52 protein-coding genes (1 of these 52 cut by a window edge) are annotated in these 56,806 nt (G+C 61.7%); 19 read left to right on the top strand and 33 right to left on the bottom strand.

Features of this window, described 5'->3' with window-relative positions:
* Positions 1 to 1,002: the 3' portion of an Nramp family divalent metal transporter gene (locus ACE03M_RS14175; RefSeq protein ID WP_485934636.1), read on the top strand. 486 nt of this gene lie to the left of the window's left edge; the window shows 1,002 of its 1,488 coding nt (coding positions 487–1,488); the start codon falls outside the window, past its left edge; it ends in the stop codon at positions 1,000 to 1,002.
* Positions 1,002 to 1,958 (top strand): phosphoglycerate dehydrogenase, encoded by a 957-nt coding sequence (locus tag ACE03M_RS14170; protein WP_485934634.1) that lies wholly within the window; start codon positions 1,002 to 1,004, stop codon positions 1,956 to 1,958. The genes ACE03M_RS14175 and ACE03M_RS14170 overlap by 1 nt, the downstream gene beginning before the upstream one ends.
* A 25-nt stretch (positions 1,959 to 1,983) precedes the next feature.
* Here ACE03M_RS14170 and ACE03M_RS14165 read toward each other — a convergent pair whose 3' ends face one another.
* From ACE03M_RS14165 to ACE03M_RS14140, 6 genes are all read right to left on the bottom strand, one after another.
* Positions 1,984 to 2,835, bottom strand: a complete 852-nt coding sequence (locus ACE03M_RS14165; protein ID WP_485934633.1) for a fumarylacetoacetate hydrolase family protein — start codon at positions 2,833 to 2,835, stop codon at positions 1,984 to 1,986.
* Positions 2,836 to 2,884: 49 nt separating this feature from the next.
* Positions 2,885 to 5,536 carry a UxaA family hydrolase gene (locus ACE03M_RS14160; protein ID WP_485934631.1) on the bottom strand — a complete coding sequence of 884 codons (2,652 nt, stop codon included), beginning with the start codon at positions 5,534 to 5,536 and terminating at the stop codon, positions 2,885 to 2,887.
* A gap of 34 nt (positions 5,537 to 5,570) precedes the next feature.
* Positions 5,571 to 6,620, bottom strand: a complete 1,050-nt coding sequence (locus ACE03M_RS14155; RefSeq protein WP_485934630.1) for a 2-keto-3-deoxygluconate permease — start codon at positions 6,618 to 6,620, stop codon at positions 5,571 to 5,573.
* Between the two features lie 83 nt (positions 6,621 to 6,703).
* Positions 6,704 to 7,420 (bottom strand): GntR family transcriptional regulator, encoded by a 717-nt coding sequence (locus tag ACE03M_RS14150; protein ID WP_186293103.1) that lies wholly within the window; start codon positions 7,418 to 7,420, stop codon positions 6,704 to 6,706.
* A gap of 278 nt (positions 7,421 to 7,698) precedes the next feature.
* The gene (locus ACE03M_RS14145) at positions 7,699 to 8,592 is read right to left on the bottom strand and encodes a dihydrodipicolinate synthase family protein (RefSeq protein WP_485934629.1); all 894 of its coding nucleotides are present in this window, start codon (positions 8,590 to 8,592) and stop codon (positions 7,699 to 7,701) included.
* A gap of 32 nt (positions 8,593 to 8,624) precedes the next feature.
* Positions 8,625 to 9,605 carry an aldo/keto reductase gene (locus ACE03M_RS14140; protein WP_485934627.1) on the bottom strand — a complete coding sequence of 327 codons (981 nt, stop codon included), beginning with the start codon at positions 9,603 to 9,605 and terminating at the stop codon, positions 8,625 to 8,627.
* Positions 9,606 to 9,744: 139 nt separating this feature from the next.
* On the opposite strand from ACE03M_RS14140, the gene pdxA reads away from it, so the two are divergent.
* Both pdxA and ACE03M_RS14130 read left to right on the top strand, forming a co-directional pair.
* Positions 9,745 to 12,027, top strand: a complete 2,283-nt coding sequence (gene pdxA, locus ACE03M_RS14135) for a 4-hydroxythreonine-4-phosphate dehydrogenase PdxA (RefSeq protein ID WP_485934626.1) — start codon at positions 9,745 to 9,747, stop codon at positions 12,025 to 12,027.
* A 170-nt stretch (positions 12,028 to 12,197) separates the two neighbouring features.
* Entirely contained in the window at positions 12,198 to 12,980 is a 783-nt protein-coding gene (locus tag ACE03M_RS14130; RefSeq protein ID WP_485934624.1) for a DeoR/GlpR family DNA-binding transcription regulator, read from the top strand.
* Positions 12,981 to 13,011: 31 nt separating this feature from the next.
* On the opposite strand, the gene ACE03M_RS14125 is transcribed toward ACE03M_RS14130, so the two are convergent.
* The gene (locus tag ACE03M_RS14125; protein WP_485934622.1) at positions 13,012 to 14,181 is read right to left on the bottom strand and encodes a sialidase family protein; all 1,170 of its coding nucleotides are present in this window, start codon (positions 14,179 to 14,181) and stop codon (positions 13,012 to 13,014) included.
* Positions 14,182 to 14,244: 63 nt separating this feature from the next.
* Positions 14,245 to 15,618, bottom strand: coding sequence for an Nramp family divalent metal transporter (locus ACE03M_RS14120; protein ID WP_485934620.1), 1,374 nt, complete (start codon positions 15,616 to 15,618; stop codon positions 14,245 to 14,247).
* A gap of 282 nt (positions 15,619 to 15,900) precedes the next feature.
* Here ACE03M_RS14120 and ACE03M_RS14115 point away from each other — a divergent pair, with 282 nt between their 5' ends.
* Positions 15,901 to 16,632 carry a sulfite exporter TauE/SafE family protein gene (locus ACE03M_RS14115; protein WP_485934619.1) on the top strand — a complete coding sequence of 244 codons (732 nt, stop codon included), beginning with the start codon at positions 15,901 to 15,903 and terminating at the stop codon, positions 16,630 to 16,632.
* On the opposite strand, the gene ACE03M_RS14110 is transcribed toward ACE03M_RS14115, so the two are convergent.
* The 6 genes from ACE03M_RS14110 to ACE03M_RS14085 form a co-directional block, all read right to left on the bottom strand.
* Positions 16,622 to 17,362, bottom strand: a complete 741-nt coding sequence (locus ACE03M_RS14110) for a DUF1345 domain-containing protein (protein WP_485934617.1) — start codon at positions 17,360 to 17,362, stop codon at positions 16,622 to 16,624. The genes ACE03M_RS14115 and ACE03M_RS14110 overlap by 11 nt on opposite strands.
* A gap of 101 nt (positions 17,363 to 17,463) precedes the next feature.
* The gene (locus tag ACE03M_RS14105; protein WP_485934615.1) at positions 17,464 to 18,741 is read right to left on the bottom strand and encodes an amidase; all 1,278 of its coding nucleotides are present in this window, start codon (positions 18,739 to 18,741) and stop codon (positions 17,464 to 17,466) included.
* Between the two features lie 91 nt (positions 18,742 to 18,832).
* Positions 18,833 to 20,365 (bottom strand): amidase, encoded by a 1,533-nt coding sequence (locus tag ACE03M_RS14100; protein WP_485934614.1) that lies wholly within the window; start codon positions 20,363 to 20,365, stop codon positions 18,833 to 18,835.
* Positions 20,362 to 21,702, bottom strand: a complete 1,341-nt coding sequence (locus ACE03M_RS14095; protein ID WP_143922994.1) for a M20 family metallo-hydrolase — start codon at positions 21,700 to 21,702, stop codon at positions 20,362 to 20,364. The genes ACE03M_RS14100 and ACE03M_RS14095 overlap by 4 nt, the downstream gene beginning before the upstream one ends.
* A 77-nt stretch (positions 21,703 to 21,779) precedes the next feature.
* Positions 21,780 to 23,099, bottom strand: coding sequence for an MFS transporter (locus tag ACE03M_RS14090; RefSeq protein ID WP_485934612.1), 1,320 nt, complete (start codon positions 23,097 to 23,099; stop codon positions 21,780 to 21,782).
* A 98-nt stretch (positions 23,100 to 23,197) separates the two neighbouring features.
* Complete coding sequence (locus tag ACE03M_RS14085) at positions 23,198 to 24,124, bottom strand: LysR family transcriptional regulator (RefSeq protein ID WP_485934611.1); 927 nt, start codon at positions 24,122 to 24,124, stop codon at positions 23,198 to 23,200.
* 77 nt (positions 24,125 to 24,201) lie between these two features.
* On the opposite strand from ACE03M_RS14085, the gene lgt reads away from it, so the two are divergent.
* Positions 24,202 to 25,125: a prolipoprotein diacylglyceryl transferase gene (lgt, locus tag ACE03M_RS14080; RefSeq protein ID WP_485934609.1), complete on the top strand. Its 924-nt coding sequence runs from the start codon at positions 24,202 to 24,204 to the stop codon at positions 25,123 to 25,125.
* An 84-nt stretch (positions 25,126 to 25,209) separates the two neighbouring features.
* A complete protein-coding gene (locus tag ACE03M_RS14075) occupies positions 25,210 to 25,752 on the top strand; it encodes an acyl-CoA thioesterase (protein WP_485934608.1) in 543 nt (180 codons plus the stop codon).
* A 71-nt stretch (positions 25,753 to 25,823) separates the two neighbouring features.
* Here ACE03M_RS14075 and ACE03M_RS14070 read toward each other — a convergent pair whose 3' ends face one another.
* The 4 genes from ACE03M_RS14070 to ACE03M_RS14055 form a co-directional block, all read right to left on the bottom strand.
* Positions 25,824 to 26,669 carry a siderophore-interacting protein gene (locus ACE03M_RS14070; protein ID WP_485934607.1) on the bottom strand — a complete coding sequence of 282 codons (846 nt, stop codon included), beginning with the start codon at positions 26,667 to 26,669 and terminating at the stop codon, positions 25,824 to 25,826.
* Positions 26,666 to 27,595, bottom strand: coding sequence for an ABC transporter substrate-binding protein (locus ACE03M_RS14065; RefSeq protein WP_485934606.1), 930 nt, complete (start codon positions 27,593 to 27,595; stop codon positions 26,666 to 26,668). Before ACE03M_RS14065 ends, ACE03M_RS14070 begins: the two co-directional genes overlap by 4 nt.
* 137 nt (positions 27,596 to 27,732) lie before the next feature.
* Positions 27,733 to 28,929, bottom strand: coding sequence for a pyridoxal phosphate-dependent aminotransferase (locus tag ACE03M_RS14060; RefSeq protein ID WP_485934604.1), 1,197 nt, complete (start codon positions 28,927 to 28,929; stop codon positions 27,733 to 27,735).
* 222 nt (positions 28,930 to 29,151) lie between these two features.
* Entirely contained in the window at positions 29,152 to 29,601 is a 450-nt protein-coding gene (locus ACE03M_RS14055; RefSeq protein WP_485934602.1) for a cupin domain-containing protein, read from the bottom strand.
* Positions 29,602 to 29,739: 138 nt separating this feature from the next.
* Between ACE03M_RS14055 and ACE03M_RS14050 the strand changes: the two genes are divergently transcribed.
* Both ACE03M_RS14050 and ACE03M_RS14045 read left to right on the top strand, forming a co-directional pair.
* Positions 29,740 to 31,194, top strand: coding sequence for an NAD(P)/FAD-dependent oxidoreductase (locus tag ACE03M_RS14050; RefSeq protein ID WP_485934600.1), 1,455 nt, complete (start codon positions 29,740 to 29,742; stop codon positions 31,192 to 31,194).
* A 37-nt stretch (positions 31,195 to 31,231) separates the two neighbouring features.
* Complete coding sequence (locus ACE03M_RS14045) at positions 31,232 to 32,401, top strand: pyridoxal phosphate-dependent aminotransferase (protein WP_485934598.1); 1,170 nt, start codon at positions 31,232 to 31,234, stop codon at positions 32,399 to 32,401.
* A gap of 52 nt (positions 32,402 to 32,453) precedes the next feature.
* Here ACE03M_RS14045 and ACE03M_RS14040 read toward each other — a convergent pair whose 3' ends face one another.
* The gene (locus ACE03M_RS14040) at positions 32,454 to 33,875 is read right to left on the bottom strand and encodes a sodium:solute symporter family protein (RefSeq protein ID WP_485934597.1); all 1,422 of its coding nucleotides are present in this window, start codon (positions 33,873 to 33,875) and stop codon (positions 32,454 to 32,456) included.
* An 88-nt stretch (positions 33,876 to 33,963) separates the two neighbouring features.
* Positions 33,964 to 34,806: a MurR/RpiR family transcriptional regulator gene (locus ACE03M_RS14035; protein ID WP_485934596.1), complete on the bottom strand. Its 843-nt coding sequence runs from the start codon at positions 34,804 to 34,806 to the stop codon at positions 33,964 to 33,966.
* Between the two features lie 85 nt (positions 34,807 to 34,891).
* Here ACE03M_RS14035 and ACE03M_RS14030 point away from each other — a divergent pair, with 85 nt between their 5' ends.
* The 5 genes from ACE03M_RS14030 (at position 34,892) to ACE03M_RS14010 (ending at position 40,898) form a co-directional block, all read left to right on the top strand.
* A complete protein-coding gene (locus tag ACE03M_RS14030; protein ID WP_485934595.1) occupies positions 34,892 to 36,118 on the top strand; it encodes a metal-dependent hydrolase family protein in 1,227 nt (408 codons plus the stop codon).
* Positions 36,119 to 36,483: 365 nt separating this feature from the next.
* Positions 36,484 to 37,188, top strand: a complete 705-nt coding sequence (locus ACE03M_RS14025; RefSeq protein ID WP_485934593.1) for a GntR family transcriptional regulator — start codon at positions 36,484 to 36,486, stop codon at positions 37,186 to 37,188.
* Positions 37,175 to 38,326, top strand: coding sequence for an N-methyl-L-tryptophan oxidase (solA, locus tag ACE03M_RS14020; RefSeq protein WP_485934592.1), 1,152 nt, complete (start codon positions 37,175 to 37,177; stop codon positions 38,324 to 38,326). Before ACE03M_RS14025 ends, solA begins: the two co-directional genes overlap by 14 nt.
* The gene (locus tag ACE03M_RS14015; RefSeq protein ID WP_485934590.1) at positions 38,323 to 39,756 is read left to right on the top strand and encodes a sodium:solute symporter family protein; all 1,434 of its coding nucleotides are present in this window, start codon (positions 38,323 to 38,325) and stop codon (positions 39,754 to 39,756) included. The genes solA and ACE03M_RS14015 overlap by 4 nt, the downstream gene beginning before the upstream one ends.
* Positions 39,753 to 40,898 (top strand): NAD(P)/FAD-dependent oxidoreductase, encoded by a 1,146-nt coding sequence (locus ACE03M_RS14010; RefSeq protein ID WP_485934589.1) that lies wholly within the window; start codon positions 39,753 to 39,755, stop codon positions 40,896 to 40,898. Before ACE03M_RS14015 ends, ACE03M_RS14010 begins: the two co-directional genes overlap by 4 nt.
* Positions 40,899 to 40,924: 26 nt before the next feature.
* On the opposite strand, the gene ACE03M_RS14005 is transcribed toward ACE03M_RS14010, so the two are convergent.
* From ACE03M_RS14005 to ACE03M_RS13990, 4 genes are all read right to left on the bottom strand, one after another.
* Positions 40,925 to 41,560 carry an RraA family protein gene (locus ACE03M_RS14005; RefSeq protein WP_485934587.1) on the bottom strand — a complete coding sequence of 212 codons (636 nt, stop codon included), beginning with the start codon at positions 41,558 to 41,560 and terminating at the stop codon, positions 40,925 to 40,927.
* Complete coding sequence (locus ACE03M_RS14000) at positions 41,557 to 41,958, bottom strand: RidA family protein (RefSeq protein ID WP_485934585.1); 402 nt, start codon at positions 41,956 to 41,958, stop codon at positions 41,557 to 41,559. The genes ACE03M_RS14005 and ACE03M_RS14000 overlap by 4 nt, the downstream gene beginning before the upstream one ends.
* On the bottom strand, positions 41,955 to 43,364 hold the full coding sequence (locus tag ACE03M_RS13995) for an MFS transporter (RefSeq protein WP_485934584.1): 1,410 nt from the start codon (positions 43,362 to 43,364) through the stop codon (positions 41,955 to 41,957). Before ACE03M_RS13995 ends, ACE03M_RS14000 begins: the two co-directional genes overlap by 4 nt.
* Positions 43,365 to 43,542: 178 nt before the next feature.
* Entirely contained in the window at positions 43,543 to 44,175 is a 633-nt protein-coding gene (locus ACE03M_RS13990; protein WP_485934582.1) for a homing endonuclease associated repeat-containing protein, read from the bottom strand.
* 168 nt (positions 44,176 to 44,343) lie between these two features.
* On the opposite strand from ACE03M_RS13990, the gene ACE03M_RS13985 reads away from it, so the two are divergent.
* On the top strand, positions 44,344 to 44,601 hold the full coding sequence (locus ACE03M_RS13985) for a hypothetical protein (protein WP_485934580.1): 258 nt from the start codon (positions 44,344 to 44,346) through the stop codon (positions 44,599 to 44,601).
* Positions 44,602 to 44,639: 38 nt separating this feature from the next.
* On the opposite strand, the gene ACE03M_RS13980 is transcribed toward ACE03M_RS13985, so the two are convergent.
* Positions 44,640 to 45,254, bottom strand: a complete 615-nt coding sequence (locus ACE03M_RS13980) for a small multidrug efflux protein (RefSeq protein WP_485934578.1) — start codon at positions 45,252 to 45,254, stop codon at positions 44,640 to 44,642.
* Between the two features lie 93 nt (positions 45,255 to 45,347).
* Positions 45,348 to 46,112, bottom strand: a complete 765-nt coding sequence (locus ACE03M_RS13975) for a MerR family transcriptional regulator (protein WP_485934576.1) — start codon at positions 46,110 to 46,112, stop codon at positions 45,348 to 45,350.
* 121 nt (positions 46,113 to 46,233) lie between these two features.
* On the opposite strand from ACE03M_RS13975, the gene ACE03M_RS13970 reads away from it, so the two are divergent.
* Complete coding sequence (locus ACE03M_RS13970; protein WP_164743291.1) at positions 46,234 to 46,404, top strand: KOW domain-containing RNA-binding protein; 171 nt, start codon at positions 46,234 to 46,236, stop codon at positions 46,402 to 46,404.
* Between the two features lie 22 nt (positions 46,405 to 46,426).
* Here ACE03M_RS13970 and ACE03M_RS13965 read toward each other — a convergent pair whose 3' ends face one another.
* Positions 46,427 to 46,735 carry a biopolymer transporter Tol gene (locus ACE03M_RS13965; protein WP_485934574.1) on the bottom strand — a complete coding sequence of 103 codons (309 nt, stop codon included), beginning with the start codon at positions 46,733 to 46,735 and terminating at the stop codon, positions 46,427 to 46,429.
* Between the two features lie 81 nt (positions 46,736 to 46,816).
* Here ACE03M_RS13965 and ACE03M_RS13960 point away from each other — a divergent pair, with 81 nt between their 5' ends.
* The gene (locus ACE03M_RS13960) at positions 46,817 to 49,867 is read left to right on the top strand and encodes a DEAD/DEAH box helicase (RefSeq protein WP_485934573.1); all 3,051 of its coding nucleotides are present in this window, start codon (positions 46,817 to 46,819) and stop codon (positions 49,865 to 49,867) included.
* A gap of 171 nt (positions 49,868 to 50,038) precedes the next feature.
* Here ACE03M_RS13960 and ACE03M_RS13955 read toward each other — a convergent pair whose 3' ends face one another.
* On the bottom strand, positions 50,039 to 50,623 hold the full coding sequence (locus ACE03M_RS13955) for a YdeI/OmpD-associated family protein (RefSeq protein WP_485934572.1): 585 nt from the start codon (positions 50,621 to 50,623) through the stop codon (positions 50,039 to 50,041).
* The gene (locus ACE03M_RS13950) at positions 50,620 to 51,675 is read right to left on the bottom strand and encodes an NAD(P)-dependent alcohol dehydrogenase (RefSeq protein WP_485934571.1); all 1,056 of its coding nucleotides are present in this window, start codon (positions 51,673 to 51,675) and stop codon (positions 50,620 to 50,622) included. Before ACE03M_RS13950 ends, ACE03M_RS13955 begins: the two co-directional genes overlap by 4 nt.
* A 95-nt stretch (positions 51,676 to 51,770) precedes the next feature.
* Here ACE03M_RS13950 and ACE03M_RS13945 point away from each other — a divergent pair, with 95 nt between their 5' ends.
* Positions 51,771 to 52,358, top strand: a complete 588-nt coding sequence (locus tag ACE03M_RS13945) for a TetR/AcrR family transcriptional regulator (RefSeq protein WP_485934569.1) — start codon at positions 51,771 to 51,773, stop codon at positions 52,356 to 52,358.
* A gap of 77 nt (positions 52,359 to 52,435) precedes the next feature.
* Here ACE03M_RS13945 and ACE03M_RS13940 read toward each other — a convergent pair whose 3' ends face one another.
* From ACE03M_RS13940 to ACE03M_RS13930, 3 genes are all read right to left on the bottom strand, one after another.
* Positions 52,436 to 53,182 (bottom strand): VOC family protein, encoded by a 747-nt coding sequence (locus tag ACE03M_RS13940; protein WP_485934567.1) that lies wholly within the window; start codon positions 53,180 to 53,182, stop codon positions 52,436 to 52,438.
* A 78-nt stretch (positions 53,183 to 53,260) separates the two neighbouring features.
* Complete coding sequence (locus tag ACE03M_RS13935) at positions 53,261 to 53,686, bottom strand: VOC family protein (RefSeq protein WP_485934566.1); 426 nt, start codon at positions 53,684 to 53,686, stop codon at positions 53,261 to 53,263.
* A 124-nt stretch (positions 53,687 to 53,810) separates the two neighbouring features.
* Positions 53,811 to 54,083 carry a CHY zinc finger protein gene (locus ACE03M_RS13930; protein ID WP_485934676.1) on the bottom strand — a complete coding sequence of 91 codons (273 nt, stop codon included), beginning with the start codon at positions 54,081 to 54,083 and terminating at the stop codon, positions 53,811 to 53,813.
* 153 nt (positions 54,084 to 54,236) lie between these two features.
* Between ACE03M_RS13930 and ACE03M_RS13925 the strand changes: the two genes are divergently transcribed.
* Complete coding sequence (locus tag ACE03M_RS13925) at positions 54,237 to 55,277, top strand: DUF2891 family protein (protein ID WP_485934565.1); 1,041 nt, start codon at positions 54,237 to 54,239, stop codon at positions 55,275 to 55,277.
* A gap of 45 nt (positions 55,278 to 55,322) precedes the next feature.
* Here ACE03M_RS13925 and ACE03M_RS13920 read toward each other — a convergent pair.
* Positions 55,323 to 56,806, bottom strand: a 1,484-nt coding sequence (locus tag ACE03M_RS13920) for an aspartate ammonia-lyase (RefSeq protein ID WP_485934563.1), incomplete at its 5' end; no start/stop codon positions are given.

Below are 56,806 nucleotides of genomic sequence, written 5' to 3'. Positions count from 1 at the left end.
CTGTCGATCATGCTCCCGGTCTTCGGCGAGCCTCTTTCCACACCCTCGCTCGTCTTCTGGACGGTCGTCTCCCTCGCCGTCGTCGTCTCCCTGCTGGTGACGAACAAGTACAGCATCGTCGAGAAGTTCTCCGTCGCGGCCGTCATCATCTTCACCGTCTCCACGGTCGGGCTCGCACTCTCACTGCCATTCACCGACTTCGCCTACACCTCGGCGGACGTCATGACTGGACTGACCTTCGCGATCCCCGCGGGCACGCTCGGCTTTGCGGTCGCAATGTTCGGCATCACCGGAGTCGGGGCCGACGAGATGACCACGTACACCTACTGGTGCCTCGAGAAGGGCTACGCCCGCTACACCGGCCCCAATGACGGCTCCGCGGAGCGTGCGCGTCGTGCGCATGGCTGGATCTCCGTGATGCGCACCGACGTTCTCGTCTCCTGGATCGTCTCGACGGTGTGCACCATGTCCTTCTACGTCATCGGTGCCGCGATCCTCCACCCCCAGAACCTCGTCCCCGAGGGCAATGAGATGATCACGACGCTGTCGTCGATGTACTCCTCGGTGATGGGCGAGACCGGCCATTGGATCTTCCTGATCGGTGCCTTCGCCGTTCTGTTCTCCACCTTCATCGCGTCCTCGGCCAGCGTTCCCCGGCTATGGGCGAACACCGTCTCCATCCTCGGCGCGTTCGACTGGACGAACCTGCGCACCCGCACTCGCATCATCCGCGTCCTCACCGTCGTCTTCCCCATCATTTGGGCAACGAGCTATCTCATCATCCAGTCCCCGGTGATCATGGTGCAGATCGGCGGAGTCGCCAGCGGCGTCTTCCTCGTCGCGGTCGTCATCGCCGTCTGGTACCTTCGCACCCGTGAAGTCCCTGCCGAGTTCAAGTCCAACAATTTCTTCACCGTGATGCTCGTCTTCGCCTCGCTGGCCATCGGGCTGCTGGGGATCTATTCAATATTCGAGACCTTCGGAATCGAGATCGGAGCCTGATGCGCCTGAGAGTCCTCACCCCTTCATTCGGAAAGTTCTCGGTCGCGCCCCGCGATCGCGCCGATTCCCTGGGCCTCGAGCTTGAGCACCGAACCGAGAATCACCCCAAGTCCGGTCGAGAGCTCATCACAGCGCTGGACGGCGCCGAGGCGGTTCTCGTGGGTCTTGACCGGATGGACGCCGAGGTATTCGCCGGCTGCCCCGATCTCAAGGTGATCGCCAAACACGGGGCCGGGGTCGACAACATCGACCTCGAGGCAGCGGCGGCGGCAGGGGTGACGGTCGTGAATACCCCAGGCGCCAATGCCGATGCCGTCGCCGATCTGACCATGGGATTCCTGCTCATGGGCGCCCGACGCATACGTGAGGCCGAAGAGTCTCTGCGCAGCGGCCGGTGGGATGTCTTCTTCGGCACCGAGCTCAGCGGCAAGCAGCTGGGGATCCTCGGCTTCGGCCGCATCGGTCGGGCCGTCGCCAAGCGGGCGAGAAGCTTCGACTTGCAGATCGCGGCCTACGATCCCTTTGTTCCCGAGGAAGCCATCGCCGCGGCCGGGGCACAACCTCAGGGCCTCGCCGAGGTGGTGGCGGGCTCAGATTTCCTCACCCTCCACCTGCCCGGTGGAGAAGAACCGCTGCTGTCGGCTCAGCACATCGAATCGATGCCGCGAGGTGCTGGGCTGATCAATGCTGCCCGCGGCGGATTGATCGATGAGGCGGCACTGGTCTCGGCACTGCACGACGGTCGGCTCTCCTTCGCGGCTCTCGACGCATTCGCCGCCGAGCCGCCGCCGACCGACGACCCACTGCTGCAGGCACCGAATCTCATCGCCACCCCGCACATCGGCGCTTACTCGGATATCGCCAACGCCAATATGGGCACATGGGCCGTCGAAGACGTCGTCCGCGTGCTGCAAGGCCAGGAGCCGCGCTTCCCAGTTGCAGCGCCGCTTCTTTGATCTGAATCGGACGGCGTCGAAAAGCTCAATGGAATCGCTGGACTATCGATCCCAAACCTGAGATCGAGCTGGTCAAGGTGTCGCCCGATCGCAGGAAGACTTGCGGATCCCTACCAAATCCGACGCCGTGAGGTGTCCCCGTAAAGATCAGGTCCCCGGGGCGTAGCTCAATCACCGATGAGAAATGCTCAATGAGCGTCGGGATGTCGAAGACGAGCTTCGCAGTGGTTCCCTGTTGCAGAATCTCGTCGCCGCGGCGACAGTTGATCTCAAGGTTCGTAGGGTCCTCGACCTCTTCGGCTGTGGTGATCCACGGTCCGATTGGCGCGAAGCCCTCGTAGGACTTGCCCAATGAAAACTGCGGAGCGCTCGTTGCAGCGAACTGAAGCTCTCGGCAAGAAAGGTCCTGTCCCACCGCATACCCGGCAATATGGTTCCACGCCCTATCTTGTGAAATCTGTCTGCCGCCCTCTCCAATGACTGCGACAAGTTCAGCTTCCCAATCTACCGACGCCGAGGGCAGGGCCACGTCCGAGTCTGCCCCGGTCAGCGAGGATTGGAACTTCGTGAAAATTGCGGGCGAATCTGGTGTCGCGATATCAACTTCGTCAGCGTGGTCCTGATAGTTCATCCCGACTGCAAGAATCTGCGAGGGATCGGGGATCGGAGTTTGCAGACTTTCGATTTGCACCTCAACAGCTTCGACTGCCCAGTCGATCCTGCGTGACAATTTCTTCAAATCGCCGATCCGCGCCAACAGCGCTTTCGTCGAGGTTGGCAGCTGGCCTTCTGAAGCACTCCCGATATCGATGGCAAGCAGGGCTTCGGCAGTGTCATGGATCAGGTGGGCGCGATTATCGATGCGAGCGATCTTCACTAGTGGTGGTCCTTCCAAACGGTGAGGTGGTTGAGCAACGCTGTAGCAGTCACAACGAGACTCCTGTAAAGCCCCGGGAAAGCTGAAATCCGACGTTGGGTCGGTGTCCGATTTTCTGCAGATAGGTCCCAGAGAATGCTTCAATAGTTCGATGGAGAATGATGTCTCCTCCCTCACCGTCGTTCCCAGTGAGGACCCCGTCGAACGTCCCGGTGTCGTCTACTGATTCAGAGAACTGAACTGTAGGCAGGAAACGGTGTGGAGACAGCGGTCTAAGTCCGGCGAGAACAGCGAAAACGTCGACGCCGCACGCACCCATGCCTGTCGCCGCTTCCGACCAATCCCCAGTGCTGGTTTGCATAATATGGAAGCCGAGATGGTCGATCGATTGTCCGTACTGAAGAGTCGCGTCCGTGGACTCCAAGTTCAAAGTCTCACGGAATTCGGGAACCTGCAGAAGTGGGTCCATTTCGTTTAGGACAACCCCGATCCCCCGATCCAGGAATGCAGTCGCTCCCGAGGCGAAAGCCCGGGCCGCACCAGGCGTAATCTCACGTGCGGCGCTCCCCATTCCGATGCTTCGCAAACAGCAGGGTGCCTTATCTTCACCCGACTGTGGTGAGTTGCGGGAGACCTCTTCGTTGACATGGGACTCAATCTTGCTAAGCACTGCGCTCGTCACCGACTCGATCCCGCCAGCGCGTTGGATACTCGCCCAGTCGAAGTCGGACGGGTCGATCCCACGCTTGTTCAGCTGATCAACAAAGTAGTCATTGTGCGTTTTCTCGCACCCGTGCTCGAGGAAAATGGTGTGCTTCAGTGTTTGGTGCACAGCGTATCCGACCATGGTGCGGGCAAAGAGGTCTTCTGCTTCTCCGCCCGAGACTCCGCAGCCCTCAGTATGAGGCAAGGCAATAGTCTCCCAGCGCCCGTCGGCTCGCTCATTCGCGCGACCGGCAATTTGTTCTGCGACCTGCCCCGAGCACAGGCTGGTTGGAAGGATCGCAATAGTTGTTTGGTCCTGCTTCAACACAGGCTCGATGTGCTCCCGATCGCTCAGTGGCAACGCTGGACGCCCTCGAGGAACAGCACGCGGTGTCGACGGGATTTTCTCGTCGGCGACGTGCCAATCACGCCAGACCTGCACTTGAGACTGACCCGTGAGTTCGCCTTTGCTAAGACGACCTGAAGCGACCGAGAGAGTCAACTCAAATAGCTCGTCAGCGGCTTCATCGAACGGACGCCCCTCCATCAGCGAACCGGCGTTGAAATCCATATCGCTCTCGAGTAACGAGTATCGCTCTGTCGTCGTGACGATCTTGATCGTGGGCACGAATGGAAAGTTTGTGATCGAGCCATTGCCTGTCGTGAATAGGATGACGTTTGCCCCGGATGCCACCTGACCTGCGATACTCTCCAGGTCATTCCCTGGGCTGTCCATAAAGTAGTACCCCGGACGGTCCATCGGCTCTCCATAGCCGATTACGTAGTCGAGGACCGTCTCATGCGCGCGTTTCCGTCCAGCACCCAGGGACTTCAACGTGATGTTATACAGGCCGCGGTAAATGTTTCCTCCGGATACGTTCCCTTCGGCAGTTTGACCATGTCTGCGAGCGTATGCTTTGAATGCGTTCTGCTTATCCAGAAAACTACGAACAACTGTGTCATCACGAACTTTCGCCAAGACGTGTTCTTCGGCACCGATGAGCTCGTCGGTCTCAGCGAGATTCGCGGTGCCTCCCCGCGCAAGAGCCTTCTCGACTGCAGCACCGAGCAGCGGATTAGCTGTCACCCCGGAAAAGGCGTCCGAGCCTCCACACTGCAGACCAAGCTTAAGCGCAGACATCGGAGCCTCGCCAGCGACCTGACGTTGAGCCTTGGCCACTAATGGATTTACGATTCTTTTGAGAGCTTCAACGTCCTGAGCCTCATTTATCCCGGCAGTGAAGAAGCGCACAGTGCTCGAATAGTACCGATCGCCGAGTTCACGCAATGCCGAGTGGAGCTCCTCGTTACTGATAGGAGAGTCCTCCGAAGTGACGTACACCGCGGCGGCTATATTAGGATTCACTGCGAACCCAGCGAGAGTTCGCAGTACGAGGTTTCGGTTGTTGAAGGACCCCTCACTCCCTGCTTCGGTATGGACAACGGGCGCTATTCCATGGAAGTTGTCTCCAGTTTTCACATCATCCGCGATCGCTGCAGACGAGGATAGCACCAGATTCCTTACCAATGACGTCACACCGATTACGGCAACATAGTTCCGAGTCCCCCATCCGCGGCTTTCACTTCGATGGAATCCCAAGAAAGTCTTCGAGTCCCTCAGAAGCTCCCGTTGCGGGAAGTACTGATCCGGTTCTGGCACTATCTGCTCGATCGTTGTGTCACGATCGGAGAAGTTGACGGTTAGGCCCTGCTGATATTCGTCCGGGTCGCGAAGTTCGAGGACCTTTTTCATCTTCGCGTTACAAAGATACTCACCAACCGAAATGTCGGCGACGGCGTATCCGAACGGATAGGACCATGATCTCACTGCCTCGTCGACTCCAATATGTTTAACAGCGAAACGATGCCCCTTAGGGACTGTCGTTTGAATCTCGATATCGGTTCCTTCGATGTCGAGGATTTCACCTGCCACGATTCGCTCCGTCGCTATGGCTACGTTGTCTCCGAGGTCAGGAGGTAGAAATTTGATGTTCATAATGCTTCCCCTTCGATATTCACGTGCCCCAGCGTCACTGGGGGTCAGTTGATTCAGCACTCGCGCGGGCGTCGGAGTGTGTCTGCGTACTCGCATCTCCCGGATGTTCAAGCTGCGGATCGATGCCACGCTTCATCTGCCATTTATAAATCAGTGTCGTCAGCACCGGAGTGAGAATCGCGGTTGTAACAACGGCGCCAGCCACCTGTGTCGTTGCAATTCCCGCTATTTCGGAGTACGCCGGATCTATCGAAGCGACGACAGCAGGTGTTGCCACTGCATTGCCCGCCGTGGAGGACTCAGCGGCGCCAGAGATGAGATTCCGCCGTTCCCTCGGGGTACGCTTGACGACGTGGATGAGATGAAGGAACAGCATTGCCCCTCCGCCCGATAGCGCCACTGTCATGATGCCCAATAGCACTCCCGGCGGACCAGCGGCGATAATATCGCCAAAATCAATTCCGGTACCCAGTGGGAACGCGAAGAATGGGATGAGAACGGACTCGCCGGGCCGCAGGAACTCTCGGATTCTAGGATCGAGATTGCCAAGAATGAATCCGATCAGGATCGGAATGATGACGGAAATGAGAGCGACAAACGGCACATCGGCCAGCCCTGCTGCGCCGAGAACCACCAAGGTAAAAAATGGACCGTCGTTCAGCGCGATAATGGGAAAAGTTCCGCGGTCGGTCTTGTTGCCAAACTCCTTGGTCAGCGCTGCAAACAGTCCGCCGTTGGAATTAATCATTGCCGCGATGATGGCAAGTGGGGTTAATGACCATAGGACACCGCCAGGTATGAGGAATCCGACCACTAGTCCGACAGCAACTCCCGCAACCAGTTTGCCCAGAAGGATAGCGAAACCCTTCTGTACCACGGGTCCCGTCGACTTCACGGTCAGCTGAGAACCCATAATCAGCAGGAAGATGCCGATGATGGCGCTTGCTCCATCTTTGAAAGCTGCTTGAGTGAATCCACCTATCTCAAGCACTTGGGGAAAGAAGCTGTTGATGGTTGCTCCTAAGAGCAATGGAACGATCATCAATCCGCCGGGAATTCTGTTGACTGTCTTGAGAATATTCATCGTGTCTCCTTTGACATGAACTACCCATTTATCCGAACTCACAGGACTCGCTGATCACCAAGCATCCCAGCGAATCCAAGCCATCACACGAAGCGCAAACTCAACGCCATCGTGACTGCGCTCGCCACCATTTCCGGGGCAAACTCGGGATCAATAGTTTGAATTACAGTTTTCGCAGTGCGGGCATAGTGCTCGGCCAAAAGTTCAGCCGCCCACGCTGCCTGCCCCGCAACGTAGGCTTCGCAGATTGCGCTGTGATCTTGCGAGCTCTGCGCCCAGTTGACGTCTGACCCGACGAGGTAGATATGCCGGTAGCGTTCGGCGTGGTCGAAGTGTCGGGAGATAGACGTCTGGAAACGCTCGTGCACCCCACCTGCCATCGACATATGGAAGCGTCGATGAGCCGAGCTCCACTCATCGATGTTGTCGTCACGGATTGCGGTGAACATCGCTTCCAAATTGCTCCGCGCCTCGTCCCGTTGTCGATTAGAGGCATGCTTCGTACTCTGAAAGATGGTCAGAGCTTCCTGCTGTATCCGCAGCGCATAGAGTGCGTCGAGGTCTGCCGGATTCACATCAGCGATTGTCACACGCTTATTGGCTTCGACCCTCGCCAGCCCTTCATGCTGAAGCATCCGAAGCGCTTCTCGCAACGGTGTTCTGCTGACGCCGAGCTCTTCGGCCAGCTTCACCTGGCTGATCGAAGTGTCTGCGGGTATGCGATTGCTAATGATGTCGGCACGAAGTCGCGAGTGCGCGTATTCGACCAACCTACGGTTTTCGCCTGTAATCGCCACCACGCCCCCATAGAGTTCAGCACAAACATTGTCATTAACTGTATACAGTTCTGAGTGTTAGAGCGACGTTATCATAACTTGCGCGCTGGTTTTCGGTACTTCAGGGTCAGATTCAGAATTTTCTGTACACACTTGAGGATGAACGAGCCCCACAATCTCAAAGTCTCGCTCAGTGCCTTTACCCGTTCCAGTGATCGCCAAACACTAAGGGAGGGTCTACACCGATTAAGTGCAGACCCTCCCTTAATGGGCCCAGGTAATAGTCCTGAGAGAGTAGAGCCTCAGGCCAATCCGCGCCCAAGATCAGCGGTGACTGTCTCTGAGATCTGTTTCTTCGCCGCATCGGAGAGCGCGTTGAATGGAGCCCGCGCCGGACCCAGGCCGAATTCGCGGACATTGGCTGCGTGCTTGACCACGGTGTTGGGGTTGCCAAGCGCCAGGCAGTTGCGGATCGGACGAATGCTGTCCTGCGCGGCGCGCGCACCCGCCGAATTCCCGGAGACGAAGAGGTCGTAGATCGACGCCATGGTCTTCGGATAGATGTTCGCAATACCGCTGATGCCGCCGGAACCGCCGGCGAGAAGTGTCCACAGAATGAGTGAGTCATTGCCGGAGATGACGTCGAAACTCTCCCGGTCTGTGCGCTCCAGGTACTGCAGGATCGTGTCGAAATTTCCGCTCGAGTCCTTCACCCCGGTGATGTTGTCCACCTCGGCGAGCTTTTCGAGAGTTGCGGGAGCCACAGCATTGCCTGTGCGCGCGGGAATGTTGTACACGATGACCGGGACATCGACCGACTCCGCCACAGCTCGGAAATGATTGGAGATCTCCGCTTGTGACGCCGCAGCGAAATACGGGGTGATGATGGAGAGCGCATCGGCTCCAGCAGCTGCGGCATCCTGCGCGATGGTGATGGTCTCTCGGGTCGTGGCGGCGCCTGCGCCGATGACGACGGGAACCTGGCCGGCCACCTCATCGACGACCAGTCGAGTCGCTTCGGCGCGCTCGGCCGCGGACTGAGCGTAGAATTCTCCGTTTGTGCCCAGGGCGAAGATGCCGTGGATACCGGCATCGAGCTGACGGCGCACGTGAGCGCGCAGAGCCGATTCGACGAGCTTTTCGTCGTCATCGAACGGAGTGGCTACTGCGGCGAGAACGCCTGTGATCGAGGACATGGGTCTTCCCTTCCTAAGGATGTGAGTGAAGTTCAGCGGTTGTATTTGGGCTGCGATCCGCGGACCGAGACTGTTGCCTCGTCGATCGCAGTGAGAACATCTTCTGGCAAGGGCCCATTGGCCACCGCAGCGATGTTCGCTTCCAGCTGCGAGACACGGCTGGCACCCAGCAGAAGGGAATCGATTCCCTTGGCGCCTGCCACCCACCTCAGAGCCAGCTCTGGTTGAGGGATGCCGGCTTCATCGGCGACGGCGGCGAATGCTTCGACCATCGTCAGCACCGAATCGGAGAGATACCGTTGGGAGTACATCTGCGCGAGGACCGATCCGGTGAAGCGGTCCGGGGTGCCGTCGCTGGACGGACGCCGGGCCAGAAGCCCACCGGCGAGCGGGTTGTAGGCCATCGTCGCGATGCCGTGCGCAGCACCGCACTCGAGCCATTCGTCTTCGATCTGGCGGGCGAGCACACTGTAGACGTTCTGCGCGATCACGGGTCGTGGGGCACCAGCGACACCCGCAGCAGCGATGACGTCCACGGCCTGCCATGCGGCGAAGTTCGAGATGCCCAGGGCTTTGATCTTGCCCTCAGAATGCAGCTGCGCCACAGCTCCCATAGTTTCCCCGAGACTTGCAGCCCGGTCCGGCTGGTGCAGGTAGAAGAGGTCGATGGAGTCGACGTCGAGGCGCCGCAAGGAGCCCTCGACACTGGCCCTCAGCCCTTTCGCCGACAGCGGCGAATCATCTCCTGCATCGGCGTGGGGCATGCCTGCCTTGGTCGCCAGCACAATGGAGTCGCGATGCTTCTTCACAAGTGGTGAGATGAGGCCTTCGGTGGCCGACTTCGCGTAGCCGTTGGCGGTGTCGATTCCGGTGATGCCCGCGGCCAGGGCCGCTTCGATCACTTCGTGCGCGGTCACCTCCGGGACGGTGTCTCCGAAGGTCATGGTGCCTAGAACCAGCGGTGACAATCGGACGGGGACACCGTCCAAGGAGAGGCTCTTGTCTGCTGTCATACTGTGCTCCTCGTCGAGTGAATGGTGCGATCCATGTCAAAGAATCATCTCACTTCTGCGTGTAACGTGCAAAGATTTGCGCATTTCGCGCAATCGTGGCAATCTGGAACTCCAGCCAGATCGGACGCAAAGGAGTGCCATGTCTGCAGGCGACCCCGGCATGCTCATTCTTGCCGACGACCTCAGCGGAGCAGCGGAAGCGGCAGCCACCCTCGGCACTCCTGTCCGCATCCTCCTCACCGACTCGAGTGGACGGCCGACCTCGCCCGAGAGCGCGAATGAGGCTCCGCAGGATGTCGCGCTCGACCTCGACTGCCGCTATCTCACACCGGTCGAAGCAGCCTCACGCACACGCTCCGCACTTGAGACACTGCGAACCAAGAATCAGACCACCATCATCAAAGTCGATTCTCTGCTGCGTGGAAACGTCAGAGCACATCTGTCTGCGGCTCTGGAGAGCACGAACGGACCGGTGATCTTCGCTCCGGCACTCCCCCAGCACAACCGCACCGTCATCGGCGGCGTCCCCTACATCGACGGTATACGGCTTGCCGATACACGCGCCTGGAACATCGAAGACCACTCGGGCCCCGACAGTCTCAATGACCTCTGCCCCGAAGCACCGACTCCCCTCGAACTCGACCAGCTTCGCACGAGCAGCCCGCACGAACTGGCAGCACGATTCCGGTCAGAGCGCCTCATCATCGCCGACGCCGAAACCATGGACGACATCGGGCAGGTCATCGCCCTCGCCTCATCCACCTGTGCCACAGTCGTCGGATCAGCAGCATTGGCCCGCGCCATCGCCGACGGTCGAGCCCTCAGACGCTCTGCGCCGCTCATCGAACCGCCCACAGCCCTGAGCGCTCCGGTCCTCTTCATTCTCGGCACTGCGGCAGATCGCATCGACGATCAGTTGGCTCATCTGCAGGAACACGCCCAAGTCGGCGTCCTCGACATCCTTGCCACCGAAGTCTCGGCCTGGAACGACAGCCCCGATGCCCTGCACGTCACCGCCGCTGAAATCCGGAATCGGCTGACCGGCGGCAACCTCGTCATCCGGCTCACGGACACCGGAGACTCGGTCGATCCTCGCCCGCTTCCAGGCCTTCTGGCCGAACTCGTCGCACGCTCGCTCATAGACATCGGTCCTGTCCACCTGGCCGCCACAGGAGGCGAGACAGCACGAGCAGTGCTCGACCGCCTCGGTGTCGGGGAAGTCGTCACGATGCGCGAAATCCACCCCGGCGCGGTCCTCTCTCAGGTGGGGACCACCTCGGCGAGGCCCGGTGAACACAGTGAGCTCGGTCGTGTCGTCACGCGACCCGGCGGCCAGGGAGACGACGATTCCCTCACTCTCATCCACGAAGCGCTGACCCACGGGACAGCACCCACCCCGATCACCGTCGCAAACCACGAAGGAGAACGAATGACATCGCGTCCCACAGTCGCAGTGACCATGGGCGACGGAGCCGGAGTCGGTCCAGAGATCTGCGTCGCCGCCTGCCTCGACCCCACAGTGCTCGAGGTTGCTCGACCCGTCGTCATCGGCGATGCGGCTCGGCTCGAACAGGCCGCCGAGATCCTCGGCGTCAGTGCGTCGATCCGCGTCATCGACTCCCCGGCTGCGGCCGAGGACTCTCAAGGCGTCATCGACGTCATCGACCTCGGCCTGCTGCCTTCTGACCTGGAGTGGGGACGGTTATCCGACACTGCCGGCGACGCCGCATTCCGCTATATCGAACGAGCGTCGCAGCTGGCCATGTCCGGCGACGTCCAGGCAATCTGCACGGCACCGCTGAACAAGGAAGCGCTGCACTCCGCCGGCCATCAGTACCCCGGGCACACCGAGATGCTGGCCGCTCTGACCGGAACTGAGGAGGTCTCGATGATGCTCTCCTCACCCAAGCTGCGAGTCATCCACGTGACGACCCACATCGGCCTCATCGATGCCGTGGCCACAATCGAGCCCGGCCTGGTTGAGCGCACGGTCCGTCGCGGGAATGACGCACTCATCAGAGCAGGAATCGAGCGGCCCCATATCGGTGTCTGCGCGATCAATCCGCATGCAGGAGAGAACGGACTCTTCGGCTACGGAGAAGAGGCGGAGAAGATCGCTCCCGCCATCACCGCACTCCAGGGTGACGGAATCGACGCTGTCGGCCCCCTCTCTGCCGACACCGCCTTCTTCCTCGCAGGACGCGGCGACTACGACCTCATCGTCGCGATGTACCACGACCAGGGGCACGGGCCGATCAAGGTGCTCGGCATCGACGCCGGAGTCAACATCACTGTCGGACTTCCCGTGATCCGCACCTCCGTTGACCATGGAACGGCGTTCGACATCGCAGGCACCGGCAAGGTCGACACTGAAAGCATGAGTGAAGCCATGCGACAGGCCGCAACACTGGCGACTGTCTGAACCTGTCCAACGCCACGATTCCAGCGCCCTCGTGATCGCTGGGGCAACCCCAGACCACCGGCCGGGGATTCAGCCAGCCGTGGTCAACCGCGATACAGTGGCCGCACGGCTAAGAGCCGCCCATCGGCGGGCGGCAGGTTTCGACCACCGACAGCAGACATCGGAGAGAGATGAACGCAGGCGATAGGCGCGAGGAGATCATCCAGCGGGTTCGGGCGCAGGGCGAGATGAGTGTCGAGACTCTCTCGGAGATGCTCGGTGTCACCGCCTCGACGATCCGGCGTGACCTCGCGCGACTCACCGACTCAGGGGACCTCGCACGCACCTACGGCGGTGTCATCGCCGTCCCCGCAGAGGCGGAGAGCACACTGGATGAACGCTCCCACGAGGCCCCTGAAATCAAGCGGGCGCTTGGTGCGTGGTGTGCGCAGCAGGTACCGGCGGGTTCACATGTCCTCCTCGACGCGGGCAGCACGACTGCGCAGATCGCGCGCGCACTGCGCGAGACGACTCCGCTTTCGGTCGTGTCAACAGGGCTCACCTCTCTGCAGCAGATGACGGGCGCGGAGGGGATCGAATTCACCCTCCTCGGCGGCCGGTACCGGTCGATCAGCCAGGGCTTCATCGGTCCGATCACCGAAGTCGGATTGGAGAAGTTCACCTTCGACTTCGCCTTCCTCGGTGCCGATGCCGTCACCGCCGAAGACGGCGTATGCGAGGCCACAGCAGAGCAGGTTCGGCTCAAAGAGCTCATGAGCCGACGTGCCACCCACGTCTTCGTCGTCGCCCACTCGGCCAAGCTGGGCCAACGCCCCTTCCATGCCTGGGCAGACCTGGGCAATGGGTGGACGCTCGTGACCGATGAGGCAGCTGAAGCTGAGCAGATCACGGCATTCGAATCCCGCGGCATCCGCGTGGTCACCGTCGACGACAGGGGCAAGGCACACGACTAGAAGGACGCGCTCCCCGACACCCCCGACGGATTCAACCCCAGAGTTTGCAGTCGGTATGGACTTGGTCCTCGACTCCTGAGATCCAGTCCTCGGCGAAGACGACGTGCCTGACTGCTCGACGTGAACCGTAGGCGTAGACGACGTGGATGAGCCCCTCGGAGTCGACGATTCCGTGCGGATACTCCTGCCGGCGGTTGCTGCGCAGATTGCCGGAGCCGGTGAATCCGTCGCCGGGCTCGATGACCCGGCGCACCGGCCAGGTGCGGCCTTCGTCGTTGGAGACGGCGATGACCATTCTCATCCGCTCATAGGGCCACACCACCTCGGCGGGCTCGTGAGTGACCTGGTGCTCGTTCGAGACCAGAGCCAACATGCCGGAAGGCAGAAGGAATGCACTGAGACCGGCGTTGTTATTCGGCACATCGGTTGCCTCTGGAGCGGTCCAGGTCTCGCCTCCGTCTTCGGATCTGCTGATGTAGACCCAATCGGCGAAGCGCGAGCGGAACAGACACACCAGGCGCCCGGGCTCGAGCTCGACGACATTGGGGTGGACCCGGCCGCTCGCGTCAGGGAATTCGATCTGGTGCCAGGTGCTGCCCTCGTCCTCGGAGATCTGAAGCACCGGCTGGTCCGAACCGTTCTTCGAATCGTCGTCGAAGCACAGCCATTGGGGATGAACCCATCTGCCGTCGCTGAGGACCTGGATCGGTTGGCGGCAGAATGTTCCTTGCCTGTCGAACAGCGTCTGCGGCTGAGACCAGTTCTTGCCACCATCAGCGGAGCGAATCACCTTCACCACCGAGGTGTACTGCAGGTTGAAGGTCTCAGGCACACCTGACTGCCGCGACAGCTGAGAAGTGTAGACAAGCCAGATCTGACCGTCGGAGGCCTCGAACAGACCGGGATTCTGGTCTGATCGGATCTCGTCGTGCGTGACAGCCGCAGAGGCAGACCACGTGGCAGCGTTCGAGTCGAATCGGGAAACGAGCACGTCGATGTCCTTGTTGCCCTCATCGCTGCCGCCGAACCAGGCCGCGAGCACGGTTCCGTCACGCAGTGCCAGAACCGACGGAGCGTGGTTGGAACGGCGATCGGTCGGGATGACTGCCGCGGCATTGCCCGAATCGTCGAAGTATCGGAGCCTGCCGTCGGCGGGCGGCTCGGATACGTGTTCAAGCCTCTCGTTCGCGAGCAGATTCATGCGTGACTCCTTTGCTGTGTGGTCCGGTCAGTGTTGCATCCGGTGCGGATCATCCGGTGCAGGTCATCCGAAGGCGGTGTCAAACATCGACGGAATCTGCATCGCAATCTGAAATCCGATGATGATCGCAATGACACCGAGAAGAGCCAGCAGCGCCGTCTGCCACTTCGGGTTCACCGCGTAGCTGTGCATGTGCTTCTTCCGCGATGTCAGGAGCAGAATGCAGACGACGATGATCGGCAGGCTGAGCACCGTCGAGATTGCGGTGCCGACGATGTTGAGTGAGATGAGATCCGGTGCGCCCGGAATGGTCGAGACCAAGGGGACGATGATGAAGACGATGGCCTGAATCCACCGGAACGCAGGGTTCTCCTCATCTCGGCCCAGGAACTTCCGCATCGAGGGCACAGAATGGTTGATGCCGTTGATCGCGAGCTGCGCGAACCCACGAGACTGCGGGGGGAAGCTCGTCATCGCGGCGAAGAAGATGCACATCCACAGCAGGAAGGGCCCCGCCGGCCCCACCGCGACGGAGAGCATGTGTGAGAGGTCGAACTCATCAGCGATCGAGAATCCTGGATGTGCGGCGTTGAACTCCGCGGCGACGATCCAGAACAGAAGGTTGATGACGAGCAGAGGTGCCATTCCAGCGATGAGGTCGAACTGCTGAAGGCGACGATATTTCGGTCCGACCCAGCCTTTGTCCCGCATGAAGCCGGAATACAGCAGGTTCGGCATATTGCCGGCAATCGTGCCGATGGTAGCCGAAGCGATGACGATGGGGGCGAAGGCGGAGGTGTTCTGCTCCTCAGGGATCTCGAATGCGAGTCCCTGCATGAAGCCCCCGATGTCGAAGGTACCGATCTTGATCAGCGCATAGACGAACGCAATGATCATAGCTACCGAGGCGAAGCGCGCGAAATACTCGAGGACGACGAACTGCTTGCGCAGCATCACCAGCGACAAGGTCAGCGCTACGATGATGATCGCGCAGAAGAACCGGCCCCAGCCACCGCCCCATTGACCGCCGGTGAGCTCATGCAGTCCGGTGGACGCCGCGAGAACGAAGGTGGCCTGGGTGATGAAACCGGCAACGATGACGACAGCGGCCATGATTCCCGGAAGCACGGGGGCCAGCCGTGCGAATCCATCGAGGATCTGCGTGTCTCCGTGCCTATTCATCAGCGTGTACTTGGCGATGGAGGAGATGATGAACGTGCGAGCGATCAAGGACAGCACCAGAGTCCACAACAGCGCATATCCGTACGATGCACCTGAGACCGAGGAACTGACGAGGTCGCCTGTGCCGAGGAAGGACATTGCCAGGACAAGGCCCGGTCCCACCGACGTGACGAGCCCGAGGCCGCGTGGCAGGGGAAGCTGATTCGGCTTCGGTGAGCCGGAACTGCCGTTCATGCTATGGACGTCCGTGGCCATGGCGTGCACTCCAGTGTGTAGACGAATGTATGGCTGGTGACCGCGGTCTCAGGGTCGCTGACACAGCGTAGCGATGCAGCAAACAATCTGCGCGGTCTACGTAGAGAGTAGACCATAGCTGCGTGTTTCGCGCAACAATCAGTCCAGATACCGGACGTTTGGCTCATTTTGCGCACAGTGGTGGAAGACTGTTGGCTTGATAAGAGCTCGAGGTTGATTCCGCAGTTGAGTTCGCGGCGTTCGCCCCGTCTCGACGACGCAATGCGAAGGAGCAGAGTCCCGATGGAGTTGATCCACTACCTCATCATCGGCGCAGTGGTGCTGGGGTCTTCCTGCGTGCAGGGCTCCGTCGGGTTCGGTCTGGGAATGATCACGGCCCCGGTGCTCGTCCTGCTCGAACCGAACCTGCTTCCTGCCGCACTGCTTCTGCTTGCCACTCTCACTTCGTTCACCGCCTTCATCCGCGAACGTGCCGACGTCGACTGGAAGCTCGTCGGCTGGGGCGCGCTTGGCCGATTGCCGGGAATCGTCATCGGCACGACTGCAGTGGTGCTGCTGCCGGATCAAGGACTGTCCCTGCTCCTAGCGGTCACAGTCCTGGCCGGAGTCGGTTTCAGCCTGGTGGGCTGGTCGCCGGCTGCCAGCAACCGCAACATGTTCTTCGCCAGCAGCGTCTCTGGCATCTTCGGCACGTCGACAAGCATCGGCGGCCCGCCCATCGCTCTGGTCCTGCGCTCTCTGGATCCATCATCGATGCGGTCCACTATGAGCGCCTACTTCACCATCGGCAGCATCCTGTCCCTGACCGGTCTGACGATCGGAGGCGAGGTCCGAGGTGAACACCTGATCGCGGCGGCCACTCTGCTGCCGTTCATGCTTGCAGGATTGTGGCTGTCGAACCTGGTGATCCGACGAGCGAACAAGACAGTTCTCTATCGTGTGGCTGTCAGCGCATCGATCCTTGGTGCGATCCTGGTCATCGGCGAGGTTGCGGCTTCCCTGCTCAGAGCTTGAGGTATGACAGAAACATCGACACCAATGTCGCAACGACGACCGAGTTGAAGCCGAAGGCGACGATGACGTTCGTGCGGACCAGTCTCCATCCTGCGCGAGTCACGGCTCGGCCCGGCAGAGCTGCCGTCATCGTCGAGGACAGCACCGCGAACGTGAGGTAGTCGCTGAAGACTCTCTCCTCCGGCATGTCGAATTCGAGTTGTCTGGCACCGGGGCTTCCACCGCCGCCGAGGTCGAGCCGCATGAATTCGAGAGCGAACGAATACACCATGACCGACCACGAGGCGACGACATTTGCCAGGCCGAGGGTGACTGCGAGGCCGATGTTGGTTTCAGACCCCATGGTGACGAGGTAGACGTTGAGGATGATCGCGACATACGCAGCGATGGCAGCCCACGACACTGCCCCTCCCGTGCTGAGATATCGTGCCCAGAATGTTCGCCTTCGCGCGAGCGCCCATCGAGAGTGGACCATGAGCTCGGTCTCGCTCAATTCGTTCAGCCCCGCGTGGGTCCACAGCAGGTAGACGAGGGCGAACACCGGCCAGGCGACGAGGAAGAGCGCGATGAGCTTCGCGAAGACCTCACCCAGCTGCGAGGCTTCAGGCCCGAGCGGGCTGAAGTCGAACCCCAAGACCAGGACAAGTCCGACGATGAGTGCCGGCACCATGGCCACGTTCGCGCGCGTGTCATCGGAGATCGTGATGACTTGGCTGTGCGTGGGCCTCATGACAGGACGGTTCCGCTTCGCTTGTGGCTGATGAGCTCGATTTCAGCTTAGCCCAAGGAGTGGACCGAGCATCTGGCTTCCTTACCCACCCCGTCTTCGGCTCAGAGCCCGGAGACGAACGCGAGGAGCTTCTCGTCGCTGTGAGGAGAGCCGACGATCTGCACCGACTCGGGTCTCGCCGGCCTTGTCGACGCTGTTTCATCTCCTCCCACGACCGCCCCGATCGGCAACGTCACTGCCGGCCACCCGAGAACGTTGAACGGCAGCGAGTAGCGCATGAAAGTCGCGGCCGAGTCCGGTCCGAGTTCATCCCACGCGATCACATCACCGCCCATGGCTGGTGTGATGATGAAGTCAACGTCGTCGAAGAACGATTCGGCGGAGGCACGCAGCTCTTCGAGCGCGACAACGTTGGACTGGTATTCAGCCTCGGTGATGTCCTGACCCGACAGGATCTTCGCCCAGACACTCGGCTGGTAGTGCTCTCCCTGGTGATCCAGGAACTGCTTGTGCAGAACATAGGCTTCATAGCGACGCACAATGTCGTATAAGTCGATTCCTTGCCCGACGAGCTCCGGCAAGAAGTCAGAATTCTCTGAGGTGGCTGAGGCGATCGTTGAATCACCGAGGTGCTGTTGGACCCAAGTCTGTATTTCTGCTGACGACTCGTCGGTGGGATTGAGCAGGCTCAGATCGACGATCGGCGCCTGCGCTGGTGAGGATGCTGTTGGGGCTTGGCTCGGCCCGTTCCCGGATATCACTGCGAATGCGGCGGTGAGCAGCGGCAGATCGCGTGCGAACAAACCCACCGTGTCGAAGGACGGCGACAGAGGGAACACTCCCTCGACCGGGACCATGCCGAAGGTCGGCTTGAACCCGATGACGCCCTGGCAAGCGGCCGGCACTCTCACGGAACCCGCAGTATCCGTTCCCAGAGCCAGCGGCACCACCCCGGCAGCGACAAGGGCTGCAGACCCCGAGCTCGACCCACCCGTGCACAGCGTGGGGTCGATCGGATTGATGACTCGACCGAAGGCGCTTTCATCGCCGAGGATTCCGTATGAAAACTCCTGGCAGTTCGTCTTGACCACCGGCAGCGCACCCGCCTTTTCGAGGAGGCTCACGACGGGGGCACTCGTGCTGGGGTCCGGTCCGCTGCTGACGTTCGATCCCATTGTTGTAGGGAATCCAGCTACATCGATGACGTCCTTGACGGCAAAGGGAACACCTTCGAGAAGACGTTTCGGCTCACCTGCAACAGCACGCTCCGCAGACTTCCGCTCAAGGGTACGTGCGTGATCGCTCATCACCGAGGTGACCGCATTGAATTCTCGGCCGATTCCTTCGATGTCAGCCAGTGTCTGTTCGAGGCTCTGCATTGACCCCTGCTCCCCTAGTTTTCCGTTGGTTTCGCCCACGGTCCTCATCGTGCCAGAAGGCTGAGCTCCATATCGGTAGACATGCCACCACTCACCCCGGCGCAAGCCCCGTCCACGGCACCAACTGCTCGACCACGGCCGCGACATCGAAGGCGGCGCGGTCGTCGAAAGGATGGGCGATGACCTGCAGACCTGTCGGGATCCCGCAGTCAGCCATGCCGCTGGGCACGTTGACAATCGGCACCCGGTTGCAGATGTTGAACGGCATCGTCATGTGCGCCTGCCAATAATGCTCGAGCCGCACTCCCTCCCCGCCAACACTCCCGGCGCCGACGTCGGTGCCGTGAACACTCCCGGAGGTCTCACGCCCGACACCCGACGAGTCGAGAGTGATCCCGTCCAAGTAGCTCGAATCGGCCTCTAGACCTGCCACCGCCGAGGTGGGAGCCAGGAGGACATCGAATCCCTCCATTGCGGTCGCGAGTTCCGCCTGAATCTGTGCCTCGGCGGCCAGCCCTTCGTAGAACGTATGACGGCTGGCGACCGCCTCGGCGTCGGCCATGAACTGCAGCGTGTAGTCGGCGAGAGTATCCTCATGCCCGCGGGTCGAGGTCCGCATCGCAGGCGCGAGGAGATGGCCGAAGTGAGTGAACGCGGTTTCGAAGATCCGCTCCGCCGTCCACGGCAACTCGATCTCCTCGACGATTGCACCCGCAGCTTCCAGCGCCGAGGCGACGCCACGGGTATTGGCAATGATGTCCTGACCGACGGGGAAGTCGCCCAACCGCAGGCACAGTGCGATCCGTTTACCCTTCAAGCCGTCGACCACCTCAGCGGAAGAGGCGTCGAAGCCGTCGAGAAATCCAGACGATTCGATCGTTGCGTGATCGCTGGGATCGACACCGACCATCACACGGGCCAACAGGGCGGTGTCGGCGACGGTGCGCGCCATCGGCCCGTCCCCGCGGTACCAGTCCGCGGCCAATGGCTGCAGGCCGGGGATCCGGCCGTAGGGTGCCTTGAACCCGACTGTGCCGGTGAATGCGGCGGGCAGCCTCGTCGAGCCGGCGATGTCCGATGCCGTCGCCAGGGGACCGAAGCCCGCCGCCAGGGCGGCACCGGAGCCGCCCGAGGACCCTCCGGGTGAGAGTTCGGTGTTCCACGGGTTGCGCGTCACGCCCCACATCGGCGAATGGGTGATGGTCGCACAGCTGAGTTCCGGCGATGTCGCCCTGGCATGCACGAATCCCCCGGCCACACGGATGCGGCTGATGACCGCGGCATCGGCCCCGGCCACCGTGTCTCGTTCGTGTATGAGGCCCTGGGTGAGTGCGCGCCCGGAGATCGCGTGCTTTTCCTTGGCGATCACAGGCAAGCCGAGCAGGGGCTGGGAATCGGCCGCTTCGGCAAGGAAATCAGGTGTCGCTGATGCGTAGAACGCCTCGGCTTCCCGCGCCGAGGTGACCGCCTCCTCCACGACCTCCGTGACCGCATTGATGCGATCGTCGGCGGTGGTGATGCGTCCGATCTGCGCACTGAGGTACTCGACCGGCGAGAGCTCCTTCGACCGGAAGTTCGCGAGCGCTTCGGTTGCCGACAGTGCCCACGTTTCGCTGCCGCTCATGCCCGGGCCTCGGCGACGGACTGACCGACCCACACATCGCCTTCGCGTTCCTCACTGAGTTCACCGTTGACCAGCTCGGTGGCGACCGAAGTCAGTACCCCGAGGCCGCGGATCATGTCCTCGTCGGTGGTGAACTCGCGTTCGCAGTGGGAGACGCCGTCGACACTGGGCACGAACATCATCACGGCGGGTACCCGGTGGTTCATGGCCACGGAATCGTGACCGGCCATGGTCTCGAGGCGTCGGATCGACAGCCCCTCATTGGCCACGGCCTTCTCGGCCAGCTCGACACCCGTCTCCGGAAAGTAGAGCTTGCCCCGGACATCGAAATCCTCAACCTTGATGGTGATGTCGTGTTCCAAGGCGATGTTCGCGATCTGCTGGTGCAGGGAGTCCCGGGCAGCTTTGACGATGTCCGGGTCGGAGGAACGGAGGTCGGCGACCATGTGCACGCGGCGAGGTACGACGATGGGTGAGTTGGGTTCGACGACATGCTGGCCGACCGAGGACACGAGCGCCTCGTCGGCGAACTCGTTGACCACGTCGGCGACGGCGAGGACGATCTTGGAACCCGCGACGAGCGCATCGTGGCGATCGGCCATGGCGGTGGCGCCGGTGTGGGACTGTTCGCCGAGGACGTCGATGTCGAGCTTCTGTGTGTACCAGCTGGATTCGACGACGCCGATGTCTGTGGCCTCGCGCTCCAAGATGCGGCCCTGTTCGATGTGGATCTCCGCGTAGGAGATCGCCTCGGGCGGGGTGTCGGTGCCGTCGTAGCCGATGGCGGCGAGCGCCTCGGCGACGGAAGTCCCCTGGAGATCTTCCACTGCCAGCATCTCGTCGAGGTCGAAGAGTCCGGCATAGACGGAACTGCCCATGATGGACGGGGCGAAACGTCCGCCCTCCTCGTTGAACCAATTGACGACAGCGATGTTGAACCGAGGCTTCTGCCCGGACTCGGCGACGTTCTCCTTGACCCGCAGAGCTGCGAAGAGGGCCGCGATGACTCCATAGGCACCGTCGAAGCGCCCGCCCAGGGGCTGGGAGTCCAGGTGTGAGCCGATGAGGACGTATGGGGCTTCGGGGACAAGTTCGAGGCAGGCGAACATGTTGCCGATCGCATCCACGCGAACTTCGAAGCCGTTGCCTTCTGCCCAGCCCCGCATCCAGTCACGCGTCTGCTTGTCCTCGACCGTCAGCGCCTGCCGGTCGACGCCGTCGTTGTCGGTTGCGCCGATCGCGGCGACCTGATGGAAGTCGATGAGGAAGGTGGCATCGCTGGAGGCGACCGCGGTCGAGGCGACGGTGCTCGACGAGGCTGGGGAGGGGGTGGTCATGGTGCGTCTCTTTCTGTTGCTGGGCTGCTGTTGAAGTGAAGGTCGGTGAGAGCCGGCCCAACGAAGTGGCCTGTCGATCAGCCCAACCGACCCCGGGTCTCCGGGAGGCGGGTGATGAAGATGAGGACGAGGACGATCACGGCGCAGATGGTCATGTAGTAACCGGGAGCGGTGTTGACTCCGGTGATGTCGACGAGCCAGGTGCCGACGAACGGAGCGGTTCCGCCGAGGATGGCGTAGGAGACGTTGTAGCTGATCGCTGCCGAGGTGAACCGGGTCTTCGTGGAGAAGCGTTCGCAGAAGAAGGTGTAGCAGCCTCCGCCGTAGCAGCACAGGGAGATGACGAAGATCGTCTGCCCGAGGAACGCCAGGCCCATGTTTCCACTGGTCACCAACCCGAAGGCGGGAACAGAGGTGACAGCCAGAAGGATGGAGCCGGCGATGAGCATCGGCTTGCGCCCGACCCTGTCGCCGATGGCTCCGGCGATGGGCAGGAAGATCGTATAGCTTGCCATGGCGATGGCGTTGGTCAGCAGCGACTGCTCCCGGGTGAGGTCTCCGGTGGTCTGGATGTAGGTGACGAAGTAGGCGGAGAGCATGTAGAAGCCCAAGGCGGTCAATCCCAGAACGAAGAAGACCTGGAGCATTCCCACCGAGTTCTCGCGGAAGGAGTCGCGGATGGGGCTGAACTCCTTCGGCCGCTCGGCCGCGGTCTTCTTGAAGAGTTCGGACTCATCGGTGCGCGAGCGGATCCAGAGACCGACAGCTGAGAGCGGCAGAGCCAGGAGGAAGGGGATGCGCCAGCCCCAGGAGTCGAAGGATGCATCGCTCATCACCGTCGAAAGCAGCAGGATGAGGCCGCCGGCGAAGACCGAGGGCAGTGCGGTGGCGGCCAGGGTGATGTTGATCCACAGGCCGCGCTTGCCCACCGGTGCGTGTTCGTAGACGAAGGAGGGTCCACCGACCGATTCGCCGCCGGCGGAGAAGCCCTGGCCCAGGCGGGCGAGGATGAGCAGGATGGGTGCGAACCAGCCGATCTGGTCGAAGCCGGGCAGTACGCCGATGAGGGCGGTGCAGATCCCGACGAGGAAGATCGTGATGGTCAAGGTCCTGCGCCTGCCGACCTTGTCACCGAGGGCACCGAAGAACAGTCCGCCCAGGGGACGCATGACGAAGGCGACGCCGAAGGTGGCGAAGATGACGAGCAGCCCAGTGACCTTGTCGCCGTCGGGGAAGAAGTACTCGGAGAGGATGACGGCCGAGAGCCCGTAGAGCGTGAAGTCGTAGAACTCGACGAATTGGCCGATGCTGCCGCCGACGAGCACCTTCTTCTGCATGCTCGTGGTCTTGCCGGTGTGTTTCGGTTGTGTCTCCGGCGTCGCAGGTGTCGCGGACATGGAAGCTCCCTTGCCTAGTCCTCAGGTGTGGGAACCATTGTTGCCTGCCCCGAGAAATCAGTCCAACAGATACTAGTTAGACCAGGCATCAGTTCAATCTATGAGCCTGAGGCTGCGGATCCCAGGATGTCGCGGGTCAGTTCGTTGAAGGCACGTGCGCGCTTACTCAGACGCACGTCCTTGGGCCACACCATGGACAGGTCGATGCTCGGGAAATCGTCGAGCAGCGGTACGTCGACCGTCATGGACCCGATGTACGTTCCAGAGGACACGCTCTGGCTCAGCAGCGAGTACCCGTGACCCATCGCGACGAACGACCGGACCGTCTCGTAGCCTGCGAAGCTGTGTCGCACCCTCGGCACGATGCCGGCGATGCGGAAGAGCTCATCGTAGTACTGCCGGGAGAACGGCAGATCGAGCTGTACGTAGTCTTCGTCGGCGAGTTCACGCAGGTGGATCGGACGCGGTCCCTCCGCTCCCCCAGCGAGGCGGTGGTCGAGAGAGACGAGTGCGTGCGGTTCGACGACGTCGATGAGGAACGAATCGAATCGGTCCGTCAGTCCCAGCGTATAGGTCAGCGCGATGTCGCAGACTCCGGCGATGACCGCTGTCTGCAGTTCATGGAGGTCGGCCTCGAAGTAATTGACTCTCACGTCGGGGTAGCGTTTTTCGAACTCCGCGTGGATGAGCGGCAGTCGGGTCGGGGCGATGGGTGAGAAGACCCCGACCGTGAGGTTTCCGCTCAGCGACTGGGCCAGTCCGTGCGCGGTCTCCCCCAGCGCGTCGGAGGATTCGAGGAATGGATTGACTTCGAAGAGGAAGCGTCGGCCTGCAGGCGAGAGGACCACGGAGCGGTTCTTCTGCCGGATGAACAGGTCGATGCCCAGGGTCCTCTCGAGCTGAGCCATGGCTGTCGAGATCGCCGACTGAGTGACGTTGAGATGTTTGGCCGCCTCTGTCATGTTCTCGCGGCGGGCAACCTCTTGGAAGTACCGGAGTTGGACGAGAGTGAAGTCGAGGGCCATGGTTCACATCTTCCCATGGGCAAGCTGTGGAGGTCGCTCAGCTGTCGGTCTGAGGGGGTTGGAAATAGACTGACCTCGTGCTTGCCTTTTCAGCGGTCAATGACCTGCCCACGCTGCCCCATGATGTTCTGGCCTCCATCCCGAGTCCGAGTGTCTCCAGCTTCTCGCTGGGCCCTCTGACGATCCACTTCTATGCGCTGTGCATCCTTGCCGGAATCGTCATCGCCATCGTGCTGACCAATCACCGTCTGACCAAGCGCGGAGTCGAGGAATGGCAGGTCCTCGACATTGCGACTCTGGCCGTCCCGATGGCCATCATCGGGGCCAGGATCTATCACGTCATCACGCACTACACGGACTACTTCGGCCCTGGTCGCAATCCGTGGAACCCCTTTGAGCCGGGCTCCGTGTGGGCGATCTGGGAGGGCGGGATCGCAATCTTCGGGTCGCTGATCGGCGGTACCCTGGGGGCGCTGATCATGTGCCGCCGACTCAACATCAAGCTGACGGCACTCCTCGACGCCATCGCTCCGGGGCTCATCCTCGCCCAGGCCTGCGGACGCTTCGGCAACTGGTTCAATCAGGAGCTCTTCGGTCAGCCTACGACTCTGCCCTGGGGTCTGGAGATCGACCCGAACAATCCGGCCTTCCCGCCCGGAATGCCCGTCGACACACTCTTCCACCCGACGTTCCTCTACGAAGTCATCTGGAACAGCCTCGGCGCCCTTGTCCTGCTGTGGCTGGGACGCCACCTGTTCTTCCAGTGGGGGCGCCTCTTCGGCATGTACCTCATCTGGTACGGCGCCGGCCGCATCGTGTGGGAATCCATCCGCCTCGACCCCAGCTTCGTCGTCCTGGGTCTGCGCACCAATGTGTGGGCGGCAATCGGCGCAGTGGCCCTGGGTGTCCTCATCATCGGCATCCAACGAATGCGGCATCCCGAGCCCGAGGAGTCTCCGTTCATCAAGGACCGGGAGCCACAGACGACCGCCTCAGACTGACCGACCCCCGGTGTCGTCGGACCCGACGCCGCCTGCCCAGAACCTGCACCCAGCGTGACGATACGGCCAAGTAACATGGGATGTATGCACTTCACCCGTATGCTCTTGCACCTGCTCAGATCTCGTCGCCGTCCCACGCAGGGAATATGGGATGACTATTCCCTGCCTCTGCGAGTTCTCCCCACCGAGATCGACATCTTCATGCACGTCAACAACGGCATGTACTTCTCAATCATGGATTTGGGTCGCCTTGACATGATGGTTCGCAGCGGAGTCTGGACCTCCATTCGGAACAAGGGGTGGAGCGGCGTCGTCAGTGCCGAGACCATCAGCTTCCGCAAGTCCCTCAAACTCGGCCAACGCTATAGCGTTGAAACGAGGATCAGCGGAATCGATGACCGCGCCGTGTATTTCGAGCACCGCATCGTCGTCGCTGGAGAGATCTACGCTCGTGCCTTCGTCGCTACGCTGGTGACCTCGAAGAACGGCACAGTCACCCGCGATGAACTCGTCGACGTATTCGGGTCACCGCCTCCTGGCATGGATCTGCCCGACTGGCTCCACGAATGGCGCCTCCACAACTCGCTGCCAAGCCCCCGGCGACCGGCAGCGCACCGATGGGCGTAGCCGGAACCCGCGGACTGATCAGCCCATCAGAGACGAGCGATTGACCAACCGATCCTGCCGGAGTCGCTGCTTCAGGCGACCAAGGGCCCGCCGGTCTTCCAATACCCGAGGAAGGAGATGCGCTCCTTCGCGATTCCCAGGTCCTTCGTCAGATAGCGCCTGATTCGCGTGACAGCACCAGACTCTCCGGCGATCCAGATATACAGGTTCTCGCCCAGATCTTCAGGGGCGCGGCGTCCTCCCCATTCGCGGGTCAATGTTTCGAGCCCAGAACCGGGGCCCGCGATCGGCTCGCGCACCAGCGACCTGGCACCAGCGGGCAACAGGGTCCCGTCGAGCGGGTTCGCTGCTTCAGCGAGGATCTCGACCTTCGCACCTTCGCCGAGGCTGCGGTGGATGTTCGCGATCGCAGGGAAGGCCGTTTCATCGCCGATGAGCAGCAGCTCGTCCGCCGTTCCCGGATCCCAGTGGAACCCGTACCCGGTGAAGCCATTGCGCACGTCGGGGCCGTTGATGACGACACGATCCCCCACCTCGACGTCTTGAGCCCACTGCGATGCCGGCCCCGCGGGGTGATGGATGAAGACGTCGACGTCGACTTCACGCGCTTCGGGTCGAACCCCCGACGGAGTGTAGGTCCGCAGCACATTGCGCTCGTGCGCCGGCAGCTGTCTCCAGCGCGCATACCAGTGCGATGGGTGCGGTGTCGGATCCGTGAGCAGTCCGAAATCAGCGATGCTTCCGTCCGGCAGGGGAAAGACCAACTTGATCCTCTGGTCGAGGCCCCACGGAGCGAAGCAGTCAAGAGTCTCGCCCGTGAACGTCACGCGAATGAAGTTCGGTGCGATCTGAGCGATCGCGGACACCGTGACCGGAAACGCCGTGTAGGCCCACGGTCGGGGCGACTCCACATTCATGCCTGTTCGGCGAGGTAGCTCTCGATGTCATCGAGAACCTTATGAGCGCCCTTCGGCCCCACCCCGGAGACCCAGTAGCTGGTGTCGACAGGCGTCACGGAGGGAAACGCGTCCGAGTTTCCGGCAATCACCTTGGGCACAGCGGAATCGTCGCTGACATCGTCTGCGGTGACGAAGACGGCATCGGCTCTGGCGTCGACGGCGTTCTCCGGTGAGATATCGGCCTGCAGTCCGTCGGCCCAGTCCTGATCGGGAATCGAATAGCCCACGCATTCGAGCAGGCTGCCGGCGAATGAGTCCGGACCATAGAGACTCAATGTCGTCTCGTCGCGCGGCCGAATCATCTGGGCGGTCTCACCGTCGATGTCGTATTCGGCTTTGATGGATTCGCACCGCTCGTCGACCTCGGTGAGGAGTGCCTCAGTCTCGTCTTTGCGGTCAAGGGCATCCCCGATCAGTAGCGCGTTGTCCTTCCACGAGTCGGCGTGGTTGGCGATGAAGACCGTCGGAGCAATCGCATCAAGCTCGTCGTAGAGCTTCGAATGCCGTGATTCGGTGCCGAGGATGAGATCCGGCTCCAGCGCCGCAATGGCCTCAAGGTCGGGTTCGGGCACCGTTCCGACGGATTTGACGCCGTCGACGCCGAGGTAGTCGGGAATGCCTGCGACATTACTCGCCACAGCTGCACCCAACGGTGTCACACCGAGCGCGACCGCGGTGTCGAGCTCGAGGGGTTCCAGTGTCACGACCTTGTCGGTCTTCGCAATGATTTCGGCAGTTCCACGCGCGTGCTCGACCGAGTGCGTACTTGCCCCTTCATTCGTCTCCTCCGCACGGCTGCCGCTGTCACATGCGGTCAGGAGGGCGAGGAGACTGATTGCGACACCGATTGCAGCTGGTCGGAGTCGGACTGCGGTTGGGTTCATGGTCAACTTCCGTCACGATGAGCGGTCGCACAGTTAGCGCGACCCGGCCATAGGTAAGGCTACCCTGACCATGAACCAGGGGCCAGCCCTCATCACACCATCGCTCACTTCGAGTTCGTCGACCGATGCTGACCCGATCAGCCCTCGGCGATCCACTCCTTGAGCAGACCAAGGCCCTCATTGATCTCGTCGACTCCGATGCCGGAGTAGGCCAGACGGATGTAATGCCGGTCCTCCCCGCCCTGTCTCCTGCCGAAGTGCTCGCGGGTGCAGAACGAGACTCCGGCGCTGTGCAGCGCCTCGGTGGAGAAATCGGCGAGGGTGGCAATCCCCTTGGCTTCCATCGCTTCGGTGACATCGGGGAAGACGTAGAATGTCGACCCGGGAGTAGCCACGCTCATTCCCGGGATCGAGTTGATGATCGAGCATGTGGCATCACGGCGTTTGCGCAGCACCTCGAGCATCCGCCCGACGGAGTCCTGCGGCCCCTGGAGCGCGGCGATGCCCGCCCACTGGACGTATTGGGTGGTGCAGGATTCGTCGTTGGTGTTCATCGTGGAAATCGCCCCAGCGACCTCCGGTGGTGCGACGGCACAGCCTAGCCGAGATCCCGTCATCGCGAACTTCTTGCTGAATGTGTAGAGGATGACGGTGCGCTCGCGCATACCGTCGAGTGATGCGATGGACGTCGAACGGCCCTTGTAGCGCATCTCGAAATAGGCCTCGTCGGACAGAACCCAGAGGTCGAATTCCTGCGCGATCGCGGCGATCGCCTCACGTTCGGCATCGGTGGACTCGGCCGAGATCGGGTTCTGCAGGTCGTTGTAGATGATGGCCACTGTCTTGTCATCGATGGAGGCCCGCAGATGGTCGAGGTCGATGGCGAACCCGTCGTCAGTGGGCACATACCTGTAGGGAAGCGCGGTTCCACCGAGGTACTCGATCTGGGATTCATAGATCGGGAACCCCGGGTTGGGGTAGAGCACGCCCTCGCCCGGATCCATGACCGCCTGGAGGAACTTCGTGATCACCGGCTTGCCACCGGTGGTGACGATCACCTCGGCGGGGTCGATGCTCATGCCTCGCCGGGATCCGATGTCTGCTGCCAGCGCCGCACGCAGCTCCGGAATTCCGGGGCCTGGGCAGTACCCGGTCTTCCCGTCTTTGATGGCCTGATCCATGGCCTCGACGATGTGCCCGGCCATGGGGAAATTGAGGTCGCCGAGGTGGAAGGGATAGACCTGGTTGCCCTGGGCCTTCCAATCGGCGGCGGCCTGGGCGACCCGGAACGCGGTCTCGGTGCCCAGGTTGTCCAGGCGTTGAGCAGTCTTCATTGTCGGCTCCTTTATGCAGATCACTGACGGACCGGTTGTCCCGGGCCCTGAGCCCGTCTCCCGTCGCTTCCCTCACGATAGAGCACACAGGTGCCGACTGTCAGCGATGATCAACGTCGGATCACGGCCAGTGGGCTGCGGCCTCCGTCGAGTCGAACGCGTGGGGGCGGCACCGAACTGGATTGTGACGCTAAACTGCTCGCCCGCATCTCAGACTCACCCTCAGACTTCGTTTGGCCCGAAGCCCTCTCCTGGCGCGATGAACAGCTTCCGCAGGGGTGCCTCGTCGACGTACCAGTGGGTTCTCATCCCATCCGCGAGCCGAACCAATATGCCCGGTGAGAGTTCGATCGGCGGATGCTCTGGCTCATCGAACTCGATTCGGCCGGTGCCGCTGATGACGAGGAAGACTTCGTCGCCCTCGACGTCGCGCATGGCGCCGGCGCTCATCTCCCACAGTCCGTAGTCGGCTCCAGCAATCGTGCCGAGTTCGGCGAAGGCCGTGGTTGCGTCGGCGGTCGCCGTGGCCGGGCCGGTGAGCGAGGCGCCTGAGCCTGGCACGGCAGGCTCGCCGTCCGTCGCCGAGGCAGTCGCATCCACCCGCTGCCAGTCCTCGATGGGCTCGTGGTCAAGTGCAAAATCCTGCGTGCGAATCGGCTCCATTGCGCTCATGAAATCAGTGTATCCAGCACGACTGCCGTGCGCGCGACGGCACCCATAGAATCAGAACTGGTCGTCACGGATTCCATATGGCAATACGCCACCCCGCAACCATTTACTTAGCTCCAGCGGTGGGATAGAACTGATTCCATGTCCTACCTCAACGGCGAGGCCTCCCATTGGCTGACCCAGTCACCGCCCGAGACCACCTCCCCCTCCCCGCTGCCTACAGACAAGCAGGATCTCGTCATCGTCGGCGGCGGCATGACCGGCCTCTGGTCCGCCTACTACGCGAGGCAGGCCCACCCCGATTGGCAGATCACCATCGTCGAGGCCAAGCACGTCGGCTACGGGGCGTCGGGTCGCAACGGCGGCTGGCTCTCGACACTCCTGCCCGGCAACAGGGCCAAATACGCCGAGGCGGTCGACCGGGCCCGCACCACAGATCCCACCGGTCCGGTCGGCTCGGCAGGACTGACTGGAGTCGAATCCGTGAGGTCCTTCCAGTCCGCGCTCTTCGACTCGATCGACGAGGTGCTCGAAGTCCTGGAACGGGAGAACATCGACGCCCATCAGGTCCGCGGCGGTCACATCGATATCGCCCAATCCGAGGCCGGAATGTCCAGGCTGCGCGAACTCTTCGACGGCGACGAACAGTACGGGTACGGGCCGGAGGACATGCAGTTCCTCGATGCCGAGGCGACCAAGGCACACATCAACGTCGACAACGCTCGCGGCAGTGTCTTCTTCCCGGGCACCGCGCGCATCGATCCGGCCCTGCTCACACGTGGACTGGCCGACGTCCTCCGGAAGCAGGGAGTCACGATCTGTGAGGACACCTCGGCAGGTCACGTTGGAAAGGGCGTTGTCGCCACCGATCGGGGGCCTGTCACCGGGGACACGATCTTCGTCTGCCTCGAAGGATACTCGGACACCATCACCGGCGACCTGCCCGGGCTGGAAGGTCGGCAGGTCATCCCCGTGTTCTCGTCGATGATTGCGACCAACCCACTGTCGGCTGAAGCGTGGGAGAAGATCGGCTGGGACGGCCGCGAATGTCTCGGCGACACCGCGCACACCTTCATCTACGCTCAGCGTACTGACGATGACCGGATCGCTCTGGGCGGTCGCGGTGCACCCTACGAGTTCGGATCCGGTCTGCCGGGTGACGGCCAAGTCCCCGCCGAAGTCGTCGATCTTCTGAGTGCGCGCCTGTCCTCGCTCTTCCCTGACCTTGAGTTCGAGGTTGCCCATGCGTGGCGCGGCGCCCTGGGCGTGACTCGGGACTGGTGCGCCGGCATCTTCTTCGATACCGACCAGCGCATCGGTGTAGCCCGCGGCTACGCCGGACATGGGGTCACGGCCACGCATCTGGCGGCGAAGACCCTGCTCGACCGGGCCTCGGGATCCGCCACGCCGCTGACCGCACTGCCCTGGAACGACCACTATTCCGGTCAGTGGGAGCCCGAGCCGATCCGCTGGCTGGGCATCCGCTCGATGTACAAGATCTTCAACATCTCCGACGAATGGGAACGCATCACCGGCGCGAAGAAGACGAGCCTGCTCGCCCAGTTCGGCTCTCGTCTGGCCGGCTTGCACGAATAGAGACCGACCCGTCGACCACACACGAAAGTAGGCCCCTATGACCCGCACGTACCGGCGCATCTCACCGGTGGCCGAGAATTACCCGGCCTCGAGTATCCGCAAAATGTTCAACCTCGCGCTCGACTTCCCTGAGGCGGTGAAGCTGACCGTCGGGGAACCCGACTTCAACACCCCGGAGCACATCAAGGCCGCCGGCATTCGTGCCATCGAGAACAACAACACCCGCTATGTCGCCAATGCCGGCATCCCCGAATTACGCAACGCAATCGCCCGCAAGTATTCCGGCCGCTGGGATCGCGGCATCGGGCCGGAGAACGTCATGGTCTCCTTCGGTGCCATGGAGGCGCTGACCTTCGCCCTCGACATCACCGTCTCCCCGGGCGAAGAAGTGATCATTCCCGATCCCAGCTTCCCGAACTATATGGGACAGGTCCACCGCCTCGGCGGGGTCGCCGTGTCGGTTCCGGTGCAAGAGAACAACGACTTCAAACTCCGGGCCGCAGATGTCGAAGCTGCCATCAGCGACAAGACCGCGGCGGTGATCATCAACAGCCCCTCGAACCCACTGGGTTCGGTCATGGACCGTACCGAGCTCGAGCGCATCGCCGAGCTCGCCGACAACCATGGCTTCACCGTCATCTCCGACGAGGTCTACGACGAGATGGTCTTCGACGACGCCGAGTTCACCTCCATCGCCGAGGTGCGCCCTGACTTCGACCGGTACCTCGCCATCGGCAGCTTTTCGAAGACCTATGCGATGACCGGCTGGCGCTGCGGATTCGTCATCGGCGGCGAGGACCTCATCGCGCCGATGTCTCTGCTTCAGGAGGGGCTGACATCGAGCCTGCCGGGATTCGTCCAGGAGGCCGCAGTCGCTGCCATCGAAGGACCGCAGACCGAGGTCGCCATGATGGTCAAGTCCTATGCCGAACGGCGCGAGATCCTCATTGATCGCATCAACGCCATCGACGGGCTGCACGTCATCCGACCCGAAGCCACCTTCTATGCCTTCGTCAACATCACGGAGTGGGGCCTGAGTTCCTGGGAACTCGCGATCGCGCTGCTTGGGAAACACAACCTCGCCACGATTCCCGGATCGGCCTTCGGACCTGCAGGCGAAGGCTACCTGCGCCTGACCTTCGCAGTTTCGTCGGACACGATCAACGACGCGTGCGACCGGCTGGAGACGTTTGCGGCGACGCGATAGCTTCCCGCGGACGTCCTCGCCAGCACCATGGAATTCCTCCCCAGCGTGCGATTCAGCGGCGTGCAGGGACCTCCTCCTCCGAACGCGCGTCACTGCCGTGAGGCTTGGTCAGCAGGCTGACCACAATGAGGACGGCGATAGCTGCAGGCAGCGCGGGGATGACGGAATTGATCTCCTCGGATCTGCCACTGACCTCCCAGAGAACGGTCACGACGCCACCTGCGACCATGGACGACAATGCGCCGGCTGCCGTGACTCGCTTCCAGAACAGGGCGGCCAGAACCGTCGGGGTGATCGCGGCGCCGTACATCGTATAGGCGTACATCTGAAGAGCGAGCACAGATTCGAAGAACTGAACCATGATGAAGCCCAAGATCGCGATTGCAAGCACAGAGGCCCTGCCAACCAGGACCCCCTTCTTGGAGTTACCTCGTTCCTTGTCTTTGATGAATACGAGATCGTAGACGACATTTCCGGAGCAAGTCAGGAGGTAGGACGACCCGGTGGTGATGATGAGCGCAAGTGCGGCCACGAGGAGTACGGCACCGATGCCCGCGGGCGTGAACTCGCCCTCCGCGAGAGCGAGGACCGCCATGTCCGGATTGATCTCGGGCATGAGAATGGATGAGCCCGAGGCAAGCAGAATGATAGGCGCGACGATCAGCGCAGCTCCGACGAAGAACAGGATCGTCGCGTTGCGGGCAACTTTGGGAGAGCGGGCGGATGCGAGGCGTTGGTGCATGTTCTGATCTCCGAGAATGAGGAGAAACAGGGGCAGGAAATAGCCCAGGATCTGCCATGGTGTGAGTACACCAGTGAAGGACTTGAACGCAGGGTCAAGCCGTTCGACGTAACTGCCGAAACCGCCGAGGTCGTTGAGGAACACCCAGACGAGGGCTCCAAGCAGGGAGATCACAATGAGAACGGCGGAGAGGAAATCGGTCCAGGCTACAGACTTCAGTCCGCCTGACAGCGACAGGAACGTGATGAGCACCGTGGCGACGATCGTCGCTTGGGTAGTGCTCAGCGGCGTGATGAGAGTGAGGATATAGCCGGCTCCGGTGAACTGGTACGCGGTGATGCCGATAAACGCCACGAGGACGACAATGGTCCCCACAACGCGAACCGGTCGGCCGAACTTGGATTCGAACAGTTCCGGGACAGTGCGGAACCCGTTCCTCCGGACCTTGGGAGCGATGAAGTACAGGACGATGATCCCGCAGAAGGTGCCGCCGAAGAACAGCATCCCCGCCAGCGGACCATTGCTGAAGATGAAGTTCGCGCCGCCGATGATCGAACCGGAGCCGACGAAGGTCGCCAACAGGGTCCCGGCGAGCACCCAGGTGGGCAGCGATTTGCCCGCCAGGACGAAGTCCTCGCCGTCCTTCATGGCCGAAGCGCGACCGAACCACGCAGCGATGGCGATCATGATCGCCACGTAGGCGATGAGGACGATGACGAATGTGAGATTCATAGGTTTCCCTTGTGTCGTGGAGCACAGATGCGCTGACCACGATTCTCAACGATGAGCACAGGTGAATGCAACATGTTTTGCAAACGTCTCATTCTTCGGCAATCGCCGAGGTGGCTCCCCAGAGGTCGTCGATGCGTCCGAGCATGCTCTGGGTCCGCTCCTCGTCATGCCGAGCAAGACACCCCAGTAGGTACTGGACGGCACTGGTCGCACACACGAGCGATGAGATCAGCTCGGAGGACTCGGCGGGCACGAGGACGTACTCGTCGGCAATGTCGGTCAACGCAGTCTGACGATCGGCGATGACGAGGACCTTGGCTCCCTGCTCGCGCGCAGCCTCGGCCAACTGCACCACGGCGCGGGAGGACTTCCACAGCGTGATTGCGAGGAAGCAGTCACGCGAAGTGAGGAGATTGACCTCGTTGACCATCGACGTCACGGAGCCCGAATGAAGACGTACCCGAAATCCGAGCATCTGAGCCACATGCGACAGTTGCATTCCAGGGGCCGCGTAGGATCCCGTCGCGAACACACCCGTGGATTCGGAGGCGATGATGTGCTCGCTCATTCTGTTCAAAGAGTTCTCGTCGAGACCATCGCGCATGCGTTCGAGCAGTTCGATGTCCTTGTCGATCGTGGTCGCCAACAGCCCCTGACTTCGATTGTGCAGATACAAGCTGCGTGAGCTCAGCGACGCCAGATAGCGAGTGCGGATTTCGGCTGAGAAGGCCGGCCAGCCGGAGTATCCGAGAGACTGAGCGGCCCGAACGACAGTTGCGACGTTCACCTGCGCCATATCGGCAAGAGCTTGGGCAGAGCAGTATGCGGCCTCATCCGGGTCCGTCTTGATCACACCCAGTATCGTCTTCGTCGCACGTGTCAGCCGTGCAGCCGATCGAAGAGTGTCGATCCACTCGGAGAAGCTGCTCACAGTTCGGACCTCCATTGCAAAAAATGTTGCATTTCATCTACTCTGGGCCCATCATCCTAATCGGATCCAATGAAGGAGACACGGAATGCATCTCGGTCAGGGCATCAGCACGATCACCAACGCTCGGGTCCTCGACGTGGATACGGCCACGATATCCGAGCCGACGACAGTGACCATCAATGGCGAGCAGATTGTCGAGGTCGGCGGAAGCCGCCCACTTTCGGAGTCAGACTGCTTCGATGCCGAAGGCAGAATCGTCTCCCCAGGTCTGATCGACGCTCACGTCCATGTCTTGGCTGCCACCGCGAACCTCGGCAACCTGGGCGATCAGTCGCCCTACTACCTCGGCGCTCAAGCCGCACGTCTGATGGGAGACATGCTCGGTCGCGGTTTCACCACCGTGCGTGATGCCGGAGGCGCAGACTTCGGCATTGCAGCGGCAGCGCGCGAGAATCTCTTCCCTGCGCCGCGGCTGTTCTTCGGCGGCAAGGCGCTGTCGCAGACCGGAGGACACGCAGATATGCGCGGACCCGGAACCCATGTCATGGACAAGCACCTGTGCTGTCCGAATATCGGCATTGTCTGCGATGGAGCTGACGCGGTGCGAAAAGCCGCCCGGGAGAATCTGCGCACCGGCGCGGATCACGTCAAGATTATGCTCTCAGGCGGAGTGGCCTCCCCCACCGACCGCGTCGATTCGACTCAGTTCTCAGACGATGAGATCCGAGCGGCAGTCGAGGAAGCAGAAGCGGCGAATCGGTATGTACTCGGACACGCCTACACTGCGAAGTCGGTCAATCGCGGCCTTGAACTCGGCGTTCGCTCCATCGAACACGGCAACCTCATCGATCGCCGGAGCGTCGAACTCCTTCTCGAGAAGAACGCTTTCCTCGTCCCCACCCTCGTGACATACGAGCGTCTGAAGCAGGATGGCGCTTCATTCGGCCTGCCGGAAGCTAGCCAGAATAAGGTCGACGACGTCCTCTACGCCGGCCTGGATGCCCTGAAGCTGGCAGCTGAACACAATGTGAAGATCGCCTACGGCTCTGATCTGCTGGGCGGAATGCACCCACATCAGGGCCAGGAATTTGCCATTCGCGCCAAAGTTCAGACCTCCCACCAAGTCCTGCGCTCGGCCACGACCACAGCCGCCGAACTGCTCAGACAGGAAGGTAACCTCGGTGTGGTAGCGGCAGGGGCCTCCGCTGACCTGCTGGTCCTCGACGCCAATCCGCTGGACGACGTTTCAGTGCTGGGCGACGCAGACAGCTCAATTCACTCCGTCATCAAGGGAGGACGCCTCCTCGAGTGAGGTTCCGTCCGCTGTGCGGTTCCCGTGGGACCGCACAGCAAGTCGCCTCCACCATGGCGCAAAGGTCCGTGATGGTACGCCGCACGCAACGGAGCGGAGCGGAGCGTCGATGAAGTCAATGTCGACTTCGCACGCCACCGAGGAGGACACCGCCGGATGATAGGCCGCCTCGGTGAAGCCCAACTTCGGATTTCGCAGCGGCCGCAATCCAGCGAGCGCGACCACAAGGGCCAGCCAACATAAGGCTCGCGCCAATGCACCTCGCTTTCCTTCGCCCCATCAGCAGCTTTTCCACTTTGGGTTAAAGTAATTACTTTCAATCTATTGCAATGTCTTTTCAATGTGACTAAGTTCATACTATGACAATGGCGAAGCACAGTGAGATTCGCGAATGGATTGAGTCTGAGATTCGCAGAGGAACCTACGAGGTCGGAGCAAAGTTGCCGACCGAGCAGGAACTGATGGAACAGTTCGCGGTAAGCCGCAATCCGGTTCAGAAGGCGATGAATGCCCTCGTCGAAACAGGAATGGTCGCACGGAAACGCGGAGCGGGCACAGTTGTCGCGTCCGCTGGCCTGCGCAGTAATCTGCTCCGGCTCATGGATCCCACGCTGACAGGGCCGGAAGTTGCTGGCGAGCATCGCGTCCTCGGACTTACGGTCGCTTCCGCGGAGAGTTTCGGACTCAGTCGGACTTCCTTTGCCCCGGGCACTCCAACAGCTCATCTCACCCGGTTGAAGGTCAGTGGCGAAGGGAAGCCACTTGCGTTGGAACGCTGTGCCATCGATCTTCTACTGACGCCAAATGTGCTGTCCCAGGACCTCGCGTCGCTGACGACCATCGCATATTACAACTCGGTGAAGCTCGGCATTCGGCGAGCGAAAACGTCAATCAGCGCCGTGCATCTGGATGAGCAGGACGCCGAGCATATGGAGATTTCCACCTCCACCCCGGTCATCCGTCAGCACAGAACAGTCATTCTCAATACCGAGGCCATCGTCGAAGTTGCCGAATTCCTTATCCATCCGCACAACATGACTTTGGAGGTCAGCCAAATTGACAATAGTTAACAAAGACAGAGTAGCCGTCGTCGGTGCCGGAATCATCGGCACGATGACGGCCTGGCAGCTGGCGAAGCGTGGCTTCGATGTGACTGTCTTCGATCAGTGGAACTCTCCGAACGATCGAGGAGCCTCGGCAGGAGAATCTCGAATCTTCCGCACGATCTACAAAGAGGGACCCGAGTATGTTCCGATCCTCAAAAAGTCCTACGACATGTGGCAGGAGCTGCAGGAAAACCAGTCTACTTCCGTCTTGCAAATGTGCGGCGGACTGATGATCGGACAACCCGATCTCCACGATGTCGAGGCCGTCATCTCCTGCGCCGAGGCTGCCGACCTCGACCATCGGGTCCTCGACTCCGCCGATATGGCTCGGGAGTTTCCACAGTTCCGTCTCGACGATGATGAAGTCGGCGTCTTCGATCCGGTCTCGGGCGTCTTCAGACCTGAGGCAGCCGTCCTCGCCGCGCGGAAGGAGGCAGAACGTCTCGGTGCCGATTTTCAGGCCTACACCCGAATTCTCAACATCCGCCCTCTCAGCCAGCACGTCATGATCGACACGTACAAGGGAGCACAGGCGTTCGACAAGGTCGTCGTCTCGACTGGGCCCTGGGTAAACGAACTGACAGACTTCGGTCCCGATATCGTCGCCCCGCGTCGGCTTGTGGCCATGTGGTTTCCGGCGAGAGACATCCCGCTTCATACGCCCGACAACATGCCCATCTCGATTCGTCGGCACGCAGAAGGAGGATTTTCGTGCTTCCCAGTGCTCGATGGACTGGGGGTCAAGATTCTGCCCCACCACCTGGCTTGGGCGACTCTCGAACAGGTCGAGGATCTGCCGCGCTTCATCGAAGCCGATCTCGTCCGCTCCACCGAGCACGCTGTGGCTCGACTCATGCCAGGTCTCGACCCGGTCCCGTTCCGGGTGTCCACTTGGACTGAAGGTTTCACCAAGGACGAGGCTCCCATCGTCGGCCCTTCAGCGCAGGATCCGCGCATCGTCCTGGCCGTCGGCATGTCCGGCCAGGGGTTCAAGTTCTCGCCGATGATGGGTTCCATCGTGTCCGACATGGTCGAGAACGGAACCTCAATCGATGCCATCGGACTCATGGATGCACAACGCTTTGAAGGAGACGGGTCATGAATTGGGGTACCACGGCGCTCATTTCCCTGACGGCAGTCATCGTGATCGGAATCGGCGCGTACATCTCGTTCTATGTCGGCAAGAAGAACAAATCAAACGATTCGTGGGTCGTCGGCGGCAGGAACCTTCCGCTCTATGTTGTCGCCTTCACACAGTATGCAACCGCTGTGGGCGGAGGCGTGCTTGTTGCTCACGTCGGGATTGCCTATTCCTGGGGCTTATCCGTGTTCTGGTACGAACTGTTCGTCGTCGTCGGTCTGCTCATCATCTCACTGTTCGCAGGTTGGTTGAGACGTCGCAAGTTCTCCACTATCCCTGAGGTCTTCACACGCCTTTACGGCGAGCACCGTCTGATGCTGAGCCTTGTCGCCCTTGCAGTGATCGTCGTACCTTTCGGTTGGCTGGCCACCCAGTTCATCGCTTTTGCCAACCTCTTCAACTCTGTCACCGGAGTCGGAATCACCCCTCTTATCATCATCATGGCTGTCGTGAGCATCGCGTTCGTGCTCCCTGGCGGGCTGACCTCAGTGGCGTGGTCGGACTTCTTCTTCGGTGTCTTCATGGTCATCGCGTCCATCGTCGTCGGCATTTACGCTGTCAACAGCGCGGGAGGCCCCACCACCATCGTGGCAAATCTGCCAGAGGACCTCACCGTATTACCAGCGGGGCTCACTGCGGCAGGAGGACTGACAATTCTGCTCTGGCTGTTCTCGATCCTGCCGGGAACGCTCACCAATCAGTTGTACTATCAACGCATCTTCGCAGCCAGCAGCGCGAAGCAGGCGCGCCAGGGCATCTACCTCAGCAGCGCATTGATTTTCCTCTCCGGCATCTACGCACTCATTATCGGTCTCTCAGTTCGCAGTATGACCGATCAGTTCGGGGTCGATGGGCGCGAACAAGCGGCAGGATGGTTCCTCGCTCAACTCCCCGTATGGCTCATCGCAATCTACGGCGCTTTCCTCATGGCCACCATCGTCTCAACTACCGGTTCCGCCCTGCATTCCGTCGTCGTCAACCTAGTTAGCGACCTCAGACCGGCATTCGTGCAGAAGAAGGACACCGCCGCCGATCTAGTCAAGGTCTCACGTTGGTGCACGGTCGCAGTCTCAGCACTGGCTGCTCTGCTCTCCATCATCTTTCCCACGGCACTCAATTGGCTGGTGGCAACGTACGCCTATTCAGCGTCAATGCTGGCGGTTCCGTTCCTCTTCGGAATGGTCCTCGCAAACAGATGGGTGATCCATGTGTCGGTCGGATATATATCGATGGTCGCCGGCCTCGGCGCTTGCGCGATTTCCCATATTGTCGGAACAACTATCCCCTACGCGGTGTTCGGTATCGTCGGCAGTCTCATCGCCTATTTCGTCATGCTTGCAGTCAAACGGCCTCAGGCACGAGCCACCATTGAAGAAGGAGCACGAGCATGAAAACTCTCGTCATCGGCGCCGGAGTTCTGGGCCTCGCCACCGCGTGGAATCTGAAGAACGACGGTCATGAAGTGACTATCGTCGACAAGGTCGGCAAGTACGCGGGAGCCAGCCGTCGTTCCTTCGCCTGGATCAATGCGAACCACAAACTCCCGGAGGCCTACCATCGCCTTAATGCAGCTGGCGTAGAAGCCCACGAGAAGCTGCAGACGGAGCTCTCGGAGCATGGCACATGGTTCCACCAGTCCGGATGCATACTTTCTGATTCCAGCTCGAATGCGCCGGAGAACTATGCCGCCCGAGTCCAGGAGTCCCAAGAATTCGGCTACCCAGTGGAGTCCGTCGATCGTTCCCGCCTCCGTGATCTGGAACCGGAGATTCGTTGGCCAGCCGATACTGCTCTCTTCTTCCCGAAGGACGGACACCTGGACAACTTCACATTCGGCGACCTGATGCACGATCTGCTCGCCAAAGCCGGTGTCGATGTGCTCGTGCGTGAGGTGAAGAACGTCGCAACTAGCTCTTCGGACGCCGAGGTCGCATTTGCCGATGGAGGGATCGAAACGTTCGATCAAGTTGTGATCGCCGCGGGAGCCGAATCCAGTCCTATTGCTCAGCGTTCGGGACTGACGCTGCCGGTAGCATCGTTGGATTCTCCGGGCCCACGAACCCACAGTCTCCTCGGCATCACTTCCCCCACTGAGGTGAAACTCAGTCGCGTCATCATCTCAGACCGCATCAACGTCCGCCCTCGAAGTGACGGAAGCATGTTCGTCCAGGTCCCTCCGGTCGAGCACCGGACAGAAGACGGCGAGAGCCCTGAGCTACTGGAAGAGATCCGTCAGGTGATGGAGGAGTCACTGCAGGAGCTCTTCGAAACTGCAATCCCCGTTGCGAAAGTGATCTTCAGCGGTCGCAGCTTCCCGGAGGACGGATTGAGTATCGTCGGATACCTGGACGATGCGCATCGAATCTATTCGCTGGTCACACACAGCGGCATGACCCTGGCTCCGTTGTTGGGTCGTCTGGTTGCCAATGAGCTCGCGGGCCACACCGAAGAGCTCCTCCAGGAGTTTCGCCCCTCGCGATTCGTCGACGGCGTGAATTCCTCGGTCCCAACCGACTTCATCGGAAGACAATAGGTACTCACGAGACACTTCTCCACGCTCTAGCCCGACCCGGGAAGCAGCTCCCGCAGGTCTTCGCCCGCCGCGATCCTCGCCAACAGCGCCGGCTCTCCACGATCGGACGCCAACGCCGCCTGAAGGATTTCGTCTCCTGGCCCTGCAGGCGGAAGAACCAGCACACCCTGACGATCGCCGAGCACCAGATCGCCCGGACTGACCGTGACGCCGTCGATGTCGACCTCACAATCGAGGACATCATCGCCGAGGCTGCCGGTGCGTTTCGTCGTCCGTGCGATCAACCCTGTGGCGAAGACCGGAAGCTTGTCCTGCACGATCCGCAGCGCCTCGGAGTCGGTGACGGGGCCGTCGACGACGATGCCTGCGGCTCCCTTCGCGATCGCTGCAGCCGCAGTGACCGCCCCGACCGGGGCGTGGATACCACTTGCGACCCGGATGACGAGGACGTCACCTGAGTTCAGTCCGTGCAGTGCCCGGTTGACGGCGAGAGCATCGGGGTCGCGCAGATCCAGAGTTCGAGCCCTGCCGACCATCTGCGGCGCCGCGTTGATCGGGACCATACGCGAAGTGCAGAAACCGTCCTCGAGGAAGTGGCCGAGCGTCGGCAGTTCGACCTCCCGGAGTGCCTCGATCAATTCAGGTGGGATCGCATCGCTCACGCAGCCCCACCCTTGGCTTCGGACGAGTCTCCCAGGACCGCGACGCATTCGACTTCGAGGGAGATGTCCCAGATCGAGACGCACACGGTGGTCCGCGCTGGCTTCGCCTCACTGAAGAATTCGGCGTAGACGCGGTTGAATGGCTCCCGCTGTTCAGGTGCGGTCAGGTAGGCGTTGACCTTGACGACCCGCTCAATCCCGCTGCCCGCCTCGTCGAGAACCGATCGTAGGTTGCTCAGACACGTTCTCACCTGGTCTTCGAACGCTTCTGGGGTGACACCGTCGGCACCGAAGGGCACCTGTCCGGTGGTGAAGACGAACCCATTGGCGACCACGGCCTGTGAGTACGGACCGATGCTCGGGGCCAGCCCCGGCGCGGTCTCGACGTGACGGATCATCGGTTCTCCACCCCCACCTCGGCGGACGTGCCGCTGTCGACTCTTGCCTCGGCGGTATCTGCCTGGTCGATGCTCTGCAGACGATTTTCGGTGAGCAGGAACAGGGCGATGAGGGACAGGACTGCGGAGCCGGCGATGTACCAGGCCATCGAGTCGGACTTGCCGGTGACGTCGAGCAGCCACACGGTGATCGCGGGGGTGATGGCCGAGCCCAGCAGGCCCGAGAGCATGTAGGACACGGACAGCCCGGAGTAGCGGATCTTCGCGCCGAAGAGCTCGGCGAGGAAGGTCGCGATCGGGCCGTAGTTCGCGCAGAATGCGATCATCATCAGCCCGTAGGCGAGGAAGACTGCGGCGGCGTTCCCGGTGTTGATGAGCCAGAAGAACGGGAAGGCGAGGATCACTTCGCCGGCGATTCCTGCGGCGATGATCGGGCGCCGTCCGACCTTGTCGGACAGACGGCCGAAGACCGGGATGAAGATGAGTCCGACGATGCAGGCGACGAGGACGACCCAGAGCATGAAGTTGCTCGACAGCCCCTTCTCCTGGGTGCCGTAGTTGACGCCCGAGGCGACCATGAGCGTGAAGGTCGACCCGGTCGACAGGGTGGCGATGCCGCCCAAGATGACGGGCTTCCAATAGTGGCGCATGAGGTGGGCGAAGGGCAGTTTGGCCTTCGCTCCCTGTTCGCGGACCTGCTGGAAGCTCGGGGTCTCTTCGATGTTGAGGCGGATGTAGATGCCGACGGCGACAAGAAGCACGGAGGCGATGAACGGAACCCTCCAGCCCCAGGAGATGAGCGCTTCCTCGGACACGAGACCGGTGACGATGAGGAAGGCGAGGTTGGCCAGCAGCGTACCCACGGGGACTCCCACCTGGACCATCGACCCGTACCAGCCTCGACGATCCTCGGGTGCGTGTTCGACGGTCATGAGAACCGCTCCACCCCATTCGCCGCCGAGCGCGAGCCCTTGGATGATGCGCAGGGTGAGCAGGATGAACGGTGCGGCGATGCCGATCGTGTTGAAGTCGGGGACCAAGCCGATGGCCAGGGTCGCACCACCCATGACGAGGAGGGAGACGAGCAGCATCGACTTGCGTCCGAGGCGATCGCCGAAGTGTCCGAACAGGACCGCTCCCACCGTGCGCGCCAGGTAGGCGGCGGCGAAGGTGAGGAACGCGAGGATCGTACCCAAAGCCGGTGAGAGCTCGGGGAAGAACACCTGGTTGAACACCAGCGCCGAGGCGGTGCCGAAGAGGAACAGGTCGTACCATTCCACGGTGGTGCCGATGACGCTGGCGGTCGCGATCTTGCGCATCTTCGCGCGATCGAGGCGAGCGCTGGCAGCTGTGCCGGTGCCCGAGTCGTCGACGGATCCGTCGTCGGTGCGAGTTGGCGAACTCATGGTGGTGCCTCCCGGAGTGCAGATGAACAGGGTTGGAAGTGACTGTCATCACTCTTCCCTGTGCGCACTTCGGCGACAATGAAATTTCACACCGAGGTGGGACTCAGAATTGTGTATTTGCACATTTCTGCGTCATCGAGCCATCCCGCAGTGGCCCGAGAAGTTCGCACCTAGACACTCACCCCGCCGAGGCGAGCGCTGCGTTCCAGCTTCCGTAGAACTTCCGCACCGCCGCGGCCGAGGGCACTTCGCCCTTGTGCTCGGCAGCGTATTCGCCGTAGGCCTTATAGGTGGCACCGAGATCACGGTCGTCACAGTCAGCGACGAACGTGGCAATTGCCTGATCGTAGGCAGCCTCATCAAAGCGCAGCTGACCCTTTGCGCGACCGACCGAGCTCCTCGCCAGCCCTGCAGCCTTCAGCGCCTCGTTCCAAGACCCGAAGCGCTGGACGGCGGTCTGACTCGTCGGCGGCCACACGCTCGCGCCCTTGCTCGAGGCCACGCCAAGCTGGCCGAGAACGGCAGTGCGCTGCCTCTCGTATTTCGCTGCGGTCAGCGGCACCGGGCTGGCAGAGCTGCGCACGCTGGCAATGGATCCGGCCACCTCGGCGAGGGCCTTCTTCACACCGGCCTCGTCAGACATCTGATTGCGGAGGGCCACCTCAACCTCGGCGAGGATCTCGCGGTCCTTGGGACCGAGCGCGGTCGGAGACGCCGAGCGCAGGTCTCCACCCGTGGCGGCGATGAAGAGCAGCGCCCCGAGCACGGCAGGCGAGGAGATATGAGTCTTGTCAGCAGCGAAATCAGTCATCCCTGCCATCTTACGCGGCAGATGTAGGAGAAGGATCGGTCGTTCCAAGCTGGTCACACCACGTGCCGAACCAGATACACCGATCGTCTCACCTCGACAAAGACCGACTTTAGAGTCAGTTGTATTCCCGGCCGATCGACCGGGAAAACTCTGAAGAAGGAGACTGCGATGAGGATGAAAAGAACGCTCGGGATCGGAGTGGCCTCGCTAGTCCTGGCCTCGGTGAGCGTGGTCGGCGCCAGTCCAGCGCAAGCGGGCACGAGCAAAACCACCTACGGCTACTACCCGACCCTCGAACGGTGCGAGCAGTGGGTGTCGGGCAGAGCCCTCGCCCAAAAGTTCCAGGGCAGGAAGGTGATCAAGAAGCAGTGCTACGTCGTCCGTCCGGATGAGAAATACATGGGCGTGGTCACCTCCATCGGCTGAGGACCACTGGCCGATCGGCCCCCTCCCACCGAAGATATTCAGCCGGTGAACAGGCCGAGTGCTCCGATGGCGATGAGCGTGGTCAGCGTCGTCCAGGCGACGATGGCGATTCCTTGCCAGAGCAGGATCCAGGAGGTCTTGACGCCTGCGCTGACCAAGATCGTCGAGGTGATCTGGGTGGGGATGGCCAGGGGGCCGAGCAGGCTCGCGCCCGGGACTCCGAAGCGGTTGAGGAAGCGTTTGAACTTGATGCGGCCCTTCGATTCGGGCTTCTTTTCGGCAGGTGGCTGGTCGAGGAACCTCGCTTCGCCCTCCGCCGTTGTGCTCGCATCGGCAGTTGCGCTTTCGTCGGCAATGGTTGTTCCGGGCCCTCCGACCCCAACGGGAATGCTCTCCCGAGTTCGGCTCCGGCGAGTGACCACGGCCCTGCGTGCCCGGGCACCGAGCAACACGATGACGGTGACGCAGACGAAGTTGCCGATGGCCCCGGCGAGGCCTGCCACGATCGGGTTGAGTCCGGCCCACACGCCGATGACGGCAGAGACCTCCCCCTCGACGAAGGGCACTGCGCCGGCGAGCGCGATGATGAGCGGTTGCAGGAGGTCAGGGACGTGGGAGGCGAGGTCTTGGAAGAAGGTGATGACGGTGTTCATGATGTCCTCTGGAAGTAGTCCGATTGATTACTACCAGTGGAAACTGTGTTCTCAGAACAGGGTCAAGCCCTGAGGGCTGAACTCAGGAAATCCTCAGCCGGATTCCTCGGCTATGCGGGCTTTGATGAAGGCGGTGAAACGCTCACGGTGCTCTTCCGCCACGTCCAAGGTCGGGTACACCTGGATGAAGGCTCGTTGCATGACGTCGATCTGGGCTTCGTTGTAGAGCTCAGTGATCGATCCGATGATGGCCGATTGCCCCATAGCGACGTCTCCGCGCATCCCGTGGTGCGGGGCGAGCAGCCAGGGGTTGGTCTCCAGATGCTCCTTCAAACTTGGCGCAATCGCTTCGGCCAGCCTCGCGCGAGTGGCTTCATCGGCATCCTCGGCGAGGTCATTGAGTTCTCGGTCATAGGGAGTCGTCGCGGTCATGATCGTCTTCATCTCAGCCATCGTCGCCTCATCGTAGAGACGCGAGTAGAGGGACATCAGGCTGCGATCGGGGCTGGACATCGTGGCCGCAATGTCGATGAATTCGGAGGCGGTGTCGATGGGGGCGCCGTGTTGCAGCAGCTTCGCGATCTGTTCACGGGCCTTCTCCAACTCGGCAATGTTCTCCCCGAGTTCGACATCGAGCCGTTTGAGCGCGAGCTGCTGCGCTTCGTGGTCGTCTTCAACGGAGCTGATGTCGGCCAGGGGGATTCCGAGTTCGCGCAGTCGTCGGATCTGCAGGAGCCTGAGCACATGTGAGGGTCCGTACTGTTTGTACCCGTTGCTCATCCGCTCGGGGTCCGCGAGCAGATCGAGCTTGTGATAGTGCCGAATCGTGTTGACCGTAGTCCCGGTCAGCTCCGCCAATTCACTGGTGCTCCACCCCACTAGCCGTTCCCCTCGCCGCCGCGTCGTCGGTGCCTCGTCATTGCCTGACTGTGTCCAGTGTATTGGCCTGTTCCTCGAGTCGGCATGTTTAGACTGAACCATGACTGAGTTCAATATCGGCGATACCGTCCAGGTCACCTCCGGAGCAATGGCACACAGTGTCGGCACCGTCGTCTATCTCTACGAGAAGACCGGGAAGTACCTCGTGCGGACTGGCGCCGGGGCACAGGACTACTACGCCCCGGACGAGATCGAACTGTTCAACCCCTGACGCACAAACCGTTCCCCGGTTCTCACCGCAGACGATTCAGCGCGTCTTCCGCACGCTCGTGTCGCTGGTCCACGTCCATCTGCCACCAATAGTCGCCCCGTTCTCCGAGTCCGTGCTTGGCGATGGAGACCCGATTTCGGGCAGCACTGACATCCTCGTCCGTACCTGTCTTCTGCGCGGTGCGGACAGAGTTCCGTGCTGTGCCGAGATGACTCTTCAGTTCTGTGACCATCTCCTCAGGCAGTTCCGGATCGGTTCTGCGCCATTTCCGGCCCTTGATGACCATCCACTTCTGCGCGTCGCTGTACTCGCGCTCCCCATCCTGGCCCATGATCAACAGTCTGTTCCTCTCGAACGACTGTGTCCACATCGAATGTCCACGTGATGTGTCCGTGGGCAATGAGAAGATGGCATGGTGCCTGACAATCCCACCGCGTCCTTCAACGCCGCCACCGCCGGCTGGCGCGACGCCTTCGCCTCCCTCGCCGAGGCGGCCCCGCAGGAGTACACGCCGGTGGCCCTGGGATTCGAGCTCGTCGAGGTGGTAGCCCGGACGTGGTTCGAACCGAAGCATTCTGTGGTTCTGGAGAAGCAAGCGGTCTCCCCCGGCACCGATCCCAGCCTGGCGATCCGCCCGCTGATCCTCAGCGAATCCGGCAACTGGGTGAAGAAATCCCTCACGTGGCGGACCATCGACCGGATGGCCAGGCAATTCAATGTCGATCCCCGTCACCAGGAATGGTTCACCCAGCTCGCGGGCTTGCGCACCCGGGACAAGACTGACTTCACGCTCGATGGGGCACCGTACAACCTCGGCGATTTTCACACCCCACTGCTGTGGGACATGTTCGCTCAGGCCACCGAGATCGGGATCGAACTCGTCGGCGTCAATCAGGGCATGCGCGTGCACATCGGACGCGAAGCGAATGCCATCATCGACGTCAACCGGGTGAAGAACCAGCTGCGGGTACAGCCGCGAGTGACGATCGATGAACGCGAATTCTCAGCAGGGCTGACCAAGCCCATCTGGACGCACGGGTTCTTCGGCGTCGACCTGCGCTCGGGCTTCACCGTGACCATGGCGCCCGCGTCGAAGCCGACGGCACAATCGGCACTGTCCGTGTTCGGTGCGGTCGGGCCGATCACGATTCCTGCTGACGAGTCCGAGGAGTTCTTCGAGGAGTACTACCCGCTCCTGCGCACCTCCGCCGAGGTCGTCAGCACCGACGAGACAGTGAAGTTCCCCCAGTTCAGCCAGCCGCGACTGGTCCTTTTCATGGCGTTCGGAGCGAAGGACATCCTGAGTCTGCAGTGGTACTGGGAGTACTCGGGACCCAGACGGACCCTGCCCGTGGTGCCACTGTCGAAGCTCGGCACCTCCGCAATCCGCAGCAAGTCAGCCGGTCGAAGCACTGCAACGACCCCCACGCTGAGCCCCCGCGACAACCGTGACCTCGAGCATGAGGTCTCCGTCCTCAGTCAGGTGGAATCGGTCCTCGCCGAGACTCAACCGCCCGGCCACCCCCGCGACATGGAACTCACGGACGCCGACACCGCGGACTTCGTCGTCAACGTCCTGCCTGGGCTTGAGGAGATCGAGCACGTCAAGGTCATCACGCGCGGGAAGAAGCAGCCCTACCGTGAGCTCGGCGGCGAACCAAACATCACGATCACCTCGGTCGAATCGGAGAAGAACGACTGGTTCGACCTGGGATTCCAGATCACCATCGACGGCAAACCCATCCCCTTCGTCAAGCTCTACAAGGCCCTGGCTGCGGGGACGAAGAAGATCAAGCTCGTCGACAATACGTTTCTGTCGCTGAACAAGCCCGCCTTCGACAAGCTCAAAGCGCTCCTGGCTGAAGCAGATCTCATCCCCGAGTGGGAACCGGAGTCCCCGAAGATCACTCGCCTGCACGTAGGGCTGTGGTCGGAGTTCGAGGAACTCGCCGATGAGACGCTTCCGGCCCAGTCGTGGCAGGAGTCCGCACAGGCCCTACTCGACCTCGACCACCTGCCTGCCACCCAGGTGCCACATCTGGGTGGGGTCACCATGCGCCCCTATCAGGTGCAGGGTTTCCGGTGGTTGGCACTGTTGTACAGGTGCCACCTCGGCGGGATTCTGGCCGACGATATGGGACTGGGCAAGACCCTGCAGACCCTGGCACTCATCGCTCATGCGCAGGCAGAGCTTCCGTTCCTCGTCGTCGCCCCCACCTCGGTCGTCGACAATTGGGCGAAGGAAGCCGCGAAGTTCACCCCTGACCTCGACGTTCGCGTCGTCTCCGAGTCGACTCAGAAGAGGAAGACCGCCCTCGCCGAGGTGGTCGCCGGTGCCGATGTCATCATCATGTCCTATGCGATGCTGCGCCTGGACGAAGGCCCCATCTCTGACCTCAAATGGGCTGGGTTCGTCCTCGATGAGGCGCAGTTCGTGAAGAACAGCTCCTCTCAGGTCCATCAGGCGGCGAAGTCGGTCAACGCCCCGTTCCGCCTGGCGCTGACGGGAACGCCGATGGAGAATTCTCTGCGCGATGTGTGGTCGCTGTTCGCCATCACAGCACCTGGACTGTTCCCCAGCGCCCACCGTTTCGAGAAGGAGTATGTGCGACCCATCGAAGTGGGTGAGGACCCGGGTCGATTGAAGCGACTGCAGAAGCGGATTAGACCGTTCATGCTGCGCCGGAACAAGGATCTCGTTGCTGCGGATCTGCCGGAGAAGCAGGAGCAGGTCATCAATGTCGAGCTCAATGCCGCTCATCGCAAGCTCTACGATCGGGTGCTGCAGAAGGAGCGGAAGAAGATCCTCGGCTTCATCGACAGCGAGTACGACAAGCAGCGCTTCATCGTCTTCCGCTCACTGACTCTTCTGCGCATGCTGGCCCTGGATCCGCGCATCGTCGACGGTGAACACGAAGGCGTACCGTCGAGCAAGCTTGCGGCCCTGATGGAACGACTCGAGGATGTCGTTGCCGAAGGCCACCGCTCGATCGTGTTCAGCCAGTTCACGTCGTTCCTGACCACGATCGCCGAAGACCTCGATCACCGAGGCATTCCCTACGTCGTCCTCGACGGATCCACGAGGAATCGGGGCAAGATCGTCGAAGAGTTTCGGACCGGTGCGGCACCGGTGTTCCTCATCAGTCTCAAGGCCGGCGGGTTCGGCCTCAATCTCACCGAGGCCGACTATGTCTTCCTCATGGACCCGTGGTGGAATCCCGCGACGGAGAATCAGGCGATCGACCGTGCCCACCGGATCGGGCAGACAAAGAACGTCATGGTCTACCGCTACGTTGCCGAGGGCACGATCGAGGAGAAGGTCCTCGCCCTGCAGAAGAAGAAGGCAGAACTCTTCGACTCCCTCATGACCGACGGCGGAGCCTTCGAAAGTCGCAGTCCAAACGGGCAGGCCTTCAGCCAGACGGTGACGGCCGAGGACATTCGGGGGTTGTTGGAGGGGTAGGACTGCGAAGACAGCCGCCTGACCAAGATGTGCAAGCCACTTCAACAACGTCAGTCACTCGCTTCAAATATCTACTTTAGGCACACTAAAGTAGATATTCAGCTGCACTTTTCACACTTACCTTTCGTAATGCTCACTGAGCTCGTTGTTCTGGGCGGAGCCAATCCACCCTCACCCCTGTCGCTGGTCGAACCCGCCGAGGCGGTCAACGAGTCGAGCGATGATCCTGGCCCTTGTCTCGTCGCTGCGTGCAGTGAGAATCGGCAGCATTGCTGAGTACCGCTCTGCCCGAGTGAACCGATCGAACGCGGCCTGGGCCGCTGGCACCCTGACGAGAGCATCGCGAAGATCATCGGGAACGGTCACCTGCGCCTGCCCAAGGTACGCATTGGCCCAACGTCCGTCGGCCTTGGCAGCAGCGACCTCGTCGACACCGCGCTCCCGCATTCGTCGGTCCTCGATCAGGCGTTGGACGATCTCAACATTGCGCTTCGACCAGTTCGAGCGGGAGCGGCGGGGAGTGAAGCGCTGGACGAATGACGTTTCGTCGAATTTTCGACGTTGCCCGTCGATCCAACCGCTGCACAGGGCTTCTTCGAGAGCCTCCTGGTAGCTCAGAGAGGTCGGCGTGGTGACGTTCTTCTTTGCCAGCAGCAGCCACACGCCGTCTGACGTGCGGTCATTGCGCGCCAGCCAGTCTCGCCACTCGGCGGTATCGGCGAGGATGAGCGGGTGGTGCTGGGAGTGCTCGGTCATGGCTCCATCCTGTCAGGTCCATCCAGGTCGGACATGTCGAGGACGAATCGGTACCGCACGTCGTTTGCTGCGAGTCGTTCAAGTGCCGTGTCGACCTGTGAAGACGGCAGCACCTCGACGTCGGGGACAACCCCGTTGTCGGCACAGAACTGCAGCATTTCAGCCGTCGAAGGTCGACCCCCACTACCTGCGGAACTGAGCTTCTTTCGACCGATGAGCAGGTCGGTGACCTCCACGGTGAGCGCGCCCAGGTAGCCGAGGACACTGACGGTCCCGTCCAGCCCGACCAGCTTGAGATAGGGTGCGATGTCGTGTGGTGCCGAAACGGTGTCGATGACAACGTCGAAGCTCTCCCGCGCCGCCGTCATCTGTGCAGAATCGGTGGAGACGATGAACCCATGCGCGCCGAGTCGGCGGGCGTCGTCGGCCTTGTCCGAGGTGCGGCTGATCACGGTCGCGGTGGCGCCGAGTGCGACTGCGAGCTTGACTGCGAGATGGCCGAGGCCTCCGAGCCCGACCACGGCAACACGTACACCCGGCCCGACATCCAACGCGCGCAGCGGCTCCCAGACGGTGATGCCCGCGCACATCAGCGGTGCCGCCGCGGCTGGATCCAGCCCCTCAGGAAGTCGGTAGGCGAATTCTTCGCGGACAACGTACTCCCGCGAGAACCCACCCAGGGTCGTCGATCCGTCGACACGATCCTTCCCTCCATAGGTCAGGGTGGGAAACTCGTGGCAGAAGTTCTCCTGTCCTGCCCGGCACATGGGGCACTGACCGCAGGAATCGACGATGTTGCCCACCGCGACACTGTCGCCGACGGCGAAGGCTGCCACCTCGAGCCCTACCTCGCTGACGACGCCGGTGAACTCGTGCCCTGGAACGAGGAGCGAGTGACCATCATGGTCACGCAGTGCCTGCAGGTCGCTGTGGCAGAGCCCGCAGTAGTCAACCCTCGCAGCGATGTCATCTGGGCGCAGTTCGCGCCGCTCCAGCAGGCCTGCACTCAATTCCGAGTAGCCAGTCGCCTGCCATCCAGTGGTCGTTCGCATCACAGATCTCCCTAAACAGACTATTCGGTCTATTTAGCGTACTGCCGCACTCCGGGCGAAGCAAAACCAACTGGTCTGTTTGATACTGTGATTGCATGCCCGAACAACCCCAGACCCCCCGCGGGGCGGCGACCTACCAGCGCATCCTCGACGCCGCCACCGAGGAGTTCGCCCAGCACGGCATCGCCGGGGCCCGCGTCGACCGGATCGTTTCGGCCGCACGGACGAACAAGGCTCAGCTCTACTCCTACTTCGGCGACAAGGGCCAGCTCTTCGACGCCATCTTCCTCAGCTCTCTCGACAGCATCACCAACACGGCGCCCATCGATGCTGAGGACCTCGCCGATTGGGCCGTGCGCCTCTACGACGAATACCTCCGTCGTCCCGACCTCATCCGACTGGCCACCTGGACGCGATTGGAGCGACGGCCCACGGGCCACCTCACCGAAGCCCACGATGACTACGATGATCACAAACTCTCGGCCATCGCCGCTTCTCAGAAGTCGGGGCAGGTCCGGGATGGCGACCCGTTCGACATCATGGCGATGGTCATCGCGATGTCGATGGCGTGGTCACCGGTGAGCAATGTCTACGCCGCCGACACCAGTGAACCTGCCGAGGTGCACTCCTCCCGCCGGAGGCTGCTGCGCGAGTGCGTCTCCCAAGCCATGCGAGCCCATTGACGCATGGTCAGACGTGGGCGGCAGTCCCCTTCGGAGCCTGCAGAGAAGGCACGCTGCCGTGGTGATCGGCAGCTTCATCAGCTCGGCTGCTCGGCACTGCAGGCCAGAACGGCACCGGCGGGGTCAGCAATGACGACATTCCGGTGGCTCTCCGTGTCGAAGGGCTCGAGCACGACCGTGCCGCCCAGCGACTCAACGAGCGCCGCGGTGGTGTCTGCGTCGCTGATGGCAACGTTGACGGCCCAGTGAGGTGGGGCGTCACCGGCGTCGGAAAGCAGACCGATGGTGTGCCCGTCGAGACTCCACCGTGAGAAGGGTGCACCCGACACCCCGTGGAGTTCCCAGCCGAAAAGCGCACCGTAGAAATCCTGCGACGTTCGAGCGTCGGGACTATGGAGCGAGGACATTGACCAGGTGTTGGTCTCGCCGACAATCTCGGCCCCCTCGACGCCCTGGCCATCATTGACGCAGAATGGGATGCCGCTTGGATCTGCGAGGATCGCGACTCGTCCACCCGTATTCTGTTCCAAATACGGCAGGAGACAGCTTCCACCCGCGGCTTCAGCCGCAGTGATCGAGGCATCAACGTCGTCGACGAGGACGTGGATCAACCACCCGGCTGGAACTGACCCCGGCGCCTGAGCGATACCGGCGACGCTCTGCCCATCCAACCGAGCCACGAGCACACGGTCCTTCTCACCTGGGTCCCCGACGGCCCAGCCGAAGAGCTGAGTGTAGAATTCGGCTGCCTCCGACACGTTCGGCTGGAGTGTCTCGATCCAGAACGGCGTGCCGAACGGGTAGCTGCTGTCGTTGGCCATCATTGCCCCTCAACCATCGCGGACTGCCGCAGGCTCTCAGCTCTGCTCATGATTCGACAATAGTTGTTCTTCCCCGGCCAGTCAGTCCCCAGGACCGTCAGAAGACTGGGCGGTATCGACGATCCACGGCACTCCGTAACGGTCGAGGCACATACCGAATCCTTCGGACCAGAACGTCGGACCAAGCGGCATTTGGATCTCGCCGCCGTCGGCCAGCGCAGCGAAGACCCTGTCAGCAGTCGCGAGATCGGCGGCCGTGTAGGACAGTGCGATACCCAACCTGGGGCCACCATCGCCCGTAGTGTCATCGGATCCCATCAGCAGCGTGTCATCGAAGGTCAAGGCGGCATGCATGACTGTGTCATCGGTCGAACCGGGCATCCGCTGGTCTTCGGGCACGTCCTTCATCGGCATGATCGTCAATTCGCCGCCGAAGATTTCCTGGTATCGCTTGAAGGCTTCAGCGCATTTTCCGTCGCTGTAGAAGATATAGGCATCGATAGACATCTTGCGTCACCTCTCGAATCATTCATCGATATGGAGAATCAGTGGTTCCAAGTGCAGCGTGCTCCTGCCAGGTTACGCGCGCTGTGTCACCACATGTGCAGTCAGGCGGGGCGCCGAGGTGCCTCTACTGGGAGCTGAAGTAGAAATCCGCGTGTGCCGCACAGCGCGGATTGAATGGTGCCGCGCAATCCGGGCACGCGCTCACTCCCATGTAGGCCTCGATCGTCAGCTCCGTCCAACAGTGTCCACAGAGAATGGCCTTCTGATTCCACTGCTCGCGGGGCCACTGCTGGGCCGAGTGTTCAGCACATTCGAAATGACACAGATGGCACGGAAAGTACCGGTCGCAGCAGGCAAAGCGAATGGCGATGATGTCGAGTTCGGTCGAATAGTGCACACACCGCGTGTGCTCATCGACGGTCTTACCGAAAACTCGGGGTGACGTCGTCACGGCTCACCTGCCTCCTGTTGCTCTGCTCCCTATATTTCCAGCCTAGTCGCCGGCGCTGTTCGGCGAAGTAAAATAGGGACCCCGAGCTGATGAGGATCAATGCCGTCACCTGAAGTTTTCGTCCGCCCCTTCGCCGAGGTGGCCCTGGCCAACATCACCCGCGAGTATCCGTTCGCCGCCCACCACGTGGCACGCGGATTGATCGACATCGTGCCGGCAAGCGAGAAGAACCCGGCCTTCGCAAACTCATTCGACTGGCACTCCAGCGTGCACATGCACTATCTGTTGGCGTCACTGCTGGGCACCGAGTCTGCCCGAAGTGCGGATTGGCGAGACGAAGCCATCGAGACACTCTCCACCCACCTCAGCGAGGATAATATGCGCGCCGAGGCGGATTTCCTCCGAGACAACCCGAGCTGGGAACGACCCTACGGTTGGGCATGGGCCATCGACCTCAACCGAGCTCTCAACGCCAGTGAGAACTCTGAACTGCGAACGCTGGGAAAGCATACGCAGATCCTCGCCGTTACCGTCTTCGAGCTGGTCCTCGAGTGGCTGCCGAAGGTCCCCGAGCCGGTACGCCACGGAGTCCACTCGAACACGGCGTTCGCTCTGCGCCGCATCCTCATCGGTGCCCGCACACAGGACCGAAGTGATGTCGTCGACGCCATCGCCGAGGCTGCCCGTCGCTTCCATGCCGAGGACCAGGCCTGGAACTTCCGACAAGAGCGCAGCGGCCACGACTTCCTCTCCCCCGGGCTCTGCGAGGCCGAGCTCATGGCCGAGGTGCTGACCGAGGACGAGCTCGCCGTCTGGTTGCCGGACTTCTTGTCGGAACTGACGCCGGAATCACCCGCGCTCACACCAGTCGAGGTCCTCGATCCCACGGACGGGCAGCAGAGTCACCTCTACGGACTCGGGCTGTCGGTCGCCGCGTCGCTGATGCGCCTGGCACCCAAGTTGCTATCATCCGCCGAACACTCGGGGAATCATGAAGTTGGCGACCACGCGAGGGGCCTCCTCACAACGGTCGACCACCTCATGGCCCCGGGACTCGAAGCGGCAGTCTCCGACGAGTACATGGCCTCTCACTGGGTCGCGACCTTTGCGTGGGAGTCACTCGTGCTGCGGAATCACTGAGCTGTCGACGGCCTTGCGCGACCTCTTGCGACTGGCGAAACGACCTCACTGCGCAGACTGCACCACTGGGATCTCGGAAGTCATCTCATCCCGGGGAACCGCCTCGGTGCTGTCGGCCGAGTTCTCCACACCGTGATCGGCAGGCAAGCCGGTCAGACGCTCGGGCTTGAGGATCTCCTCGAGTTGGGTTCGGTCGAGGAGCCCCTGCTTCACGACGAGGTCGGAGATCGGTTCATTCGTCGCCAGCGCCTGCTTCGCCAGTTGCGCGGCAGGGGCGTAACCGATGACCGGGGCGAGAGCGGTGATGACGGTGACGGAACGGGCCACAGTGTCCTCAAGGGCCGCCTCGTTGGCGGTGATGCCGTTGACACAGTTGACACGGAAAGTCTGGCAGGCACGTTCAAGCCAGGTGATCGACTGGAACAGGGAATGAGCGATGACCGGCTCGAACGCGTTGAGCTGGAGCTGGCCGGCCTCGACGGCCATGGACACAGTGACGTCGGCACCGGCGACCGAGTAGGCGACCTGGGAGACCGCCTCGGGAATGACGGGGTTGACCTTGCCGGGCATGATCGAAGAGCCCGCTTGACGGGCCGGAAGGTTGATCTCACCGAAACCGGCCTGTGGTCCCGAGGACAGCAGACGCAGGTCGTTGGCGATCTTCGACATCTTCAGAGCACTGCGCTTGAGCGCCCCGGAGAAGGTGATGAAGACCCCGGTATCCGAGGTGGATTCGACGAGGTCGCCGGCGGTGACGAGTTCGAGTCCGGTGATGGTGCGCAGGTGCTTGATCACCGCTTCCTTGTACCCGACGGGTGCGTTGATCGCCGTTCCGATCGCAGTGGCGCCCATGTTGACCTCCCCGAGGAGTGCGACAGCGTCTTCGAGCCGCTGCACGTCCTCGCGCAGGGTGGTGGCGAAGGCGTTGAATTCCTGGCCCAGGGTCATCGGCACCGCGTCTTGGAGCTGGGTGCGACCGACCTTGATGATGTGGGAGAACTCGCGGCCCTTCGCGGCAAAGGCATCGGCCAAAAGAGTGAGTTCGACGAGGAGGTTCTGCAGTGAGAAGGCCAGTGCGATCTTGATCGCCGTTGGGTAGGTGTCGTTCGTCGACTGGCTGTGGTTCGTGTGGTCGTTGGGGTTGATGAACGAGTAGTCGCCCTTGGCGTGACCACCGATCTCGAGCGCACGGTTCGTGATCACCTCATTGGCGTTCATGTTCGTCGAGGTGCCTGCCCCTCCCTGGATCACGCCGACGGTGAACTCGTCGTGGAGCCGCCCACCCTTGATCTCCTCGCAGGCGGCGTCGATGAGGTTGGCTCGCTGCTCATCAAGGGCACCGATTTCGAGGTTCGCCCGTGCCGCGGCCTGCTTGACGCAGGCGAAGGCGCGGATGAAGTCAGGGTAGACGGAGACCGGGCGGCGGGTGATCGGGAAGTTCTCCATCGCCCTAGCAGTGTGGACGCCCCAATAGGCGGTGTCGGGGATCTCGAGGCTGCCGATCGAATCGGTCTCGGTACGGGTAGGTG

This window comes from Brevibacterium sp. AGC70 (assembly GCF_057334195.1).
The sequence above is the reverse complement of the archived record's forward strand: the minus strand, read 5'-3'. Positions and strand labels throughout refer to the sequence as shown.

Excerpts from the sequence above, each read along its gene's own strand:
- ACE03M_RS14060 (WP_485934604.1), bottom strand. The coding sequence starts at position 28,929 with ATGAAGACTGCTCAACGCCTGGACAACCTGGGCACCGAGACCGCGTTC.
- ACE03M_RS14075 (WP_485934608.1), top strand. The coding sequence starts at position 25,210 with ATGCACTTCACCCGTATGCTCTTGCACCTGCTCAGATCTCGTCGCCGT.
- ACE03M_RS13995 (WP_485934584.1), bottom strand. The coding sequence starts at position 43,364 with ATGAGTTCGCCAACTCGCACCGACGACGGATCCGTCGACGACTCGGGC.
- ACE03M_RS13965 (WP_485934574.1), bottom strand. The coding sequence starts at position 46,735 with ATGGGCCAGGATGGGGAGCGCGAGTACAGCGACGCGCAGAAGTGGATG.
- ACE03M_RS14145 (WP_485934629.1), bottom strand. The coding sequence starts at position 8,592 with ATGTCCTCGATCACAGGCGTTCTCGCCGCAGTAGCCACTCCGTTCGAT.
- ACE03M_RS14015 (WP_485934590.1), top strand. The coding sequence starts at position 38,323 with ATGAATTGGGGTACCACGGCGCTCATTTCCCTGACGGCAGTCATCGTG.
- ACE03M_RS14100 (WP_485934614.1), bottom strand. The coding sequence starts at position 20,365 with ATGAGCGGCAGCGAAACGTGGGCACTGTCGGCAACCGAAGCGCTCGCG.
- ACE03M_RS14110 (WP_485934617.1), bottom strand. The coding sequence starts at position 17,362 with ATGAGGCCCACGCACAGCCAAGTCATCACGATCTCCGATGACACGCGC.
- ACE03M_RS13935 (WP_485934566.1), bottom strand. The coding sequence starts at position 53,686 with ATGTCTATCGATGCCTATATCTTCTACAGCGACGGAAAATGCGCTGAA.
- ACE03M_RS13950 (WP_485934571.1), bottom strand. The coding sequence starts at position 51,675 with ATGCGAACGACCACTGGATGGCAGGCGACTGGCTACTCGGAATTGAGT.
- ACE03M_RS14130 (WP_485934624.1), top strand. The coding sequence starts at position 12,198 with ATGAACGCAGGCGATAGGCGCGAGGAGATCATCCAGCGGGTTCGGGCG.
- ACE03M_RS14140 (WP_485934627.1), bottom strand. The coding sequence starts at position 9,605 with ATGACAGCAGACAAGAGCCTCTCCTTGGACGGTGTCCCCGTCCGATTG.
- ACE03M_RS14125 (WP_485934622.1), bottom strand. The coding sequence starts at position 14,181 with ATGAATCTGCTCGCGAACGAGAGGCTTGAACACGTATCCGAGCCGCCC.
- ACE03M_RS14025 (WP_485934593.1), top strand. The coding sequence starts at position 36,484 with ATGGCGAAGCACAGTGAGATTCGCGAATGGATTGAGTCTGAGATTCGC.
- ACE03M_RS14090 (WP_485934612.1), bottom strand. The coding sequence starts at position 23,099 with ATGTCCGCGACACCTGCGACGCCGGAGACACAACCGAAACACACCGGC.
- ACE03M_RS14120 (WP_485934620.1), bottom strand. The coding sequence starts at position 15,618 with ATGGCCACGGACGTCCATAGCATGAACGGCAGTTCCGGCTCACCGAAG.
- ACE03M_RS13955 (WP_485934572.1), bottom strand. The coding sequence starts at position 50,623 with ATGACCGAGCACTCCCAGCACCACCCGCTCATCCTCGCCGATACCGCC.
- ACE03M_RS13985 (WP_485934580.1), top strand. The coding sequence starts at position 44,344 with ATGAGGATGAAAAGAACGCTCGGGATCGGAGTGGCCTCGCTAGTCCTG.
- ACE03M_RS14170 (WP_485934634.1), top strand. The coding sequence starts at position 1,002 with ATGCGCCTGAGAGTCCTCACCCCTTCATTCGGAAAGTTCTCGGTCGCG.
- ACE03M_RS14000 (WP_485934585.1), bottom strand. The coding sequence starts at position 41,958 with ATGATCCGTCACGTCGAGACCGCGCCGGGGCTGGCCCCGAGCATCGGT.
- ACE03M_RS14045 (WP_485934598.1), top strand. The coding sequence starts at position 31,232 with ATGACCCGCACGTACCGGCGCATCTCACCGGTGGCCGAGAATTACCCG.
- ACE03M_RS13980 (WP_485934578.1), bottom strand. The coding sequence starts at position 45,254 with ATGAACACCGTCATCACCTTCTTCCAAGACCTCGCCTCCCACGTCCCT.
- ACE03M_RS13925 (WP_485934565.1), top strand. The coding sequence starts at position 54,237 with ATGCCGTCACCTGAAGTTTTCGTCCGCCCCTTCGCCGAGGTGGCCCTG.
- ACE03M_RS14105 (WP_485934615.1), bottom strand. The coding sequence starts at position 18,741 with ATGCAGAGCCTCGAACAGACACTGGCTGACATCGAAGGAATCGGCCGA.
- ACE03M_RS14115 (WP_485934619.1), top strand. The coding sequence starts at position 15,901 with ATGGAGTTGATCCACTACCTCATCATCGGCGCAGTGGTGCTGGGGTCT.
- ACE03M_RS13970 (WP_164743291.1), top strand. The coding sequence starts at position 46,234 with ATGACTGAGTTCAATATCGGCGATACCGTCCAGGTCACCTCCGGAGCA.
- ACE03M_RS14160 (WP_485934631.1), bottom strand. The coding sequence starts at position 5,536 with ATGAACATCAAATTTCTACCTCCTGACCTCGGAGACAACGTAGCCATA.
- ACE03M_RS14050 (WP_485934600.1), top strand. The coding sequence starts at position 29,740 with ATGTCCTACCTCAACGGCGAGGCCTCCCATTGGCTGACCCAGTCACCG.
- ACE03M_RS14095 (WP_143922994.1), bottom strand. The coding sequence starts at position 21,702 with ATGACCACCCCCTCCCCAGCCTCGTCGAGCACCGTCGCCTCGACCGCG.
- ACE03M_RS14010 (WP_485934589.1), top strand. The coding sequence starts at position 39,753 with ATGAAAACTCTCGTCATCGGCGCCGGAGTTCTGGGCCTCGCCACCGCG.
- ACE03M_RS13945 (WP_485934569.1), top strand. The coding sequence starts at position 51,771 with ATGCCCGAACAACCCCAGACCCCCCGCGGGGCGGCGACCTACCAGCGC.
- ACE03M_RS13940 (WP_485934567.1), bottom strand. The coding sequence starts at position 53,182 with ATGATGGCCAACGACAGCAGCTACCCGTTCGGCACGCCGTTCTGGATC.
- ACE03M_RS14085 (WP_485934611.1), bottom strand. The coding sequence starts at position 24,124 with ATGGCCCTCGACTTCACTCTCGTCCAACTCCGGTACTTCCAAGAGGTT.
- ACE03M_RS13990 (WP_485934582.1), bottom strand. The coding sequence starts at position 44,175 with ATGACTGATTTCGCTGCTGACAAGACTCATATCTCCTCGCCTGCCGTG.
- ACE03M_RS14070 (WP_485934607.1), bottom strand. The coding sequence starts at position 26,669 with ATGAATGTGGAGTCGCCCCGACCGTGGGCCTACACGGCGTTTCCGGTC.
- ACE03M_RS14065 (WP_485934606.1), bottom strand. The coding sequence starts at position 27,595 with ATGAACCCAACCGCAGTCCGACTCCGACCAGCTGCAATCGGTGTCGCA.
- pdxA (WP_485934626.1), top strand. The coding sequence starts at position 9,745 with ATGTCTGCAGGCGACCCCGGCATGCTCATTCTTGCCGACGACCTCAGC.
- ACE03M_RS14030 (WP_485934595.1), top strand. The coding sequence starts at position 34,892 with ATGCATCTCGGTCAGGGCATCAGCACGATCACCAACGCTCGGGTCCTC.
- ACE03M_RS14055 (WP_485934602.1), bottom strand. The coding sequence starts at position 29,601 with ATGAGCGCAATGGAGCCGATTCGCACGCAGGATTTTGCACTTGACCAC.
- ACE03M_RS13960 (WP_485934573.1), top strand. The coding sequence starts at position 46,817 with ATGGTGCCTGACAATCCCACCGCGTCCTTCAACGCCGCCACCGCCGGC.
- ACE03M_RS14040 (WP_485934597.1), bottom strand. The coding sequence starts at position 33,875 with ATGAATCTCACATTCGTCATCGTCCTCATCGCCTACGTGGCGATCATG.
- ACE03M_RS14155 (WP_485934630.1), bottom strand. The coding sequence starts at position 6,620 with ATGAATATTCTCAAGACAGTCAACAGAATTCCCGGCGGATTGATGATC.